We start from the raw sequence: 55749 nt of genomic DNA on the forward strand, positions 1-55749 counted from the left end.
AGCCCGGGGCGGATGCCGCTATGATCCAAATGAGCGCCCATCGCGTTCAGCCCCGATCGTCGAGCTGACGCGAGATAATCGCGCCGAACTCACCCGAGAAGCTTTCCAGCCGCCCGGCATAACGGCCCAGATCGGAGGACAGCTTGTTGAAAGCCAGTGTCGCGGGAATGGCCGCGACCAGCCCCAGCGCCGTGGCGAACAGGGCTTCCGCGATCCCCGGCGCGACGACGGCCAGGCTGGTCTGGTTGGTGGCGGCGATGGAGGAGAAGGAATTCATGATCCCCCAAACCGTGCCGAACAGTCCGACGAAGGGCGCCGCCGATCCGACCGACGCCAGGAAGGGCAGATACCGTTCCAGCTTGTCTATCTCGCGGTTCATGGTCAGTTGCATCACCCGTTCGATCCGCTGCTGCAGACCGACTGCGGAGCCGGAGGATACCCGGCCGGCCGACCGTTCCCACTCGCGCATGGCGGAGGAGAAGACCGACGACATCGGATCGGCGGGATATTGCCCGATCCGCCCGTACAGTTCCTCCAGCGAACCGCCCGACCAGAAAGCGTCTTCGAACTTGTTGGCCAGGCGCGCCATGCGGCGGAACCGCAGGGATTTCTCGAAGATGATCGCCCAGGTCCAGATCGAGGCGAGGATCAAAATGATCATCACGATCTTGACGACCACATCCGCCTGAAGGAACAGCGAGAAGATCGACAATTCGTGTCCGCCGACCGGCAACTGACCGGCGATTACCGTATCGAGGATACCGGAGGGGGCCGCGCCGCCCGTTTGCTCTTCCATGGTCTACCCTTTTCCTTCTTCTTGGACGCCACAGACACCGACCAGAGCCTGGCGCACATGCGGCGGCAGACGCGACGGGCGTCCCGAGGCGTCTACCACTCCCAACGTGACGGCCAATTCGCACAAGATCGTGTCATTTCTAAGGACATATTGGGCCATCTCGAACTTCGCCCCATGCACTCGGGTCAGCCGCGTTTCGACCGTCAAAAGGTCGTCCAACCTCGCCGGTTTGAGATAGTCCACAAGGCAGCGCCGGACAACGAAACCAAGCCCGTGATCCTGTGCCATGGCCCGATGATCGTGCCCCAGATCACGCAGGAATTCGGTCCGTCCGCGCTCTGCAAATTTCAGGTAGTTGGCGTAATAGACGATGCCGCCGGAATCCGTGTCCTCGTAATATACGCGGATATCCGTGCTGTGCGCCGCGCCCTTACTTGCCATTGCCGGTCCCGTCCGCCGGGGCGGCCTTCTGCAACAGATCCAACTGCGCCGCCGTCGTAGCGGGCATGTCGAGACCGATATAGGACCAGCCTTGCCGCGTCAGCATCCGGCCGCGCGGCGTACGCTGGACCAGGCCCTGTTGAATCAGAAAGGGCTCCACGACCTCTTCCAACACATCGCGCTCATTCCCCAGCGCGGCGGCAAGGGTCTCTGCCCCGACCGGTCCGCCGCCGTAATTCTCCGCGATGTTGTTAAGGTAGCGCCGATCCATTGCGTCCAAGCCCCGGGAATCCACATCCAGGCGCAGCAGCGCCCGATCGGCGGCACCGGCATCGATCGCCCCCTCCCCCGCCACGGCGGCGAAGTCGCGGACCCGGCGCAGCAGGCGGTTGGCGACGCGCGGCGTGCCCCGACTGCGGCGGGCGACCTCACGCGCGCCGTCCCCGGTCATGTCCATGGACAGGACCCGCGCGGCGCGCCGGACGATTTCGGTCAACTCGTCCTCGGTATAGAAATTCATATGCAGCGGGATGCCGAAGCGTTCGCGCAACGGCGTGGTGATCAGACCGGCGCGGGTCGTCGCCGCGACCAGGGTGAAAGGCGGCAGATCGATGCGCACGGACCGCGCCGCCGGCCCCTCCCCGATGATCAGGTCGAGCTGAAAATCCTCCATCGCCGGATAGAGAATTTCTTCGACCGCCGGGGACAGACGATGGATCTCGTCGATGAACAATACGTCGCGCGGCTGAAGATTGGTCAACAGCGCCGCCAGATCGCCCGCCTTGGCGATAACCGGGCCGGAGGTCGCGCGGAAACCGACACCCAACTCGCGGCTGACGATCTGGGCCAGGGTGGTCTTGCCCAGACCGGGCGGCCCATAGAACAGCACATGGTCCATCGCCTCGCCGCGTCCACGCGCCGCGTCGACGAAGATCTTCAGGTTCTCCTTGACCGCGCCTTGCCCCACGAACTCCGCGAGGGTCAGCGGCCGCACGGTACTGTCGCGCTGATCTTCCTCGGCCGCCTGCGGGCTGACCATGCGGCCGTCCATATCGCTCATCGGCTAAGTTCCTTGAGCGCGCCCCGGATCAGGGCGGAGACGTCGCCGCCGCCGTCGCGGGATGCCTTGGCGACCGCCGTGAAGGCCTCGCTGCGGCCATAGCCGAGATTGATCAGGGCGGAAACCGCGTCCTCCGCAGCCCCGGCATCGGCCGCCGGTGCGGCATCGCCCTCTTTGGTGCCTTTGGCCGCGACCGGACCCAGCGCCATGCCACCGACCTTGTCCTTCAGTTCCGCGACAACCCTTTGCGCCAGTTTCGGACCGACGCCGTTGGCGCGCGCCACAGCGGCCTTGTCCTGGGCTGCCACCGCCTGCACCAGCGCCTCTGGCGTCAGCACGGACAGGATGGCCAGGGCGACCCGGGCGCCGACCCCCTGGACGGTCAGCAATAGGCGGAACCAGTCGCGGTCGCCCCGGTCCAGGAAGCCATAGAGATTGATGTGATCCTCGCGGACATGGGTTTCGATTTCCAATCGAACCGCCTCGCCCCGTCCCGGCAGTTTGCCCAGGGTCCGTGAAGAGCAATGAACCAGATAGCCGACGCCGCCGACATCGACGATCACCGTATCGTCGTCGACCTCGTCCAGGATGCCTTTCAGCCGCGCGAACATCCGAGCCCCCTCACCGCGCGCCGATGCCGGCGGCCCAGCGCCGGTCGGTGTCGGCGTGATGTCCGTGACAGATCGCGACGGCGAGGGCATCCGCCGCGTCCTCGCTGTCGGGATTGCAGCCGGGCAGCAGGGTGCGGACCATGATGCCGATCTGATCCTTGGTCGCGCCGCCCGTCCCGACGACCGCCTGCTTCACCGATTTCGCGGCGTATTCCGAGACAGGCAGACCGAAGAGCGCGGGCACCAACAGGACCACACCGCGCGCATGCCCCAGCTTCAAGGTCGTGCCCGGATTCTTGTTCAGGAAGGTTTCCTCGACCCCCGCCTCATCCGGCTGCCAGTCGCGAATGACCGCACTTACGCCGTCATGAAGCGCCTTAAGGCGGTCTGCCATAGCCCCATCACTGGGCGGATGCACCGTCCCGCAGGCGACAAACCGCAGATGGCCGTCGCGGCTATCCACGACGCCCCAGCCGGTATGCCGGAGACCCGGATCGAGACCGAGAATGCGCATCGCTCTTACCAAACTCCCCAAACCATGCGGCCGCAGGCCGGGGCAAATTGCGCCTCGGCCTAGCCGTTCGCGATCTTTTCCATCACCTCATCGGAGATGTCGTAGTTCGCGTATACATTCTGAACGTCGTCATTGTCGTCCAGATTGTCGAGCAGACGTAGCAGCGATTCTGCCGCGTCGCCATCGACAGGTGTCAGATTCTGCGGTTTCCACACTAGCTTCGATTCGTCGGGCTCGCCGAAGCGTTCTTCCAAGGCCTGGGAAACCTCACTCAAATCCTCAGCCGCGCAGATGATTTCATGCGCGTCTTCGCTGCTGACGACGTCTTCGGCTCCCGCTTCCAAAGCGGCCTCGAAGACTGTTTCGGCATCCGCCGCATCGCCTTTCAAGACGACCTGTCCGACCCGGTCGAACATGAAGGAAACGGAGCCGGTTTCCCCCATATTGCCGCCGCCCTTGTTGAAGATGGAGCGAATGTCCGCAGCCGAACGGTTTCTATTGTCGGTCAGGACGTCGACGATAATGGCGACGCCCGCCGGGCCATAGCCTTCATAGCGGATTTCCTCGTAATCCGTGCCGTCGCCGCCGCCGGCGCCTTTCTGGATCGCACGTTCGATATTGTCCTTGGGCATCGACTGGGCGCGCGCGGTCTGGATCGCCAGGCGCAGGCGCGAATTGGAATCGGGATCGCCGCCACCCATCTTGGCGGCGACCATGATCTCCTTCCCCAGTTTCGCGAAGAGCTGCGCGCGCTTTTTGTCCTGCGCGCCCTTGCGATGCATGATGTTCTTGAATTTCGAATGGCCGGCCATGGTCTCACCATACGGATGTCCGGCCCCGATCTGACATGGTCGGCCGGAAGGTTGATTGTCTTTTGCCGATATCTCGCACAGATTAAATCTGTTCGAACGGCCGGTCGGGATCGATCCTATCCGCGAAGTTCGATCCCTCCGGCAATCGGCGGAGCAGTGATTATGCTCTTGCCGGCGGTTTTGCAATGGCCGGATAGGAGAAACGATGTTGCATCGCAATACGATCCCTCGAACAATGAAATCGTTTACAATGCAAATTCTCGACCGGCCGGGACGTTCGCGAAAGCCCGCTGCCGGGCCCTGCGCCGTCAACAGCATGGTCTACCAATGGCCTTAGATTTCAGTCTCTTGAATGTCATGATCGTTGACGACAATCCCCATATGCGGATCCTCATTCGCAGCATTCTTCTGGGATTTGGCGTCAAAAACATTCATGAGTGTCCCGACGGGTCGGAAGCCATCGCCGAACTGCATCATTGGCCTGCCGACATCGTCTTCGCGGATTGGATGATGGAGCCATTGGACGGTCTGGACTTTACCCGTCTGATCCGAACCGCCGATGACAGTCCCAATCGGTTCGTGCCGATTATCATGTTGACTGGACACACGGAACGCCATCGCATCGTCGAAGCTCGGGATGCTGGCGTCACCGAGTTTCTGGCAAAGCCTGTGACCGCCAATGGCTTGTACGCACGGCTCAGAAGTGTGATCGAAAACCCGCGGCAGTTCGTGCAGTCGCAATCCTTTTCGGGCCCGGATCGTCGGCGCCGCACGGAGGATCTCGATGATCCTGACAGGCGCAAGGATTGAACCTGACGACAATCAAGGTAGAATCAGATTAGACAGTTGTGCCCTTTTAGATTGTCGGATGTCAGGACGCGATGAACGACGGTAATGGAAAGACCGCAGACGGAACCGGCGCACAAATCTTCTCGCCGCCGAACACGGTCCGGAAGAAAGTCACCGGCAGCGGCGGTCCGACACCGGAAATGTTGGCGAAAGCCGATGCCGCCATCAAAAAGATGACAGAGGATTATCCATCCTGGGCCATCAACGAAGTGGACCGTCTCGGCGAACTGATCCAGTCAGAGGCCGACGATCAGACGCGGGATCAGGAGCGCCTGAAGGAGGCATACAAGCTGTCCCACGACATGCGTGGCCAGGGTGGCAGTTTCGGATATCCGATGATCACCGGCGTGGCCGGGTCCTTCTGTAATTTCGTCAATTCCTTGGACGCGATCGACGGCAAGGCGGTCGATATCCTGCAAGCCCATGTGAAGGCGATGCGGGCCGTGCTGCAGAATCGGATCGCCGGGGACGGCGGCCCGATCGGTGCAAAGATTCTGGACGGTTTGAACAAGGCCGTTGCGAAATATGCCGCAAGCAAGGGCTGAATTCGCCCGAATTAACACTTAATAAATTTTCTTGCGGCAGATTGACGATCCATCCGGTTGGGTTGCGCCGTCTCTATTTTTCGTTTGCGCGCGAAGCCCGCCAAACCGGCCCATTTGCCGGCCCGGATTCGATTGTCGGTGCCCGACGGCAATATGAACGCGAGTTATCCGGCATGGCAAAAGACGATACGACCAAGCAAGGCACGGAACCGATGCGAGATGCTGTCATGAGAGACCTTCGCCCGATGGGCGTCCACAGCCGGGGCGGCCCCACGCCGGAAATGCTGGCGAAGGCGAATGCGACGATCGACAAGATGACCCAGGACTTCCCGAACTGGGCAAGCAAGGATGTCGACAAGCTGGACGCCATGCTGGCGGAATTGGCGTCAGGAGATGCCGATCCGGCCATGATCAAGGATGTCTATAAGCTGGCCCATGACATGCGCGGCCAGGGCGGCAGTTTCGGCTATCCGGTCGTTACCGGCGTGGCCGGGTCCTTCTGCAAATTCGTCAACAGTCTTGACGAGATCGACCAAGGCGCGATCGAAATCCTGCAGGCCCATGTAAAGGCATTGCGGGCGGTATTGCAGAACAAGATCGCCGGGGACGGAGGTCCGATCGGGGCAAAAATTCAGGACGGCTTGGACCGCGCCGTCGCCCGCTATCACGAAAAGCGCGCCGAAGGTTAATCCGGCCAGGCTAGGTTAGACAGGCCAAGCTCGGGACAGCCGCCCGCCAACCCGGATCGGCAGGATCTTGGCCGCGAGTCCGGTCTTCGGATCGGTTTCCACCACCGTACCGCAGACGGTCGCGTCGCCTTCCGCAGGCTGCATGCGCGGCTTCGGCAATTGGTTCAGGAACCGGCCTAGCGACGCTTCCTTTTGCATGCCGATCACGCTGTCATAATCGCCGCACATCCCGGCATCGGTCTGATAGCCGGTGCCGTTCTCCAGGACGTGCGCATCTGCCGTCGGCACATGGGTATGGGTGCCGACAACCAGGCTCGCGCGGCCATCGCAATAATGGCCGATGCCGTACTTCTCCGACGTCGCCTCGCCATGCATGTCGACCAGCACGAAATCGAAGCCGCTTTCGGACGGAGTGGCGACCGGCAGCGCGCTTTCCAGCACGTCGAACGGATTGTCCAGCAGTTCCATGAACAGCCGGCACATGACATTGATGACCAAGACCCGCGCGCCGTCGCGGGTTTCGAACAGGCCGACCCCACGTCCCGGCGTGCCCTTGGGAAAGTTGGCCGGGCGCAGCAGGCGCGGCTCCTCATCGATGAACGGCAGAATTTCCGCGCGGTCCCAGGAATGGTTACCGCCTGTGATGACATCGACGCCGGCCTCGAACAACTCCTCGCAATTCTTCGGGGAAATCCCGAAGCCGTGGGTCGCGTTCTCGCCATTCGCGACGATGAAGTCCAAACCGAGTTGCGCGCGCAGCCGCGGCACTTCCTCGATTACTGCCTCGCGGCCGGACCGGCCGACGATATCGCCCAGAAACATGACTTTCACGACTTCATTCCTCTCCGGCCGGACGGAAGGCCCCCGCCTCCGTCACGATCCAATCCAGCGGCTGGTCGTAAACGCCGCGCGGGACAATGTCCACTTCCTGACCCGCAAAAGCGACGCCGACCGCCGTGACGGACTTGGTCCGGCGCAGGGCTTCGAGACTGCGGTCATAGAATCCCCCGCCATAGCCCAACCGGTATCCGGCCCGGTCAAAGGCCAGCATCGGGACGATCAGAATGTCCGGCGCGACCGCCGGGGCGCTGTCCGCCGGGGCCTTGGTGCCGAAGGCTTCCGTCACCAGGGGATCGCCAGGCGACCACAGGCGGAATACCAGCGGCTGGGCCGGGGCGATGACACAGGGCAGGCAAATCTTACAGCCGGCGCCGCGCGCGGCTTCCAAAAGCGACAGGACATCGATCTCGCTGCCGATGGGCAGAAAGCCGGATACGATGGCACCCGATGCCGGCTTCAGCGCACGGACGAAAGCATCGGCAACGCTCTGCGAGGCCTTGTCGCCCGCTGCCTGTTTCGCCGCCTTGCGTGCGGCGGACGCGGCCTTGCGCGCCGCGACCTTGATCTGGGCCAGGTCGCTGGAATCGTTCTTCGCCGTCTCGGTCATGGCTCCGCCATTGTCTATGCCGACCACGGGGCCTCGGACGGCTTGGGTCTTCGGATGGTTCGGGCGGGCGCGGCCACATCCGCCGTGGCCTCTTCTCTTATCCTCTGGAGCCTACAATAGTAGGTGGGCGCCGCGGTACCAGGACCTGGGTCCCGGCAGAGACAGCTCCCAAGAGGAGAGTATAGCCCCCGGGACAAGTTTGGCTTCACGCACGGCGCAGCACGCGCCCGTGCCCTTAATTAGGCATCTTCCAGCGATGCAGCAATAGAGGAGATGCGATCCGTCGCCGCGGCAAGCTGCGCTTCCAGCTCCGCGACACGGCGCTCGGCCGCTTCGGCGCGGGCTTCTGCGGCTTCCGCGCGACCATCATCGGCAGGGGCGGCGGCCGGGGCGGCAGCAGGTGCCGGCGCGCTCTGCCCGTCCAGTTCGGCAGCCAGATCGGCCATCCGGTCGACCAGCGAAAGACCGGCGATGACCAGCAGGCGCGTGTCCCCGACTTGGCCGATTGCAGAGGCCAGGCCGCTGACTTCCTCGTCCAGCGCCGCCGCCAATTCACGCAGGCGCGGTTCCTGGCCGTCTTCGCAGGCGACGGTATAGGGCCGCCCGTTGATTGAGATGGATACCTGAGCCATCGTTTCCTACTCCGCAGCCGGACCGGTTTCGAGCGCCGAGAGCAGATCATCCACCCGCGCGGTCGCGGCGTCGACCTTGCGCAGGGCCTGCCCGCGCCGCGTTTCGGCCTCGCCGAGCGCGGACTTGAGGGACGCGTTTTCGGCCTTCAGGGTGGCGACTTCTTCTCGCAGCGCCGTCAGTTCAGCCGCGCTTTCGTCTTCCGCAACAGCGGGCTGCGGGGCTTGCGCCGCCGCTTCAGCCGCGTCCTGGGCCGCCTGAACGCGGGCGTCGACGGCGTCCCGCAGGCGCGTCAGGGCGGCCTCCAGCTCGGCGGGCAAGGCGGGGTCAGTCATCGGCGCAAACCTTGTCGAATTTCCATCGCTTCGAAACTAGGCCAAGCCGCCGCGCAGCGTCAACCGATCCGCGCGCGGCCATGCGTCCGGACAAATAGGCAGATTTCCGCGACGAATCGGTTGACCGGATGGGTCGGTCTGGGCATGTTGCCGCCGCTTTCGACCCCCTACCAGGACAAGCGACAGATATGCCCGCAGCGCAAACCGACCAAGCCGCCCTGAAACACATGGCGAACGCCATCCGCGCCCTGTCCATGGACAGTGTGGAACGCGCCAAATCCGGCCATCCCGGCATGCCGATGGGCATGGCCGACGTCGCCACGGTCCTGTTTACGAAATTCCTGAAGTATGACGCCGCCGCGCCGAACTGGCCGGATCGCGACCGTTTCGTTCTGTCCGCCGGACACGGATCGATGCTGCAATATTCGCTGCTGTATCTGACCGGGTACAAGGACATGTCGCTGGACGATCTGAAGAATTTCCGTCAGATCGGTTCCAAGACGGCCGGCCATCCGGAGTTCGGCCACGCGTCCGGTATCGAGACCACGACCGGGCCGCTGGGCCAGGGTCTGGCCAACGCCGTCGGCATGGCGCTGGCGGAACGGCTGCTGGCCGCGCGCTTCGGCGACGACCTGGTCGATCACTATACCTATGTCATCGCCGGTGACGGCTGCCTGATGGAAGGGATCAGCCACGAGGCGATCTCGATGGCAGGCCATCTGAAACTGTCGAAGCTGATTGTCCTGTTCGACGATAACGGCATTTCCATCGACGGTCCGACCTCGCTGTCGGTGTCGGACGATCAGGCTGCCCGCTTCAAGGCCTCGGGCTGGGATGTGCGCAGCGTCGACGGCCACGATCCGGATGCCATCGAAAAAGCCATCAAGGCTGCCAAGCGCACCAAGAAACCGTCGATGATCGCCTGCAAGACGACGATCGGCTATGGCGCGCCCAAGAAGGCTGGGACCGCCGGCAGCCACGGTGCGCCGCTGGGTTCCGAAGAAATCGACGGCGCCCGCAAGGCGCTGGGCTGGAGTGACGCGCCCTATGACATTCCGGCCGACGTTCTGGACGCCTGGCGCGCCGCCGGGGCCCAGGGCGCCAAAGCCCGCGAATCCTGGGAAATCCGTCTGGCCGACGCCGATGCGGAAAAGCATGCGCAATTCACCCGCGCCCTTGCCGGCAAGCTGCCGGAAGGTTGGGAAATCGCGCTGACCAAGTACAAGAAGAAGCTGTCGGAAGACGCGCCGAAACTGGCAACCCGCGCCGCCTCTCAGAAGGCGTTGGAAGTCCTGACCGAGGCGATTCCGGAAATGATCGGCGGGTCCGCCGATCTGACCGGGTCGAACAACACCAAGACCCCGGCCACCGCGCCGATCTCCGCCGACGATTTCTCCGGCCGCTATGTCTATTACGGCGTTCGCGAGCACGGCATGGCGGCGGCGATGAACGGCATGGCGCTGCATGGCGGGATCATTCCCTATGGCGGCACCTTCCTGGTCTTCACGGATTACTGCCGCCCGTCGATCCGCCTGTCCGCCCTGATGGGGCAGCGGGTTGTCTATGTCATGACCCACGATTCGATCGGACTGGGCGAAGACGGGCCGACACACCAGCCGGTGGAGCATCTGGCAGCCCTGCGCGCCATTCCGAATTTGAATGTCTTCCGCCCCTGCGACGCGGTCGAGACCGCCGAATGCTGGGCCCTGGCGCTCAGCACCGAGGGTACGCCGTCGGTCCTGGCGCTGACCCGCCAAGGCCTGCCGACGATCCGCACTATCCCACAGGACGAGAACCTGTGCGCCCGCGGCGGTTACGTCATGCTGGAAGCAGCCGCCGGACCGCGCCAGGTCACGCTGCTGGCGACCGGGTCCGAAGTCGAAATCGCCGCCGAGGCGCGCGCCGCGCTGGAAGCGGACGGCATCGGCACGGCCGTCGTCTCCGTCCCGTGTTTCGAGCTGTTCGCGAAACAGGATGACGCCTACCGCGAAAGCGTGTTGGGCAAGGGCGGCCTGCGCATCGGGATCGAGGCCGCGATCCAACAGGGTTGGGAACCTTTGCTGGGGCAGGACGGTCTGTTCATTGGGATGAACAGCTTCGGCGCGTCGGGTCCGTATGAAGCACTGTACAAGCATTTCGGGATAACCGCGTCTGCGGTGGTGGATGCAGCCAAAAAGCGGCTGTGACAACAAAGACCAGTAACACTGGAAGGAAGGAGTATCGCCATGGCGGTTCGGGTTGCGATTAACGGTTTCGGTCGGATCGGCCGGTTGGTTCTGCGCGCGGCGATGGAAGCCGGCCGCAAGGACATCGAATTCGTCGCGATCAACGATCTGGGTTCGGTTGAAGCCAACGCCCATCTGCTGAAATACGACACCGTCCACGGACGCTTCCCGGGCGATGTCTCGACCGGCGACGACTGGATGGATCTGGGCGCGGGCAAGATCAAAGTGACCGCCGTGCGCAATCCGGCGGAACTGCCGTGGAAGGAACTGGGCATCGACATCGCCCTGGAATGCACCGGCATCTTCGCGTCCAAGGACAAGGCCGCGGCCCATATCGACGCCGGCGCCAAGCGCGTCCTGGTGTCGGCCCCGTGCTCCGGCGCGGATGCGACCATCGTCTATGGCGTCAATGACGATACGCTGACGGCTGACCACACGGTCGTGTCGAACGCGTCCTGCACCACGAACTGCCTGGCGCCGGTCGCCGCCGTCCTGCACAAGGCCGTCGGGATCCAGCGCGGCTTCATGTCGACGATCCACGCCTTCACCGGCGACCAGCGCACGGTCGACACGCTGCACAGCGATCTGCGCCGTGCCCGAGCCGCCAGCATGTCGATGATCCCGACCTCCACCGGCGCCGCGAAGGCCGTCGGCCTGGTGCTGCCGGAACTGGCGGGCAAGCTGGACGGCACGGCCATCCGTGTCCCGACCGCCAACGTCTCGCTGATCGACCTGAAGTTCGACGCCGCCAAGGCGACGACGGTCGAGGAAGTGAACAACGCGATCAAGGCCGCCGCCGAAGGCCCGCTGAAAGGCGTGCTGGCGACGAATGAAGAGCCGCTGGTCTCGATCGACTTCAACCACAACCCGGCCAGCTCGACCTTCGATCTGACCCAGACCCAGGTCGTCGACGGCACGCTGGTCCGTGTGCTGAGCTGGTACGACAACGAGTGGGGCTTCTCCAACCGCATGTCCGACACGGCCATCGCGATGGGCAAGCTCGGCTAAGGTCGATCCGCATCGGATTACAAGCGGGCCTCCGGCAGCAGCCGGGGGCCCGTTTCGTTTGGCGCATCTCACCGGATGCCTGTCGCAAGTTTCGGGTGTCGCGGTCTCGGCGGCACGGCTAAGGTCGCCTGCCCCTAACGAGAGAACCACATGACCCAGACAACCGGAACCGCCCGGGCGATGACGCCCGGGGAATGGCTGATGCTGCTGACCCTGTCCCTGATCTGGGGCGGGTCGTTCTTCTTCAACGAGATCGCGGTGCGCGAGTTGCCGACCTTCACGGTCGTCGTGGCCCGCGTCGTGCTGGCCGCGGCGATCCTGCATCTGGTCTTGATCGCGCGCGGACAGCGCCTGCCCTTGACCGCCGCCGTCTGGTTGGCCTTCTTCGGCATGGGCCTGCTGAACAACGCGGTTCCGTTCAGTCTCCTGGTCTGGGGGCAGACCCACATCACCTCCGGGCTGGCGTCGATATTGAACGCGATGACGCCCCTGTTCACCGTTCTGGTCGCCCATATCGCAACCAGCGACGAAAAACTGAATGCCGGTCGGGTTCTGGGCGTCGTCGTCGCCCTGTCCGGGGTTGCGGTGATGATCGGCGCGGACGCCTTGGTCGGTTTGGCGGACGATGTCCTGGCGCAGCTCGCTTGCGTCGGGGCCGCCGTATCCTATGCCTGCGCCGGGATTTTCGGGCGCCGCTTCCGCCGCCTCGGTCTGACGCCTCTGGCGACTTCGACCGGTCAGGTCACCGCGTCCAGCCTTCTGATGCTGCCGCTGGTGCTGCTGATCGACCAGCCCTGGACCCTGCCCATGCCCAGCCTGGCCGCCATCGGGGCGCTGCTGGGGGTCGGCATCCTGTGCACCGCCATCGCCTACCTGCTTTATTTCCGGATCCTGTCTTCGGCCGGCGCCACCAGTATCTCTCTGGTCACCTTTCTGGTGCCGGTCAGTGCGATCCTGCTGGGCGTCGTCTTCCTGGGCGAGGTGTTGGAAGTGAAGCATGTTTTGGGGATGGCGGCGATCGGGTTCGGCCTTGCGGCGATTGACGGGCGCCCGGCCGCAGCGCTGCGGCGCCGCTGGACGACGGCCGCCTGACACCGGTAGCTTGAATCCCGATGACTCTCCTGCCACTTAATGGTATAAAGATTGCTAGAGCGTATAGGTCCGGGTCGTCAGAAGGCGGTCCGACAGAGCCGACAGAAGTGGAAAGGCCAGCGCCATGTCGCTGTTCACGCCCCTGATCAATGCCATCACCGGGTCCTCTGGGACCAGCGGTGTTTCCAGCATTTTGAGCGCGGGTACGCGGGGCCAGACTCTGGGATCCGGCACCAGCGCCGTCGCCAATATTCAGCGCACGCTCGACGCCGCAAAGGCGGATGCCGGCAAGCAGCAGATCATGGCGGCCGTCCAACTGCGCATTCAAGGCATTGTGGAAGGCCTGGTCGAACCCCGGGAAGTTTGGGAAAAGGTTGCCGGTTTCTCCGCGATCACCGGTCAGCCCTTCACCTATTCCGTCGATAGTGCCGGCCAGATCGAAATTCAGTCGCAGACGGTGGACGACCTGTCGTTCGTCAATCCCGGTCAGCGCGAGGCGATGCGCGCCGCGCTCAACCGTCTCGACGAGGTTCGCAGCGCAGTCGACACTGTCGTGACCAAGGCCAATCTGCGCTCGACATTGACCGGCGCGGTCGCCCGGATCGATCAACTGGAGCTTCATGCCCCGGCCGAGGCGCAGTGGGAACGCGATTTTCAAACGGTCAAGAAGCTGGGGCGGCCCGTTCTTGTGGGTCTCAGCCCGGACGGCAATCTGCGCGCGATCAATCAGCTCGAATCGAACTTCGACTATGTCGAAGACCCTGCCAAACGCCTGAAGCTCCAGGCGGCAGGCCGCGAACTGACCAACATCCTGAACGGCACCACCAGCGCCACCAAGAGCTGGCACTACGAGGCCTTGGGCAACAAGCTGGAAAAAGACGATTATTTCCTGGATGTGGACACCAACAACGAGATTGTGGTCCGCCGCAACCGCGACCGGCGCGGCGTGTCCGCCGTCCGGCCGCTGTTTCAGCAGGCTGGAAACAGCGATTTCCACATCATCCCGGAATTTCTGAAGGCGACCTCCGAGGACAACCGGATTTTCAAGGCCAATTGGGAACGGGAGGCCGCCGCGCTGATCCAGGCGAAGAAGCCTTTCCATCTGGAGATTCAAGGCGACCGAGTCATCGTGCGCGAAACCAATTTCGCCACCGTCCGCCGCCTGGATATTCTGAACTCGGTGACCGGCGGGGCGGCGAAGGTCGGTCAGGCGACCGTCAACATCATCTCCTGATCGCGAGTCCCGACGGTCGGAAATCGCCGGCTCAATCCGGCGGCATGCCTTTCGAGCGCAATTCACCGACCGCCTTGTCGTTCTTCTTCAGGTCGCTCATCCCCATTCCGCGCAGGACGTTCGGTGCCTTGCTGAATTGGACATTCTCGTAGGCGACGATCTCGACCATATTCCCCCAAGGGTCCCGGAAATCCAGGAACCGCCGGTCTTCGACCGAAACGCCGGCTTCCGCCAGCAGGGTGCGGAACCGTTCTTTGTCATCGACGACCAGTCCGAAATGACGGCCACTCTGCGGATCGGTCGGGTCGGCCTTGGACAGGGCGATGAACTGGTCGCCCAGATCGATAAAGGCGTCGGTTTCGCTCTTGCCTCGCAGCGTGATCTCGAAGAACTGACCATAGAAAGCCAGGGCCGCATCGATATCCCCGACTTCGATGGCGACATGGTTGATACCAACCGCCCGCACTTTCGCTGTTCTAGTCATTCGATCCTCGCTTCCCGATATCTTCGAGATATAGCGGAGACGGTCGCGGCGCGCCGCCTCGTATTTCTGTCCCTGAGACCAAGCTATGCTGAGACAAACTATGCTGGGACTGGCCGTTAAGCGACGAACCATGTAGTCAGAATCCCGGTCGACACAGTCCGGAAAGGGGTGCCGTCAATGTCAGAGGCGGATTCCATCGTCGAATCGGGGCGCGCGGCCCATCGGCAGGGCCTATTGGATCGCGCCGCCGAAGCCTATCGCCACGCCCTGACGCTCGACCCCGCCCATGCGCTGGCCACGGCCGGTCTCGGCGTCATCGCGCTGCAAACCGGCGACATGGCCGGGGCCGTCAATCTTCTGGAGAAAGCCGCGAGACTGGCGCCCGGCGATGCCACGATTCAGAACAACCTTGGCAATGCGCGGATTTCGGCGGGGGATGTTTCCGGGGCGGAAGCGGCATTCGACGCCGCCCTTTCCGCCGAACCCGGCCTGACCGATGCGCTCTATAACCGCGCGGTCGCCCGTCAGCGCCTCCGCCGCCGCAATGAGGCCGAGGCGGACTACCGCGCCGTGCTGTCGCGGGACCCGATGCGGATGGACGCAGCCGTCAATCTGGCCGCCGTGCTGCGCGAGGCAGAAGATCCGGCGGCTGCGATCGCCGTGCTGGAGGCTGCGTTGCAAGATGCCCCGCCTCTGCCCGACGCGCTCATGGCACTCGCCTCCCTCTACGAAACCGTCGGCCGGGTGGATGAAGCCGGCGCGACGCTGGACCGTCTGCCGGCCGGATCGGCACAGGATCCGCAGGCACTACTAGTCCGGGCACGGATTGCGCTGCGGCGCGGCCAGGCGGAGGTCGGCCTGGCGGCATTGGAAAGCCTGAACGAACGAGCCCCGGCTCCGGCGCGTCGGCAGGCAACCTATATCCGGGGGCTGCTCCTGGACCGGCAGGGCCGTTACGAGGATGCCTTCCGGGCCTTTTCCGATGCGAACGACATGGCCCGCGCGGGCCGGTCGGACGCGGACCGGCTGGCACAGTCCTATCGGGACCGGATCGCGGTCTATCGGGACACTTTGCCCAGCGTATCCGAGCACGCGGTGCGATTGGTACAATCCCCGCCCCCGCCCCTGCCCTTCGACCTGGTCTTCTTTTGCGGATTTCCGCGTTCGGGGACGACCTTGATGGAACAGATCCTCGCGGCCCATCCGGCGACGCTGACGACGGGCGAGGACAGTCCCCTGCACCGCCTGTACGAAAATGACGGCAACCCCGGGGCCCAAAAACTTCCTTTCGATCTCCTAAAGGGGCTTTCCACCGACCGGCGGGATGCACTGCGTGCCGCGTTCGCCAAACTTGTCTCAACCCAGCTCGGCGACTGCGCCGGGCGGACCGTCATCGACAAGCTGCCGCTCAACCTCGTCGAATTGAGCACCATCGCCCTGCTGTTCCCGGAGGCCCGAATCCTCGTTGCGATCCGGGATCCGAGGGACTGCGTCCTCAGCGCCTTCATGCAGCCTTTCCGGCTGAACGAGGCGATGGCTTGCCTGCTGACGCCGCAAGACGCGGCGGCGCTATATGCCGACGTCTTCGATCTCTACCGGAATCAGAAGCAAGCCCTCCCCCTGGCCGTCGCGGAATACCGTTACGAGGACCTGATCGACGATTTCGAAGGCACGCTGCGCCGGGTCATCGACTTCCTGGGCCTGGAATGGACCGACGATCTGACCCGCTACCGCGACCGGTTGGCGGGCAAGTATATCTCCACGCCGTCCTACATGGCCGTGTCCCAATCGCTGAACCGGCGCGCGATCGGACGATGGCAGCGTTACGAGCCTTACCTTGGCGCGGCCTTGGACAGATTGAGCACCCATGTGACCGGGCACGGATACGATTGAGGCGCCTGCCCGTGACACAAATCGGCCAATCGATGGTATCGGCGGGGCAACGTCATGATAACGGCCCGGCGGCAGCGCCGAATCGTTGCAAATGCCCCAGGGGGCGTGTAATCCCTCTGCCGGACGGTTTTCGGTTCGCGCGCCACCGGTTCCCGCCGGTTTCCCCGCGCACCATTCAGAACAAGATTAAGGGGTCCGGAAGATGAAACTCACGCAAAAAGTCAAAAAAATCCTGTCGCACTATGAAAGCGACAATCCCGGGACGAAGCGCAATATCGCCTCGATCCTGATGCAGGGCAAACTGGCCGGCACCGGCAAGATGGTGATCCTGCCCGTCGACCAGGGTTTCGAGCACGGCCCCGCCCGTTCCTTCGCACCGAATCCGGCTGCCTATGACCCGCATTACCACTATCAGCTCGCGATCGATGCCGGCCTGAACGCCTATGCCGCGCCGCTGGGTCAGCTTGAGCTGGGCGCCGACACCTTCGCCGGTCAGATCCCGACCATCCTGAAGGTCAACAGCTCCAACAGCTGGGCGGTGACCAAGGACCAGGCGATCACCGGTTCCGTCGACGACGCCTTGAAGCTGGGCTGCGCCGCCATCGGGTTTACGATCTATCCCGGTTCCGACTATGCCAACGAGCTGATCGAAGAAATCCGCGAAATGGCGGAAGAAGCCAAATCCGTCGGCCTGGCCGTCGTGATCTGGTCCTATCCGCGCGGCGGCGACCTGACGAAGGACGGCGAGACGGCGATGGATCTCTGCGCCTATGCCGCCCATCTGGCGGCCCAGCTCGGCGCCCATATCATCAAGGTGAAGCCGCCGACGGCCCATCTGGAACAGCCGGATGCGAAGAAGGTCTACGAGGCGCAGAAGATCGATATCTCCACGCTGCCGAAGCGCGTCGAGCATGTCATGCAGTCGGCCTTCAACGGTAAGCGCATCGTCGTCTTCTCCGGCGGCGCGGCGAAGGGGCTGGACGGTCTGTACGAGGAAATCCGCGGTCTGCGCGACGGCGGCGCGAACGGGTCGATCATCGGCCGCAACACGTTCCAGCGCCCGCGCGACGAAGCGCTGGCCATGCTCGACCAGATCATCAAGATCTACCAAGGGAAAGCATGACCGACCGCGTCGTCCCGCAATTGTATCTGGTAAGCCCGCCGCGCTTCGAGCCGGCGGGCTTTGCCGATTCTGTGGCCGCCGCCCTGGATGGCGGTCCCGTCGCCTGCGTCCAGCTCTGGATGCCGGATGCCGACGACAACGAGGTTCGACGGGCCGTGAAGGCCGTCTACAAGGTCGTGCAGAACGCGAACACCGCCTTCCTGCTGAACGGGCATGTCAAACTGGCAGCCTTCATGGAATGCGACGGCGTTCATCTGGACGGCGCCGACCCTGCCGCCATTCGCGCAGCCAAGAAAATGCTGGGCGACGAGGCGATCGTCGGTGTCAGTTGCGGTACCTCTCGCCATGCCAGCATGGAAGCCGGCGAAGCGGGTGCCGATTACGTATCCTTTGGTCCGGTCTTCGATACCGCGACCAAGGGCCTGCCCGCCGACCCGAATGCGCTCGACACGCTGGAATGGTGGGCGGAAATGATGGAAGTGCCCTGCGTCGCGGTGGGTGGCCTGACGCCGGACAATATCTACCCTGTCGTGGAAACGCGCTGTGAATTCATTTGTGCGGTATCGTCGGTGTGGGATCATCCCGACGGCCCCGCCGCGGCGGTCGGGGCGTTTCACGATGCTTTATCAAGGATAGAAGCAGCGAAATGAACCACCCAGAAGGCCAGCCCCACGGCACCAACGCCCTGGACACCCTGAGCGCCTTCCTGAAGTTTCCTGAGACCATGTCCGTGCTGGCCCATTGGCGGGCCCTGGCGGAAACGGCCGAGGGCGGTGTACCCGATCGTCGATCCATCGACCCGACCCGCATGATCGGTTCCCTTCCCTATGTCTTCATCATGGACCGGGAAACGGATAGCGGAAGGCTGAGATACCGGCTGGCGGGCGAACGTATCAACAGCCGGTACGATTATGGCATCATCGGGAAATATCTGGACGACATCACGCCCGCCGAAACGATCAAGCGGGTGCAGGCCTATTTCGACCTTTGCCCGACCCGCCCGGCGGTCGTTCTCCTGTCCGGTGTTCTTTACTCCGAACGGGACAAGCCCGGCTATGGCGAGCGGCTTTTGCTGCCGCTAAAGGACGGTAAGACCGGCGTCAAAGGGCTGATCGGCGTGACTTACCAGGCCAGCCTGTTCCCGGATTCCTTTGCCGCTATGGAACAGGGTGAGCGCATGCTGAGAGTGGCCCCGCTGCATGGCGGGGAACTGGAGCAAAGCAAGGCGCCGCTGCGCTAGGGCTATACCAAGTCCGCCTGACTTAGTCCGACTGACCTATTCCGCCTGGGCCGAGGGCCGTTGCGGCATGCGGTTCCACGCGTCCAGGGCAGCGATCTTGTAAGCCTCCGCCAGTGTCGGATAGTTGAAGGTATTCTCGACGAAATATTCGAGCGTGCCCTTCAGGTTCAGAACCGCCTGGCCGATATGGATCAGCTCCGTCGCGCCCTCGCCGACGATATGGACGCCCAGAAGCCGGTGCGTCTTGATGGAGAAGATCATCTTCATCATCCCGGCGTCGAGGCCCATGATATGGCCGCGCGACGTCTCCCGGAACCGGGCGATACCGCATTCATAGGAGATGCCCCGTTCCAGGACTTCCTCCTCCGTCATGCCGACGGTGGAGATTTCGGGCACGGAGTAGATGCCGTATGGAAAATAATCCGGGGGGTTCTGCGCCGGCTTGCCCAGCGCGTGACAGGCCGCGATGCGGCCCTGTTCCATGGATGTCGAGGCCAGGCTGGGAAAACCGATAACGTCCCCGGCGGCGTAGATATGCGGCACCTCGGTCTGGAAAGTCGCGGCATCGACCGTCAACCGCTTGCGCTTATCCGCCGTCAGCCCCGCCGCTTCCAAGTTGAGCGTATCCGTCGCCCCTTCGCGTCCGGCCGCGAACAGCAGCATATCCGACTTTGCGATCCGGCCACCGCGCATATGGGCGACAACCGATCCGCCTGATTTTTCAATGCGTTCAATCTCACACCCAAGGCGCAACACGACGCCGCGATCCCGCAATTGATGGGTAAAATCCTCGATCAGTTCGCGATCGACGAAGTCCAGCATGCCGTCGCGGCCCTCGATCAGGGTGACCGGTACGTCCAGCGCTGAGAAGATGGTCGCGTATTCGACCCCGATGACGCCCGCGCCGATGACGGTCAGGCTGCGCGGCACATGACCGATTTCCAGTATCTCGTCGCTGTCCAGGACGGACACGCCGTCGAACGGGATGGTATCGGGCCGGAACGGTCTCGTGCCTACCGCCAACAGGAACTTCGCCCCTTCGACGATCAGGACCTCGCCGCCTTCGCAATGGATTTCGACCTTGTGCGGATCGACGAAACAGGCCTCGCCCTTGACGGTGGTTACCTTGTTGCGAGCGAATTGGTGCTCGAGCACCTCTACCTCGTGATCCAGCGTCTTCAACAGCCGGTGCCGCAAATCGGCGGCGGAGATCTCATCCTTCACCCGATAGGCACGGCCATAGAAACCGCGCTCACGCCAGCCGGACAGGTTCAGGACGGTTTCGCGCAAAGTCTTGGAAGGGATCGTTCCGGTATGAACCGATACGCCGCCGACCCGGCGTCCGCGCTCCACGACCAGGGCATCTGCCCCGAACTTGGCCGCCTGGATGGCCGCGCGTCGGCCGGCTGGGCCGCTGCCGATGACGATCAGATCGTATCTCTTCTTCATTTGCCGAAGGCTCCCCCGAACCGTATTCCGCGCTGCGGCAAGTAGTGGCAGGGAATGCATAATCGGGCAAGCGCGGCGGGCTTGTCCTGCGTTTGCGACTTGGCATTTGCGGTTGTCTTCCCACTCCGGCATGGTCGCGCCTCGCGTCCTACCGACATTGCCGACGGAGAGTTCCGTGTCTCATTGGATCCCATCCATCGTCTTCGTAATGGCGCTCTGCGGTTCTCTTTCTTCGGTTCAGGCGCAAGAAGTCCCGGCGGAAAAGCAGGCCCTGATCGACCGCATGATGGCCTCGATGAATATTGAGGCGACGGTCGACCAAATGGTCGAGGTCATGACTGAGCAGGTCGTGAACAGGGTCAAGCGGACCTCCCCCGGCATCAAACAGGACGCCATAGACATCATCGTCGAGGTCGTCGAGGAGGAAGGCCGCCTTCTGGTCGAACAGGCATTGAGCGATGCCACGCCGATCATGGCGAAGCTCTATACCACGGACGAGTTGGAACAGCTCGTAGCCTTCTATGAAACGCCACTGGGACAAAAGGCGTTGAAATCGATGCCTGAAGTCATGCGGGAGATACAGGCCCGTATGCCGCCGCGGCTACAGAATTTTCAGCAGCGGGTCGCCGCGAAGCTGCAGAAGCGGCTGGAAGCCGCCGGGTACCAATAATCCGGGTCATACCGGGGCCCAGAGGACATCCTCGATCCGGGCGGCCCCGGTTAACAGCATGACCAGACGGTCGAACCCCAGCGCCATACCGGCGGCGGGCGGCATTTCGGCCACAGCAGCGATGAAATCCTCGTCGATCGGATAGCGGTGGCCATAGAGCCGTTCCTTAGTCGCCATGTCCGCTTCAAACCGGCGTTTCTGTTCCGCCGCGTCGGTCAACTCTCCGAAGCCGTTCGCCAATTCGACACCGCAGACGTAGAGCTCGACCCGTTCCGCCCAGTTCGGATCCTCCGGCTTTGGGCGGGACAGGGCCGCCATGCTGACCGGATAGTCGTGCAACAGACAGGGCGCCCCATCGCCCAGATTGGGCTCGATCCGGTCGTCCATCAGCCGGAAGAAGACATCGTCGAACCCGTCCCCTTCCGCCGTACGGATGCCAAGCCGACGGGCGCAGTCGATCAAGGGCGCGGCGGGCGGCGCGGCCGGGTTCTCCGCCACCGTCGCCACCAGATCGTGACCGCAATATTCCAGAAACGCATCGGCGACTCTTAATCGGCGGAACGGTCCCTCTGCCCTGGCGCTGCGGCTGCCCCGTCTCAGCGTATCCGTACCGCAGGCGCCGGCGATCGCGGCGATCATCGCCTCGCAATCGTCCATCAATGCGGTATAGCCCGCCCCAGCCCGGTACCATTCCAGCATCCGGAATTCCGGGCTGTGGGTCGCGGATCCCTCGGCATTGCGGTAGACCGGACACAGCTGCCAGATCCGTTCCATCCCGGCCGCCAGCAGTTTCTTCATGGCAAATTCCGGGCTGGTGTGCAGATACATCGGACGCCCGGTATCCGGCACGCCGTAGTGACCGGCCGGCAGAATTTGCGTTTCGAACGCGGCCAGATGCGGCTCCATACCCGGAGAGGTCTGCAACGCCGGGGTTTCGACCTCTTCGAACCCTTGCGCGGCGAACCAATCGGCCATGGCCTGTTTCGCCTTCATACGGGTTTGCAGATAGGGGCGACGGGCCGCCAGCGCGTCCGGAGTCCACCAGCGCATGGTCATCCTGTCGCGGCGCCCGGAACGCCGCCTGTTCTCAGGTTGCCCATAGCCGCCGCCGGTGATAGACAGGCGCGCGATTCGAGACGGGGCGTCCGGCCCCGGTAGAGAGGATGTGCAATCATGAAAGTCAACGCGATCAACCTTCGGCCGGGCAACGCCTTCCTGCAGGACGGCAAGCTATTAGTCGTGATTAAGAACGAGATCAACCAGCCCGGCAAGGGCGCGTCCGTCGCGCAGGTCGAAGCGCGCGACGCCCGCACCGGCACGAAGGTCAGCCTGCGCTACCGCACCCAGGAAGCGGTCGAAAGTGCCGATCTTTACGAAACCGATTACACCTTCCTGTATGATGACGGCGAGAAGCTGCATTTCATGAACGGCGAGACCTATGACCAGATCGAAGTCGAATACGACGTTCTGGGCGACCAGGTGCCGTTCCTTCAGGAAAACATGACGGTCCAGATCAAGACCTACGAAGGCTCGCCGATCTCGGCGACGCTGCCGCAGAAGATCACGCTGGAAATCATCGAGGCGGATCCGGTCGTCAAGGGTCAGACCCAGTCCTCGTCCTACAAGCCGGCCAAGCTGTCGAACGGCGTCAGCACCCTGGTGCCGCCGCATATCGAAACCGGTACGCGCGTCGTGGTGAACACGGCGGACGGGTCCTACGTCGAACGTGCGAAGGACTGATCCGATATGCTGATCCGCTCCGCCGTCCTGAACGTCATGACGAAGGCCGCCCAGAAGGCGGGCCGTGGCCTTGTGCGCGACTTCGGAGAAGTCGAACACCTGCAGGTGTCGCGCAAGGGTCCCGGCGACTTCGTCTCGACCGCCGACAAGAAGGCGGAGCGTACGATCATCGAAGAGATCGAGAAGGCCCGCCCCGAAGCGGGAATCCTGGCGGAGGAATCCGGCGGCAAGAAGGGCGACGATCCCGACAAGCGGTTCATCATCGATCCGCTGGACGGCACGACGAACTTCCTGCACGGCCTGCCCCACTGGGCGATTTCGATCGGATATGAGGAACGCGGCGAGCTGATTGCCGGCGTCGTCTACGACCCGGTGAAGGATGAGCTGTTCTGGGCCGAGCGCGGCAAGGGCGCCTATGTCAACGACCGTCGCATCCGCGTATCCTCGCGCCAGAACCTGACCGAGGCTGTCCTGGGCACCGGTATCCCGCATATCGGCCACGACACCGACGGGCATGTCACCTTCCAACGCCGCCTGCAGGCCGCAATGCATAATACCGCCGGCGTACGCCGTTGGGGCACCGCGTCGCTGGATCTGTGCTATGTCGCGGCTGGCCGTTTCGACGGCTTCTGGGAACGCGGCCTGAAGCCCTGGGATGTGGCGGCCGGTATCGTGATCGTTAAAGAGGCGGGCGGGTTCGTCAGCGACGCGCAGGGCCGCGCCTATACATTCCAGAGCTCTGATCTTGTGGTCGGGAACGATTCGCTGCACAAGTCGGTCGTGAAGCTGATCAAGGACGCAACGAAGCCCCCCGCGGACGCCTCGTAACCGCCGGTTTTCTGCAGGCCCGCCCGGCATCCCAAGAGTTCCGCCGATTCCGAGCGTTTCGGCGGTTGTCCCGGCGGCCCGGCTCACGGTATGGTCTTCGCCATCGTCCGGCGCCGCGATTCCGCGACCATGCGCCTGCGTGACCGAACGACCGCGAGCCAAGTGATGCACGATTTGATACCCGACCGTTCCAAACTTCGCATGCGGCGCGCCGCTGCCGTGCTGGGCCTGTCCGCCGTTCTGCTGGGCGCGACCACCCTGAACGCGACGGCGCAGCAGGCCTATTTCCGGGGTGAGGCGGAACCGGACGCATCGGTCATCGTGAATCTTTCCGTGATCGATCGGTTGACCAGCGGCGGTCAGGCCCCGTCGGCCATGAGCCCGCCGCCGGGCAATCCGATGCCGCTGACGCTTCCGAGCCGACCCGCCGCACCGCAGGTGCAGCCTGTCGCGCCGCAGGCCGCGGCACCGGCGAACGTAGCCCCGCCTCCCAGTGCGGCGCCGCAATCGACGCTTCTGGTCGACCCATCCACAGGCGGTACCAAGCCCGCCGCCCCTGCCCCCGCCGCGCCTGCGCCGACCGCACCGCCGCCGAAACCGGCCCTGGCGGAGCAGCCGGCGCCGCTGCCCAAGCCGACGCCTGCGCCGCCACCGGCGACCGAAACCAATACGGCGAGCATTCCCGCGCCGACACCTGCGCCGAAACCGGCACCGGCCGCCGCACCTGCTCCCCCGCCACCACCGGCAGCGCCCGCACCCCAAGCGGAGACGCCCCCCTTACCGCCGACCCCGGCGCCGAGCGGCAGCGATATAACGCCTCCGCCGCCGCCTCCGCCCACCGCAACAGCGGCACCGGAACCGGCCCCTGCGCCCACGCCGCCACCGGCCCCTGCTCCTGCCGCCCCGGCGGAAACGGAGAGCGCCACCGAGACGCCGCAAGTTGCATCCGTCGATCTGACCGCCGTCGACCGGGCCGGTGTCGAAACCAACAATGACGGCATCAGCGTCTTGTTCACCAAGGATTCCCAGGATCTGCCCAAGGCCGCAGAAGACGCGCTGACGGAACTGGCCCAACGGGTGAAGGCCAATGAGGCGATTACCGTCAAGCTTCTGGGCTATTCGGAGCCGATCGGCGAAGCACAGAGCAAGCCGCGCCGCCTGGCCCTGTTCCGCGCTCTGGCCGTCCGGACGTTCCTGCTGAAGCAGGGCATCGATAGCCGCCGCATGACCGTCCAGGCGCTCGGCACCAAGGATCCATTCGAGGGCCGGGCTCCAAATCGGGTCGACCTGATCGTCGCGGAGAACTGATCCGCCCCCGCCGCCCAGACTTCCGAATAACGCATAGAGCCGAAAGCGAGACCGAAGGCCATGAGTACACCGACGCCGTTTCTGTTGAGAATGGGCATCTTCCTGGTACTCGTCGTCATCGGCTGTTTTCTGATTTACCCGGCCCTTGAGCACGCCTTCCTGGCCAATGCGGTGATCAACGGTGTCATTCTGGGTGTCCTGCTGATCGGGATCGTCCACGCATTCCGTACCGTCGCCAGCCTCTATGCCGAGATGGGCTGGATTCAGCGCTTCCGGCTAAGCTACGAAGGCGGCTATCAAACCAGCGAACGCGCGCCGCGCCTGATGGCGTCGGCCGCGACCATGCTGTCGAAGCGCAGCGAACGCGGGCAATTGCACATTTCGGCCGGCGGGATGCAGACCATTCTGGACGGTGTCGCCACGCGCCTGGACGAAAGCCGCGAGACCGGCCGCTACATGGTCGGTTTGCTGGTCTTCCTGGGCCTGCTCGGTACCTTCTGGGGACTGTTGGAGACGGTGCGCAGCGTCGGCGGTGTGATCTCCGGCCTGGACCTGGGCACCGACAATGTCGCGGGTGCTTTCGAGAACCTGAAACAGGGCCTGCAGACCCCGCTGGGCGGCATGGGGACGGCGTTCTCGTCCTCGCTGTTCGGCCTTGCCGGGTCGCTGATGCTCGGTTTCCTGGCGCTGCAAGCCGGCCAGGCCCAGAACCGGTTCTATAACGAGTTGGAAGAATGGCTGTCCGGTCTGACACGGCTGGGCAGCGGCTCCATCGGCGGCGACGGCGACCAGTCGGTTCCGGCCTATATCCAGGCCCTGCTGGAACAAACCGCCGACAGTCTGGAAAGCCTGCAGCGGACCATGGCGCGGGCCGAGGAAAACCGGCTATCGTCGCAGAACGATTTCTCGCAGTTGAACGATAAGCTGTCGGTCCTGGTCGACACGATGCGCACCGAACACGACCTGATGATGCGTCTCGCCGAGGGTCAGAAAGGCCTGCGCGACGCGCTAACCAAGGTGGCGGAAGGCTCAAAATCCGCCGGTGGCGAGGAAGCGACCCGCGCCCTTAAGCATATCGATCAGAACCTCGTCCGCATGATCGAAGAAAATGCCCGCGGCCGCGCCGAAACGGTCCAGGAACTGCGCAGCGAACTGCGTATTCTCGCCCGCACGGTCGCGGCCCTGCGTGAGGGCGGCAATGGCTGACACCCTCTCCGTCGCCGGCGCTTTGGGGGCGAACTGACCAATGGCACTCGCGCGCCGGCAACGCAGCAATCAGGATATCTGGCCGGGCTTCGTCGATGCCCTGGCATCGTTGCTGATGGTGATCATCTTCCTGTTGATGATCTTCGTCGTATCCCAGCTTTATCTGAACGAGGAAATCGTCGGCCGCGACAAGGCGCTGGAGCGCCTGCAAGGCCGCGTTGCCGAACTGGCCGACATGCTGGCGCTGGAGCGGGAATCCGCGGCGGAGCTGCGCACAAATCTGGGCAATGTCACCGAACAGCTTCGCGCCTCCCTCACCCGCCAGGATGAGCTGGAGTCCCAGATATTCGAACTGCGCGGTGAAAATGCGTCCCTCGCCGCCGAACTGGATGCCGCGCGGTCAGAGAATAGCGATCTGTTGAGCCGCCTGACCATCGCCCAGGACGACAATGAAACCCGCCAGCAGCGGATCGCCGATCTGGAAACCGAACTGGAAGAAGCGCAAGGCCGGATCGCGGGCCTGGAAGAGACCCGCGACAAGGTCTCCAAGGATCTGGAAGACGCCTACAAGGTCATCGCCGCCGATCAGGAGCGGATCATGACCCAATTGGGTGAGCTTGCGAAGCTGGAGCGGGAGATCCAGGCGCTGATCTCCCTGCGCGATGAATTGCAGGGCCGCCTTGCCGACGAAGCGCTGGCACTCGACGAGAGCGAGAAGGACCTGATCGCGGCGCGGGCGGAAACCGCGCTGCTGAACGATCAAATCCAGGCGCTGAACGATCAGATCGCCGAACTGAATTCACTGTTGGAAACCTACGAGGCGCGAGACAAGGCGCAACAGACCCAGATCGTCGATCTGGGCAAGCGTCTGAACGTCGCTCTGGCAGGCAAGGTGCAGGAACTGGCGCGCTATCGGTCGGAATTCTTCGGCAAGCTGCGCGAAATCCTGGGCAACCGCAGCGACATCCGCATCGTCGGCGACCGCTTCGTCTTCCAGTCGGAAGTCCTGTTCGAGAAGGGCGCGGCCGAACTGGGCCCGGCGGGCAAGTTCCAATTGATCGATTTCGCCAATACCCTGAACGAAATTGCCGGACGCATCCCAGATGACATCGACTGGGTGCTGCAGGTCAACGGCCATACCGACCGCGACCCGATCAATACCGCGCAATTTCCGTCCAACTGGGAATTGTCCACGGCACGGGCGATTTCGGTGGTGAAATTCCTGGAAAGCCGGGGCGTCGATCCGCAACGCATGTCTGCCGCAGGCTTCGCGGAATACCAGCCGCTGGATCAGGGCAGTTCCCCTGCCGCCTACACGCGCAACCGACGCATCGAGATGAAGTTTACCAACCGCTGAGCGGCTGGTCAGGCCAGCTTCCGGCTGGCGGGCAACTTGTCGAGTTGCGCCCGGATTTCGTCGCCATGGGGCATGGCTGATTGCGCGCCTTCGCGGGTGCAACTCAGCCCCGCACCGACCGAGGCCCAGCGCAGGGCCTCATCGATGGCGACCCCATTGTCCAGCGCGACCGCCAGATTGCCGACAAAGGCGTCGCCCGCCGCCGTCGTATCGACCGGGGAAATCGGCAGCCCTGGGACCGACCAGCCGCCATCCGGGCCGAAACACAGCAGACCGGCCCCACCAAGGGTCAGAATACAGGTCAGCCCATAGCGGCTGGCCAGCGCGCGCGGTACACGCGTCGCCTGTTCGACGTCCAGGCCGACCTCCGCCGCAACGGTCTGGCCTTCCAACTCGTTCACGACCAGGAAGTCGACGGACCGCAGCACCTCGTCCGGTACCATCCCGGCGGGCGCGACATTCAGGATGATCCGCGCGCCCCTTGCCTTGGCGCGTTTCACCAAGGTCCAGTTCTCGGCCGGCGTGACCTCCATCTGCATCATCAGAAGCGTCTTGTCGGTCAGCAGCGCATCCGGCACCTGATCGGCACGGGCGCGCAGGTTGGCCCCCGCGCCGACGACAATGCTGTTCTCGCCGCTGTCGTCGACCCAGATCGTCGCGCAGCCGGTATGTTCGTCCTCCGCCTCGCCGACGCCGGAAACGTCGACCCCCTGCTCGTTCAGCAGATCCAGCGCGAAGGTGCCGAAATTGTCGTTGCCCACCATCCCGATCAGGCGCACCTGATCGCCTGCCCGCGCAGCGGCCAGCGCTTGGTTCGCGCCCTTGCCCCCAGGCGTCATCAAATAGTCGCCAGACAAAAGCGTTTCGCCCGGGCGCGGCAGACGGCCGACCCGCATTTCGATGTCGATATTGACGGATCCGAAGACGACGATCACGTCCCGGCCTCCCCCGTTCTTGATTTATCGCCGCTCCTCACATCGGCGTTGCTTTAGAAGTACTTGATTCCGCGATCCGGGGAAAGAGAGGTTTCCGACGCACCATCGGGACACCTCTTCCCGGGGGGCGGGTTGCCGCGCCGGGTCCCGCGGGTGTAGTGTGCGCGCCTTGTGATCACATTCGCGGGGCCCCCACGCGGCATTGCCGCCTCCCCGCCGCGAACTTTCAGGATTGAGACGATGGCCGACCGCTTGAATTCCCCCGCTGCCCGCGACGTGAAATTCGTCATGCATCCCTACACAAACATGGAGAAGCACAAGGAATCCGGCCCGCTGATCGTCGAAAAGGCGTCCGGCGTCTGGGTTACGGACGATTCCGGCAAGCGCTATATCGAAGGCATGGCCGGCCTGTGGTGCACGTCGCTCGGCTTCGGGGAAGAACGCCTGATCGAGGCGGCGGCGAAGCAGATGCGCGAGCTGCCCTATTATCATCTGTTCACGCACAAAACCCACAACCCGGCCATCGACCTGGCGGAAAAGCTGTGCGGCATGGCGCCGGGCAATATGGGCCAGGTGTTCTTCGCCAATTCCGGATCGGAAGCGAACGACACGGCGATAAAGCTGATCTGGTACTACAACAACGCTGTCGGCCGCCCGGAAAAGAAGAAGATCCTGGCCCGTCTGAAGGGCTATCACGGCGTCACGGTCGCGGCCGCCAGCCTGACCGGCCTGCCCTACAATCATAAAGATTTCGATCTGCCGATCGCCAATATCGGTCATGTCGACTGCCCGCACTATTACCGCTATGGCGAAGAGGGCGAAACCGAAGAAGAATTCGCGACGCGCCTGGCCGAAAACCTGGAGAAGCGCATTCTCGAAGAAGGTCCCGACACGGTCGCGGCCTTCTTTGCGGAGCCGATCATGGGCGCGGGCGGGGTCATCCTGCCGCCGAAAACCTATTTCCAGAAGATCCAGCCGGTTCTGAAGAAATACGACGTGCTGCTGGTTGCCGACGAGGTGATCTGCGGGTTCGGCCGGACCGGCAACATGTTCGGCTGCGAAACCTTCGGGATCGAGCCGGACATGGTCACGGTCGCCAAGGCACTGTCTTCCGCCTATCTGCCGATTTCCGCGCTGATGGTCAGCCAGGACATCGCCGATGCCGTGTCCAAGAACTCCGGCAAGATCGGCACTTTCGGTCATGGATATACCTATTCCGGTCATCCGGCGGCGGTCGCCGTCGCGCTGGAAACCCTGAAGATTTATGAGGAACGCGACATCTTGGCCCATGTCCGCGAAGTCGGTCCGCATATGCAGGCCCGCCTGCGCGAATTCCAGGACCACCCGATGGTCGGCGAAGTGCGCGGCACGGGCCTGATCGGCGCGGTCGAGACCGTTGCCGACAAGGCCACCAAGCGCAGCTTCGACCCGTCGCTGGCCGTCGGCCCGAAACTGATGATGGCGGCCCAGCAGAACGGCGTGATCCTGCGCGCAACCCCGGGTGACGCCATCGCTTTCTCGCCGCCGCTTATCATCACCAAATCGGAAATCGATCAGATGGTCGACGGCTTCGCCAAGGCGCTGGATCAGGTTCATGCCGATCTGAACAAGGCCGCGGCGTAACGCGTTTCCACACATCGGCCATATCCCAGGGGCGCGGCCGGCACCGCCGCGCCGCGCCCCTGCGACACCCTTACCCGGGGACATTTCCGGCCGCCTTGCCTAGTAATGCGCGCGGAACGGAATTAAACTATCTGGATGAGCTGCCACGAGAAGCGGCCGGATGGAAAGGTGCCGAATGGACTATGATGCTTTTTTCGGCGAGCGGCTGAACGCGCTGAAGGCGCGCGGCGATTACCGGATTTTCGCGGAACTGGAGCGCCGGGCCGGCGACTTCCCGTCAGCGCTGCTGCATGAAGACGGCGCGGCGGACGACGTAACCGTCTGGTGCTCGAACGACTATCTGGGCATGGGTCAGAACCCCGACGTGATTGCCGAGATGGTGCGCGCGGTTCAGGCACACGGTGCCGGCGCCGGCGGGACGCGCAACATTTCCGGCACCAACCGGCTGCATGTCCAGTTGGAGCAGGAACTGGCAAGCCTGCACCAGAAGGAAGCGGCACTGATTTTCACGTCCGGCTATGTCGCGAACATGACGGTCCTGTCGACCCTCGCCCGCAACATTCCGGGCTGCATCGTCTATTCCGATGCCAAGAATCACAATTCGATGATCGAGGGCATTCGCCACTCCCGGTCGGACAAGCGGGTCTGGAAGCATAACGACCCTGCGGATCTGGAGCGGCTGATCCGCGAGGACGATCCCGACGCGCCGAAACTGGTCGCCTTCGAATCCGTCTATTCCATGGATGGCGACATCGCACCGATCTCTGAGATTCTGGATATTTGCGAGCGGTACAACGCAATCAGCTATCTGGACGAGGTGCACGCGGTCGGCATGTATGGCGATACTGGCGCCGGCGTCGCCGAACGCGACGGTGTCATGGATCGCGTCGATATCCTGCAAGGGACACTGGCCAAGGCATTCGGCGTCATCGGCGGATACATCGCCGCTTCCGCCAATCTGGTCGACTTCATCCGGTCCTTCGGCAACGGGTTCATCTTCACCACGGCCCTGCCCCCGGGCATCGCCGCCGCAGCCCGAAAGAGTATCAGCATCGTGCGCCAGTCGCCCGACATGCGGGTCCGCCACCAGGAACGCGCCGCGGCGGTGAAGGCGTCCCTGCGCGCCGCCGGCCTGCCCGTCATGCCGTCCGAGACCCATATCGTCCCGGTTCTGGTCGGCAACCCGGTCGCCTGCCGCCGTGCGTCGGATCTGCTGATGGAACGGCACCGAATCTATGTCCAGCCGATCAACTATCCGACCGTCGACCGGGGCACGGAACGCCTGCGGATCACCCCGACTCCCTTCCATGATGACGCCGCCATCCGACGCCTGACCGAGGCCCTGTTGGACATCTGGGGCGTGTTGGACCTGAAGCGCGCAGCCTGATTTTCTCCTGAATATCGGAGGGTTTGGCGACAGATCGTCGGTTTGGAGCCTGCCAATCCATGCGCATCGCCGTCGCATGTCGCAATCATTGCAAACTGCGTCGCACACGTAATAAGATTGAAAAAATTAGTTCTTTTCATTTTCGGGACGGTCGCGCTACGCTTTGACCAAGCAGGGAGTTGGCACGCGTTTAAAAGCGAAGTCGACCCGGGTTACAGGGAATGCCAGGACAGTCGGAATGACGACCGTCAGGGACGAAACCGCCTTTGAGTACAACAACTTGAATCTACCGCTTCGGCGGGACCAACGATCTGGCGGGATCGGAATGATCTGGGGGCAGGTTTGAGCTCAGCCAAACCAACCGAATTTTCAGAATTGATGAACACGGCCCATGCGGCCGCACTCCCTTCTGCGCTGTTGTCGCGGATGGGACAGTCTATTGGGGCGAGGGGGTAATACCGGCCATGGAACGAGACGACTACATCGTTCGGTTCGAGAACGTTCAGAAAAGCTACGACGGCGAGATACTGGTCGTTAAGAACTTCAATATCGATATCGAACGGGGTGAGTTCCTGACGATGTTGGGCCCGTCGGGGTCCGGTAAGACGACCTGCCTGATGATGCTGGCCGGGTTCGAGCCGGCCACGCATGGCGAGATTTATCTGAACGGCCAGCCGATCAACAATGTGCCGCCGCACAAGCGCGGCATCGGCATGGTGTTCCAGAACTATGCGCTGTTCCCGCATATGACGGTTGCGGAAAACCTGGCCTTTCCGCTGAAAGTCCGCGGCCTGTCCCGGGCCGATTGCGATGCCAAAGTGAAACGCGCATTGGAAATGGTACGCCTGCCGCAGATGGGAGGCCGCCGCCCGGCGCAATTGTCCGGCGGTCAGCAGCAGCGCGTCGCCGTTGCGCGCGCCCTGGTCTTCGAGCCGGAACTGGTGCTGATGGACGAACCGCTTGGTGCGCTGGATAAGAATCTGCGCGAGGAAATGCAGTTCGAAATCAAGCACATCCACGAAACCCTCGGGGTCTCGGTCGTCTACGTGACGCACGACCAATCCGAAGCACTGACCATGTCGAACCGCATCGCCGTGTTCGACGACGGCATCGTGCAGCAGCTGGCGGCGCCGGAAGTTCTGTACGAACAGCCGGAGAACGCCTTCGTCGCCTCCTTCATCGGCGAGAACAACCGCCTGATGGGAACCGTGACGGCGCTGAACGGTAGCACCGCGCAGGTCAAGCTGGACGGCGGCGGCGAGACGGTCGGCGCGCTGGCAATCAAATGCGGCGGTGTCGGCGAACGCACGCAGCTGTCGATTCGCCCCGAACGCGTGGTGATCGGTCAGGACGACGCCGACAACAAGCTGAGCGGCAAGGTCGTCGAACTGATCTATCTGGGCGATCACATCCGGTGCCGGATGCAGGTCGGAACCAGCGAGGAATTCGTCGTCAAGGTCCCCAACAGCCATGCGCATGCCGCGCTGAAGGTCGGTGAAGTGACGCCGATCGGCTGGGCGACCGACGATTGCCGGGCACTGGACGTGCTGGAGGCATAGACCTTAGAGTTTTCGGAACCGTTTTGCCCGAGACGGTTCCGAACCGGAGATTCGGGCGTTTTGAAACAGGGAAATCAGGGAGTACGTCATGAAATCCATGCATACCCTTGCCACCGCAGCCGCCGCTACAATGCTCGTAGCCTCCGCGGCGCAGGCAGACGAGATGACGATCGTCTCCTGGGGCGGCGCATATTCTGCTTCGCAGCAGAAAGCCTACCACGATCCGTATATGGCGAATAATCCGGGCGTCACCATCGTCAACGACGAAAGCTCCGCCGAAGCCGTGGCCAAACTGCGCGCCATGGACGAAGCGGGCAACGTGACCTGGGACGTCGTCGACGTCGTGGCCTCTGACGCCATTCGTCTGTGCGACGAAGGCCTGGCCATGGAAATCGACCCGGCCACCCATCTGGCGCCCGCGCCGGACGGCACGCCGGCGGCGGAAGACTTCGGCGACCTGCTGGTTTCCGAGTGCTTCATTCCGCAGATCGTCTATTCGACCACGTTCGGCTACCGCACGGATGTCGCCGAATGGGGCGGCAAGTCCCCGAGCACCGTCTGCGACGTGTTCGACACGGCCACCTTCCCGGGCAAGCGCAGCCTGGAAAAGCGTCCGATCAACAACGTCGAATGGGCCCTGCTCTGTGACGGTGTCGCGCCGGAAGACGTCTACGAAGTTCTCGGCACGGACGAAGGCGTCGCCCAGGCGCTGGCCAAGCTGGACACGATCCGCGACGACATCATCTGGTGGTCGGCCGGTGCGGAAACCCCGCAGCGCCTCGCCGATGGTGAAGCCGTGATCGGTTCCACTTATAACGGCCGTCTGTTCTCCGTCATCGAAGAGCAGAAGCAGCCGGTCGCCATGCTGTGGGACTGGCAGGTGTTCGACCTCGACGGCTGGATCATCCCGGCCGGCCTGAGCGACGAGCGCAAGGCCCGCGCGCTGGACTACATCTACTTCGCCACGGACACGCAGCGTCTGGCGGATCAGGCCAAGTACATCTCGTACGGCCCGGCCCGCAAGTCCTCGGCTCCGCTGGTCGGCAAGCACGCCGAACTGGGCATCGACATGGCTCCGCACATGCCGACGGACCCGAACAACGCGAAAACCACCCTGCTCTATAACTACGAGTTCTGGGCGGACAATCGCGACGACATCGACGCCAAATTCCAGGCGTGGCTGGTTCAGTAAGAACCGGTCGGAGTTATTGCCGGGGGCGGGTACGCCCCGCCCCCGGTGTTTGTTCCTTTGATTGATAGATTTTTCTGAGCGTACGGGTAGCGGGGAGCACGAGGGGGATGACAGAGCGATGAGCACAATGACCGACAATCAAAGCGGTCCCATGTTGGCCGCGGACGGCACACCGCTGAAGGTGAGCCTCGCCCGCGCCCTGCGCCGCCAGAAGATCCGCGCCTTCCTGCTCATCGTGCCGCTCCTGGCCTTCATCCTGATCAGCTTCATCGCGCCGATTGGCGACATGCTGTTGCGATCCGTCGAAAACGGCATCGTACCGGAAACGATGCCCCGTACCGTGGTCGCGCTGGAAGAATGGGATGAAGCCAGCGGCGAGGCGCCGGGCGAAGCCGTTTTCGCAGCCTTCTACGAAGACATGAAGGTCGCGATGGAGGCGAAGACCCACACCAAACTGGGTTCGCGCTTGAACTACGATACCGCCGGAATTGCCAGCCTGTTCCGGAAACTGCGCAAGCCGATGGGGAATATCGACGAAACGCAGCCGATCAAACCGCAATTCATCGATGCCGAAGAAGACTGGGGAGATCCGGAGGTTTGGCAGACGATCAAACGTCTGTCCGGGCACTATACGGCCAGCTACTTCCTGGCCGCCGTCGATATGGAAAATACCCATGACGGCATACAGATGAAGGACGATTTCGAGCGGATCTATCTGACTCTGCTCTGGCGCACGATGGTTCTGTCTGTCGCCATCACCGTCTCCTGCATCCTGCTGGGCTATCCGATCGCTTTCCTGCTGGCGAACCTGCCGCTTCGGACGTCGAACATCCTGATGATCCTGGTTCTGCTGCCGTTCTGGACGTCGCTTCTGGTGCGCACATCCTCCTGGATCGTGCTGCTGCAGCAAGAAGGCGTGATCAACGACACGCTGGTCAGTTTGGGCATTCTCGACGATCAGGGCCGGTTGGAACTGATGTATAATCAGGTCGGCACGATCGTGGCGATGACCCACATCCTGCTGCCCTTCATGATCCTACCGCTCTATTCGGTGATGAAGACGATTTCGCCCTCCTATGTCCGTGCGGCCAAATCCCTTGGCGCAAACGACTGGACAGCCTTCTGGAAGGTCTATTTCCCGAACACGGTACCCGGCATCGGCGCCGGCGCGGTCCTCGTCTTCATTCTGGCCATCGGCTACTACATCACGCCGGAACTGGTCGGCGGCACGTCCGGCATCTTCATCTCGAACCGGATTGCCTATCACATCTCCTCGTCCCTGAACTGGGGCTTGGCCGCCGCGCTGGGTGTGATGCTGCTGGGGCTGATCCTGGTGTTCTACTGGCTCTACGACCGGATCGTGGGCATCGACAACGTGAAATTGGGGTAAGAACGATGTCCGCACTGCCTCCTTACGCATCCAAAGCGCAGATCGCCTGGTACTATGGTTTCCGGGTCATCTGCGCCATGATCTTCTTCTTCCTGATCGTGCCGATCCTGGTGATCATCCCGCTCAGCTTCAACGCCAGCGACTTCTTCACCTTTACCAAGGAGATGCTGGCGCTGGATCCGGATGGATACTCGCTGAAACATTATCGGGACTTCTTCACCAACCCCGATTGGCAGCAAGCATTGCGCAATTCCGTGTCCATCGCGCCGATGGCGACGCTGATTTCCACCGGGCTGGGCACGCTGGCGGCGATCGGCCTGTCGCAGAGCCATGTGCCGTTCCGTGGCACCATCATGGCGATCCTGATCTCGCCGATGATCGTGCCGCTGATCATTTCCGCGGCGGGCATGTATTTCTTCTACTCCCGCATCGGCATGCAGGGGACCTATTGGGGCGTCGTGCTGGCCCATGCGGCCCTGGGGACACCCTTCGTCATCATCACGGTGACGGCAACCTTGGTCGGCTTCGACAAGAGCCTGGTGCGTGCCGCCGCCAGCATGGGCGCCAATCCGGTCACCACCTTCTTCAAGGTGCAGATGCCGTTGATCATGCCGGGCGTCATCTCCGGCGGGCTGTTCGCCTTCATCACCTCCTTTGACGAGGTCGTCGTGGTCCTGTTCGTCGGTTCGGCGTCGCAGAAGACACTGCCCTGGCAGATGTTCACCGGGCTGCGCGAGCAGATTTCCCCGACCATCCTTGCCGTGGCGACCGTCCTGGTGACGATTTCCATCATCCTGCTGACGACGCTGGAACTGCTGCGCCGCCGGGCGGAGCGGTTGCGCGGAATGTCGCCGGGCTGACCGGTGTCTCTTATCCTGAACACGAAAAGGCCCGGACCGGTTCCGGGCCTTTTCTTTGCCGCCGGCACATGCGCTCCAAAGCAATTGGAAACTGGATTTAGACGCGCAAAGCGCCTATCTGTACTGCGAACCGTTCGCATGTTTTGAACCGGGATAGGTTGAATGTTTCGCGACAGAAGCTTGGTACCCGCGGAGGCCGTCCGTCTGCTCGCGCTCGGCGCCCTGATTGAGCGCGACCGCCGCTATGGCGAACTGGCGACCGAGATCCGTTTCTTCACGCAGCGGATCGTCGGTCCCAGCCTGGACCTCTTGGGCTCGTCGCTGGAACTCCTGCGCATCGAAGGGTTGGCGGATACCGTCGAGCATCACGCCGAGGAAGAGAAGACGCTGCTGCGAATCACACCGCAAGGCCGGGCACTGTTCCAGGAATTGATGAGCGCCCAATTGCGCGCGCCAGTGAACGATGTCGGGCGTCTGGTGCTGCTTCTGAAATTGCGCTTTCTGAAACTGCTGCCGCCCGATTTCCAGGAAGATCAACTCGATCTGTTATGCGATGTCGTTCGGACGGAGCGGGCGCGCGCGGCGGATCTGGCCAAGGAATACGGCGATTCCGCCATCTCGGAATGGATTCAATTCGACGTCGCGCTATCCGACCGGCGGCTTGAATGGCTGGAATCGGCTCTGGAAGACCTGGGCGTGACCGTCTGACAGAGGAAACGCCGGCGCGACGATCAGTTGACGGGTTCGCCCTGATAATGCCGCGCGATGGTTTCCGCGAATAAGGGGACGTTGATCGGCTTCGACATGTAATCGTCACAGCCGGCATCCAGGAAACGCGCTTCATCCCCCGCCATGGCGAAGGCGGTCACCGCGATGACCGGGATTTCGGAGAGGTCGGGATCGGCCTTGATCGTACGGGTACATTCCTCACCCGACATGCCGGGCAGTTGGATATCCATGACGATGGCGCCCGGACGGACGGACTTCAGGAGTTCCAGCGCCGTTTCCGCGTCTTCCGCCTGATAGACGATGTAGCCCAGCGCGCTCAACAGATCGCTGAACAGACGCATGTTCACCTCATTGTCTTCAACGATCAGAATCGGTGGGCGCATTTGTGGGCCGTTTCGTCACTTAAGTCTGTGTTTCAGCCGTTTACGCGGCTTGGGACATTACTGTCCCAGATTAATATTAATGAAACACAAACAGATTGCGCTTCGTTCCACCCTACCCCCTCGCCGCCAAGGCTGCGATCTCGTCATCCTCGATCCGGTAGCTCAAGCGGTTCAGCCTGAAACTGTCGGGGGCAAGCATTTCATAGAACGTGCGGGCATCCAGGTCCAGTCTGGCCGCATGCCAATCGATGCGACGAATGCCCTCACGTCGGCATTCCTGGGCCAGGGCGACCATCAACGCCTTGCCGAGCCCCTGGCCGCGCGCCGCGGCCGTGACATAGATATCCCGCAGGAAGATGCCATTGCCGGCAAAGGCGGCTTCGTAGACCGGCGAATACATCGCGAAGCCGACAGGGTTTCCATCGCGGTCATCGACGATCAGGCAGCGATAGGCACAGGCCCCGGCGGGACCGTCGCGTTCCAGCGCATCGTCAAAGGCCGTCCCTTCCAGGGGAACGGGGCTTCCATAGAAGGCCAGCATCTCTCGGACCAGTCCGGCGATGCGTGCCATATCCCCGGGACCTGCGGAATATACCCTTCGGTCGGTCACATGCCGTGCGCCGCCCCGCGCATCAGTTCTTGAATGTGCCGCTGTTCCACAGAACGGAGTGACTGCCCCCCGCATTGCGGACCAGGTCGAGCGCAACCTGCAGCGCCTCGTCGACTTCCTCGGTATCCGGATTGTCGAGGGCATCCACATTCGGCTCGATACCCCCGTCCACGCTTTTGCCGCTGGGGGTATAGTAAAGCGCTGTCGTCAGTTTCAGCCCGCCGCCGCCATGGAATTCGAACGTGGTCTGAACCGACCCTTTGCCATAGCTTTTCTGACCGACCACCAGACCGCGATCGCGGTACTTGATCGCGCCGGCAACGATCTCCGACGCGCTGGCTGACCCTTGGTTGATCAGAACGACCACCGGCAATCCCTCGCTGGGATCCGCCAGATCGGCGCGGAATTCCTGTGACGACTTGCGGCTTCGGGTGGACACGACCAATCCGCCGCTCAAGAACGCCCCCGCGACGTCGATGCTTTCTTCCAAAAGGCCGCCCGGATTGCTGCGCAGGTCGACGACATAACCCCGCAGGTTGCCGGGTCCCGCCTCTTCCTTCAGCCGGATCATCTCGCGTCGCAGGGCCAGCCCGGTATCGCGCACGAAATGGGTGATCCGCAGATAGGCGACATTGTCCTCCAACCGTGCGCGGACCCGTTGGATGCGGATGACTTCACGCGTCAGAGGGACATCGAAACTGGGCACGCCGCTCCGCGCGACGGTCACCACGACCGTGGTACCGGGCGCACCGCGCAGCAATTCCACCGATTCCCGCAGCGACAGATCGGCAAGCGAACTGCCGTCGGCATGGGTCAGACGATCGCCGGGCTTCAACCCCGCGCGCATTGCCGGCGTGCCGTCGATCGGCGAGATCACTTCAAGGCCGGTCGGGTCCTTCTTGATCTCGATTCCCAGACCACCGAATGTGCCGTTGATTTCCTGATGCAGCTTGGAATACCCAGCCTTGTCCAGATAGACGGAGTAATCGTCCAGGGAATGCATCATCCCGTTGATGGCGGCTTCGACCAGTTGCGAATCCGTCGCCACGGCGGGATCGGGATAGGCCTCGCGCATGCCTGTCTGGGCAGCGAGGATCAATGCCTCGTCTTCAATCGGCCGAACATAATTCGTTTGGACGCGCTGATAGGCCTGCGCGAACAGGCGGACGTCGGCGTCCCCGGAATCGGACGGACCGGGACGGCCGCCGCGATATTCGCTCATCGCCCGTTCGATCTTGCTGGCAGCGTCCCGTGCCTGAGGCGAGGAAATATCCGCCGTGACGGCACAGGCCGCCGCGACGGCGCACGCCAAACCGGCGGCGATGAGAAGTTTCGTTCCGCGCTTCATGTAGAAGAGAATAGTCGAATTCGACATGGTCCGCCAATCGATCCCTTGGGTTGACGCCGACAGCCCGGCAAGTGGGCATATCGGGCATTTGGGCTGGTGCCCCGTTGCACCACGACGTCATTCACCGGCCAAAAATTCCCGCGCCCGGCGCCGATAATGTTCGGCATCGAAATCCAGAAAGCTTTCGTCGTCAGGCCTCATATCACGCAATTTCCGGGCCGGATTGCCGCCCCAGAGCTCACCGGTCGGGATAACCTTTCCCGGACCGACCAAGGCGCCCGCCGCAACGAAGGAACCGGTTTTCACCACCGCCCCATCCAGAACGATGGCGCCGATGCCGACCAGGCATCGATCCTCCAAGGTGCAGCCATGCAGCCGAACCCCGTGTCCGATGGTTACATTGCGTCCGATTATCGTCGGCCCGGTATCCAGGGTGACATGGATGACCGTGCCGTCCTGGACGTTCGACCCTTCCCCAACGGTGATACTTTGGTCGTCGCCCCGCAGCACAGAGCCGAACCAGACGCTGGCATGAGCCCCGATCGTGACATCCCCCACCAGCACGACGCCCGGCGCGACATAGGCGGTCGGATCGATCTTTGGATGTTTGCCCTGGAACGGGACAATGATCGGCGTGGCGGACATAAACGGCTGAGCCCGGGCAAAACTGAGATGGGCCTAGACTATGGGCTCCACCCCCGCGATGACAAGGCGTGGCGCTGCCGGTCAGTGCTTAAAATCGACATGCAGATGATTGCCGTCCGGATCGTTCAGATTGATCTGGGTGATCGGCATGCCCGGCAAGTCCACGGGCCGGAAGGGAATGCCCTCCGCCTCCAGAACGGCCAGAAAGGCGGGCATGTCATCCGCTGCGACGGCGAAATGTTCAAGCTGCTGGTCTCGTCGGTAGGGCGCCGGCGGGGCATCGACGCCGACCAGATGCACGATTGCCTGCCCCTCGCAATACAGCCAGGCGCCGGGAAACGCGAAGTCCGGCCTCGGCCCGACCGATAACCCGAGGACCCGGGTGTAAAAGTCGATCATCTCTTCCAGATTGGCGGTTCGAAGATTCACATGATCCAGGTGCCGCAGCGGCATATCAGAAATTCTCCTTCTTATAGCCGAAATCGACGCGCCCGCTCTCCCGCGCCAGGACGCGGGACAGGCCTTCGGGCCCGCAGAAGAACACATCGACGTCCGAATCCGGATGCGCCGCGCGGATTTCGGAGAAGACCGCCCGCCAATTGGGCCGCGACAGGCGGGTCGGCGCGCGAAGACCGGTCAGCAGGTCGCGTCCGACCTCCTTGTGATAGACCTCCATCGCCACGGTCAGACTGGCGGAGGTCAGTTCCGCCCGCAGCCCGGTCAGATATACCCTGAGGTCGATCAGATCCCTGGTTTCCGGATCGCCCTCCAATTCCGCCATCAATTCGACGAACCATTCGAAGGCCTGCTGATCCCGGTTCATCCAGATGAAATAGACTTTCTGCAGTTCCCGCGTTTCAGGATGACCCGACCGCCGCCGGTGCAGGATCGATCTAAGTATCGACGCAAAGGGCGTAACGCCGATCCCCGCCCCGACCAACACCGGAACCCGGCTGTCGAAAATATCGGATGCCGGTGACCCGTACGGCCCGTCCAGAAATACCTTCTGCCAGTTCGAGGGCCGGTGCGGCGGTTCGCAGGCCGCCAGTGCGTTCAACCGCCGGGTCCAGGTGCCGACGCTTCGGACATGCAGTTCCAGCGTCGTCGTGTCCTCGGGATTGGACGTTACCGTGAAAGGGTGCCACTCCCGGCGGGAAACGGCCGGATGCTTCAGGAAGACATATTCCCCGGCCTGATACTCGAACCATTCCGGCCGCGCCAGTTTCAGGCGCGTCACGTCGGAGGGCATCGCGTCCATGGCGCTGAGTTCCGCCGGCTGGCGTCCCCGCATCAGGCGGACCGCCTGTTCGATCAGGAACAGTGCGCCCGGCGCGATGACCCACATCCAGAATTCCGGCACATGGATCAGGAAAAAGGCGAACCACAGCCAGAACAGCCGGTGCGTGACATAAAACAGTTCGAACAGGCCGAGCTTGCGAATGAAGCTCAGCGAGCAAATCCAGACGACGACAAAAATGCCGACCAGGGTCAGGCCCGACCAGCCGATCCGGCTGCCGAACAGCTCGCCATAGATCAATTCGCGGGTGAAGAAATCCGGATCGACCATGGATTCATAGGTCGCGATATAGCCGCCGACATGGACCAGCGCCAGAATGAAGGAGACATGCCCGACAACCTTGTGGAAATCGATCGCACGGTCCAGCGGCAGGAAGGGTCCAAGCGGCGTCCGGCGCAGAAAGGTCAGGGAATGGCGCAGCATGCTGATCAGGATGACCGCGCCGTTCAGCTTCAGCGCCTCCGCCGCGCCTTGGGCGGTCACGGTGAACAGATCGGACCCCAGCGCCAGTTCGGCCAACGCGCCCTGCCGGAACATCCAGATATTGCCGACCGCATAGAGCAACAGCAGCGCCAACCAAGGCCGATCATTGTCCCACAGCCGTTCGCCCAGATCCGCCAGGGCCTGGATCGTTCGGCCGCCCTTGCGCCGGTCGCGGGGAATGCGCTGGGGCAATTTCAGCCATGTCGACGCGCTGGCGACCATCTGGTCCCGCAGGGCAGGATGCGCGTCGATACTGGCCTTGAATTCCGCGAAGCTGATGGCGCCGCTGCCATCGGTGTCGACCGACCGGAACAGGGCCGCGCTCAATGCCTGAAGTTTGTCCGGCGATACGTCCAGGCTGTGTTCGTTCAGGCTACGATCCAGAATATGGGTCAGTTCCTCCGGATCGACGGTGCCGTCGCCGTTCAGATCGTGTAGATCGAAGACGATGCGCAGTTTTTCGTCCGGCGACCCGTCGATCAGAATCTTCGCGAATTCGATGAATTCCCACAGCGTCACCGTGCCGCTGCCGTCCCGATCCACCAGCGCGAAGATTCGGGCCGCGTAATCCGCATCTTGCAGACCCAGGCCCACCTGCAGTTCCGCACAATCGATACGCTCGTCATCGCCGGCGATGGCCTTGAACCGGGTCTCGATATCGCGCAATTGCGATGCGACGTCCTTACCGGTCTTAACCTTCAATTCCGCTCGTTCGTCGGCCATTGACGCACGCCTCCCTATCCGCCCATTAACCATTTAACACATTCTTCGCGAACCGGCATATCCGTGATGATTGCCCAGAAATGCAAAGTATTTTATCTTTTCAACATGATGAGACGACTTCTGATCGCGATAGCGGCGCCCGCGATGCTCGTATCGACCCTCGCGCAGGCACAAGACATCTCGGGTGACCCCACGCGGGGCCGATCCCTCATGGAAGAAATGAAATGCCCGCAATGCCATGGGCAGGATGGCAAGGGACGGCTTAAAACGCCGGGCGTGCCGCGTATCGACGGCCAGTACGAAACCTATCTGGTCAATCAATTGCAGAACTTCCGCGACGGGCGACGTCCCCATAAATTCATGGAGGTCTATGCCGGCCGCCTGGACGGGCAGACGATCCGCGACCTGGCGGCCTTCTATGCCTGCCAAGGATCGGAACAGCCGCTGCTGCCCGATCCCGAACGCTGCACGCCGGTACGGTGACCGCCATGCGCCTGACGACACTTGCCGCAACGGGATTGATGCTGGGGCTGGTCGCCCTCGCCGGTGGGCGCGACGCCGCCGCGCTGGAATGCAACGAGAAGAACCCGGACATCTGCACGACCTGTGAAGATCTGCGCAAGGCCTATAGCGGCGGTGATATCAAATCGATCCGCCAGGTGCGCGGCCGGTCGGTCTGGACGCCGCTCTATGCCGCCTATTTCAAGGACTGCCCGGAACTGGCTGCCCGCTATCTGGGCATGGGCGTCCATCCCGCCGTCGGCGGCATGGAAGGCGATTTGTTGGCGACCGTCATTTCCTGGGACCGCTGGGAAGTGCCGAAACGCGCCGAATGGGTACAGATGCTGGTCCGGGGCGGCGCGCGCCTGGACAGCCCGCCGATCACCGACCGCACGACGCGCCAGCGCCTGATGCAGGAATACGGGCAGCGCGACGATATCATGGCGCTGATCAAGATCGCGGAAGACGCCGGCGGCTGATTTTACCGTCCGGCGGTTCCTGTCACCGGTCTCCACCAAAGGAAATGATGCAATGAAATCCGTTCGGCTGGGCCGCACCGGCCTGAAAGTCTCGCAATTGTGTTTCGGCACCATGTCTTTCGGCGGCGACGCCGACGGCGCGGAATCGAAACGGCTCTACGCCGCCTGTCGGGACGCCGGGATCGACTTCTTCGACTGCGCCGATGTCTATAACGGCGGCAAGGCGGAAGAGATCCTGGGCGATCTGATCCGGCCGGAACGCGACCGCATCATCCTGACATCGAAATGCGCCTCGGTCCTGGGCGACGGCAGTCAGCCCAACCGGGGCGGCGCCAATCGCCGCCACATCCTGAAGGCAGTGGAAGACAGCTTGAAACGGCTTGGCACCGACCGGCTGGATATCCTGTTTTTGCATCGCTGGGACCCGGAAACGCCGATCGAGGAAAGCCTGCGCACGCTGGAGGATCTGGTCCGGTCGGGTAAGGTCGTCCATATCGGCGCAAGCAACTATACCGCCTGGCAGATGGCAAAATCCTTGGGCATTCAGGACCGCAACGCCTGGTCCCGTTTCGACGTCATCCAGCCGATGTACAATCTGCTCAAGCGCCAGGCGGAGGTCGAAATCCTGCCCCAGGCGGCGGAAGAAGGATTGGGCGTCATTTCTTACGGCCCAAATGCCGGCGGACTTCTGACCGGCAAGTACCGGGACGGGGCGCGGCCTGAAGGGGCGCGCATGATCGCCAGTGCGATGTACGCCAAACGCTACGCCGACGACTATTACTATGATACGGCGGCGCAATTCACTGCCTTCGCCGACCGGATGGGCGTTCATCCCGTCAGCCTCGCCGTCGCCTGGGCGACCCATCATCCGGCAATCACCTGCCCGATCATCGGCGCACGGTCCGTCGAACAGCTTCAGGCGTCGCTCGCCTCCGTCGACGTGCCGATGTCGGACGCGCTCTGGGCCGATATCGCGGCCCTGACCCGGCGGCCGCCCTCCCCCGTCGACCGCGACGAGGAACTGTGAGCGTCACCTCACGACGGGGCGCGTCATAACTCCTATGCCCATCGGTCTGGGCGGACCGCATTGCCATTGACGCATCCCCGTGCTGAAACCGGTGTCCCTCATTCCGAAAGGAACGCGCGTGAGCGACAACGCCACACCCGCCCAGGATTCCGGCCGCCATCTGGCGGAATCCTATCTGCTGCTGACGGCGACGTCGCTTTGCTGGGCCGGTAACGCCGTGCTGGGGCGGCTGGCGGTGGGCGAGGTCTCGCCCATGATGGTCGTCCTGGGGCGCTGGGTCGGCGTGTTGATCCTCTGTCTTGTCTTCCTGCTGCCGATGCTGCGCCGCGACTGGCCGGTGTTGAAGCGCCACCTGCCCTTCCTGGCCCTCCTGGGCGCTACCGGATTTACCGGGTTCAACGCCTTGTTCTATCTGGCCGCCCACGGCACGACGGCGCTGAATATCGGCATTTTGCAGGGCACGATCCCGATCTTCGTTCTGGTCGGGTCGTTTCTGATTTACCGCAGCGGTCTACGCCCGATGCAGGGGCTGGGGGTGGTCCTGACGGTGACCGGCGTCATCACCGTCAGCAGCGGCGGCAGTGTCGACCGGCTGCTGGCGCTGCAGTTCAATCCGGGCGACCTGTTGATGCTGTGCGCGTGCATCCTCTATGCCGGCTATACGATCGCCTTGCGCAACCGGCCGAAGGTTTCGCCGCTCAGCATGTTCGCCGTGATGGCCGGGGCGGCCTTCATCGTCTCCCTGCCCGCGGCGGGGATCGAGGCGGCGCTGGACCGGTTCCAGTGGCCGACACCGCTGGGCTGGCTTCTGATCGGTTTGGTGACGGTCTTCCCATCCTTCATCGCCCAGATTTTCTTCATCCAGGGCGTCGACCGCATCGGCCCCGCCCGGGCAGGCGTCTTCGTCAATCTGGTGCCGATCTTCGCGGCCGCCATGGCGGTCCTGTTCCTCAAGGAAGCCTTCCACCTCTATCACGCGATCGCGCTGACGCTGGTCCTGATCGGGATATACCTGTCGGAAAAGTTCAAGCCGGCCTAGGCTTTGGCCGCCTTACAGCGGCAGCCAGGCCAGTGCCGCATGCCGGACCGTTACGGTCGAGAACACCGGCGGCGCCTCCCCATCGAACACGACGCGGACGACACGCCGCCGTTCCGGTCGACCCAACGTATCGAGCAATTCCTGCGGCACCGACCGGGCGTAGTTGCTGACCCGCTCAATCCGGCCGCGATAGGCATCGGCCCCTGCGAACACGATGACCGCGTCTCCCTGATCGATGGAATACAGGGTGCCGGTCGGAATATAGCCCAGAACGTAGGGTGCGCCGGACAAGATCGAAATGGCGGTATCACCAGGCTCGATCACCGCGCCGGGATAGGGCAGATCCGGTGCGACCTGGCCCGTCACCGGCGACTTTACGGTACCACCGTCATAGTCGTTCTCGAACCCGTGGATCACGCCGCGCAGCCGCTGCAGCGTGTCCGACAATCCGTCGACCAAGGCGCCGGACTTGACCAGGGCGGCATTCAATTCTTCAAGTTCCAGTTTCGCCTTGAATTCCGCATCGATTGCCTGACCCAACTCAGCGCTGGAAACGAGATTCCTGGATTCCAGATCCCGGACCTGCCGCAGGCGGGCCTCGGCGACGGAATATCGGCTTTCCGCCAATTGTATCAGGCGTGGAAGGGACGTGTACTCCGCTCGCGCCGTATAAAGATCGGCCTCCAGTTCCGCCTCGTCCCGACGCAGCGTCGCCAGGGTCCGTCTGGCATCCAGCGACCGCAGCGCGAAGATCGGATCGCCCCGTTCCACTTCCTGACCTTCGTCGACGAAGACCGCCTGGATCGTGGCGTTGTATTCGACGCCGACATCGATCCGGTCGCGCAGAACGATCCCGTCACCGCGCAGGACGACATAGTCGCCGACCAACAACCGCAGCAAGGCCAAGGCGAACAGGCCGAGACAGGTCAGATAGATGATCCGTGTCCAGCGGCGCCCGCTGCCGCGCACTTCATTCTCGATTCCGGAATCGAATGACAGGCGGCGCAACCGCTTCATGACTGATCCTTTCTTGCCGCATCCAGTACCCGTCTCGGCACATAGCTGTCCTTGTAGGATCCCTGTCGCAGGATCTCGTCGGCGATCGCCGCCATGCGGACAAACCGCAAGATGAAACTGCTGACCAGCGAGTACAGCGGCACATAGGGCAGATATCGCAGACTTCGGAGGTCGCCGGACACGATGACCGCAAACAGGAAGGTCACCAATGCGAACAGGACATAGATCATCGCGACCGCCAGCAATATCGCCGGGGCATCGCCGCGATACGCCATGAACAGCCAAACCACATACAAGGTGAATGAAAACGGCAGTAAGGCCTGAAACACCAGAATATCGATATGGCCAAAGGCGTCCGACAGGCTGAAACGGCTCTGACCGGGTCGCAGCGACACGGCGAACTTTTCCAGCCGCACCCGGACCAGACTGCGGTTCCAGCGCAGACGCTGGCGGATCAACGACTCCATCGTGGTCGGGACATCCGTGTAAGCCATGGCAGCCGTCGCGAAGGCGATCCGCCATCCCGCTCGGCGAAGCTTTTCCGTCAGGTCGGCATCCTCGCCTGGCCCGACCTCCCAGCCCGCGACGCCGACCAGGGCCTCACGGCGGAACATGCCGACCGCACCGGAAACAATGAACAAGATGCCGAAGGAATCCGCGAATGTCCGCCCCATGCTGATGCTGATCAGATATTGGATCGCCTGAACGATGGTTGTCAGACTTTCCATTGCATTGCGGGGCGCCAGATTGCCGGCCACAGCGCCGACCTTCGGATCGGCAAACTCGCGATACATGCATTCGATCGCGTCGGGGGCGAACTCCGTATCGATATCGGCAATCACGACATAGCGACCGGTAGCGTACCGCAAACCCAGATTGGCCGCCGCGCTCTTTCCCGAACGCAGTTCGGTGCGCAGCGCAATGTCGACCAAACCCTCGCGCCGCAAATCGGCGGCGACATCCGACATGCCATCCGTAGAACCGTCGTCCACGACGACGATCTGGCTCGGCGCCAAAGTCTGCTGACGCAGCGAGTCGACCGTCGCCCGCAGGCCGCCTGCCTCATTATGCCCCGGCAATAAGACGGTAACGTCGGCATATCCGGCAGGCTCCTCCGGCGCGCGGGTCACATGCCGCCCGCCGAAACCAGGACGCCGCCAGACCGCCAGCGCCACCGCCCCGCCGGTCAACAGATAGCGCGGGACCTCAAGCAGGATCATATGCCAGAACGCGCCGACCGCTTCGGCCTGCGTCAGGGTTCCGAGCCAGGCAAGCGCGTCACCGAGCATCGCCGCCCTGCGCAATCGCAATCGGGGGCGTTTCGTCCGGCGTCGTCACCTCGCGCGCGACGATGCGAATCGGCCGGTCTTCCCCCAGCTTGTCTTTCACCCGCCCCTCGATGGTACGCATCAGGGCCTCAAAGTCCGTCGATCCGCCGGTCGTCGTCACAACGAACCCGTCCGTCGCGTCGGACAACTCCGTCGAGATGACATCCGTGTCCCGCATCGACTTCGTCAGTACCGAATGCACAATCTCATACCCGTTCGCCAGATCGGTCGGATCGCCGCCATCGGCCAGGGACAGTTCCAATTTGAACGTTCGCGCCGATGTCGGTCCCGGCCGGTCGTCCGCGACCGCGTCACCTTCCGGCGACGAGTGGCCGCCACCGCGCAACAGATCCAGGATCCGATCCTCCTTGCCGTCGCGCAGCAAGGTCAGGGCCATGGTGGCGTTCGGGGTCAATTCATAACGCCAGATGCGCCGGAACCCCATCCTGTCGCCACGGGTGTCTGTACCGCAATCCAGACACCGAAAGCCGACTTCAGGCTCCGTCATGTCCCCATTGCAGGACAGGCACACAAACAGATTGCCCGATTGATCGTAGTCCCGGCCGTAATGGCGCAATTCGTGATGGCATTTCGGACAATGCCAGCCGTCTTCGCCCTCCCGCTCGAAATCCTCCTCCGGTCCCTGATAGCCGCAGCGGTAATGATGAACGATGGTGGACTTTTCCAGGGTCGCCTTGCCGCAGAACACGCAAACCTCGCGCGCCAGGGCGCGGCTGCCCTCGCACTGGGGGCATTGCGGCAAGGTATCCGTCGCGCTGCGCGTCATCAGCCCGGCGTCGTGAAGGTCCTGCAGCGGGACGTCCAGGTCGGAGTGCCCCAACAGGCCCGGGAACCGCGCGACGGTGGGATCCGACGGGTCGAATTCCGGGGCAAGACCGGTTTGCCGGGAATAGGCCAGCGCCAGAACGGCGATATGCGTCGAATCCGATGCGGCCTTGCACAGCCGGTTATTCAACCGCTTCCAAATCCTGTTCACGGCGCCGCGGATTTTTTCCAGGCCATCCTGTTCTTCAGGCTGCACCCAGACATCGACATGAACCCGCACCCGGGGATCGAGATCGCCGAACACCACCAACGGCGCGACAGTGGCGGCCGAGGGCGTCGATTGATGCCCGACGTCCAGATAAAGATCGGACGGATTACAGGCGACAGCCTGGAACGCCTCGCTCGGAGAATCCTCGGTCGAAAAGCTAACTCCGTCGACCTCCGGCGGACGACCTTTGCCGATCCAATGCAACACAAGCATTACAATGCCTCGCTAGGCACATCGCCTATCGTTCGCCCAGCCCCGTCCATATCGTTTGGTTAAAGTTAGTAACTTATTGTTTGCCTTCAATACTATTCCCGGGAAATCAACCGATCCGCGCAGTGAAGAAGGAAACGACACCGATGACACGGCGCCTAGACCGACAACTCCATGATCCGGACACCGTCAGGAACCGTATCCGTCACCAGTTGCTTATCGGGAAAAACTTGGGAAAACCGGCATGAAACGGACTATGTGGGTCACCGCGATTCTGATCGTCACCCTGAATGCTGTCCCGGCCGCCGCCGAACCGTTGTTATGGCAGGCCCTGCGCGACGGCCGGGCGGCAGTGCTGATCCGCCACGCCCTGGCGCCCGGCACCGGCGACCCTGCCGCCTTCGATGTCGGCGACTGCGCCACGCAGCGCAACCTGTCGGAAGAGGGCCGGGCCCAGGCCCGCCGGATCGGGGACATGTTCCGTGCCAACGGCATCGACACCGCCACTATCCTGACCAGCCAATGGTGCCGCTGCCGCGACACCGCCACCGAAATGGCGCTCGGGCCGGTACAGGATGCCTCCTTCCTGAACTCCTTCTTCGCCAATCGCGGCGACGGCCCCGATCAGACCGCCGCCTTGCGCGCCTATCTGATCGCAACCGCTTTGAACGCCCCTGTCGTAATGATCACGCATCAGGTCAATATCACCGCGCTGACCGGCCATTTCCCTCGCTCGGGGGAAATTGTTTTCATTGCGATGCCCGTTGACGAGAATGTGCGTATCCTGGGTACCATCCAGACATTGCAGTAAGGACCTCCCCACGCGACGGCAACAGCGATCGGGGACCATAACTCTGCGAAAGCAAAGCAACCGGCCAGCCCATCGCGCCGTTTACGGCCTTATTACAAAATAATACCGAAAAATATCTCTGCCTCATTCGGCGCCAAACAGATAAATTCAACCAAGACGATATACATAAGACTTAATAAAATCAGTCAATCAAGAGAGAAATGGAACAGACATACAAACCGACAATTTCCATTTCGATGAAATCTCCCCAATATATACTCAAATACATTGAACTGATATATATTTCCTTATTGAGGACACTTATTCGCGAGGGAAACGTGAAGTCCTTCAATGGGCGTAAATAAACTTCTGGGGGAATAGAATCATGATTGATCTAAAAATGGGCCTCGCTCGTCACGCGCTTGGTCGAACCATTGTTGCGGTCGCCGCCAGTGCGCTGATAGCTTCCTGTCAAAGTGCGTCGGCCCCGACCGGCCCGGCCCTGACGCAGTTGTCTGGTACGGAAACCGGCGACATCCTTTACGAAAGCCGATCCCCCTATGACTTCGTGAACATGATCGACGGATCCGCACCGGAGGTGACCGTTCCGGCCACCCTGACCTTCCCGGACGGCGCAAATCCCGGAACCCCGGTCCCGGCCGTGATCATCATGCATGACAGTGCAGGCGTGGACGCGGTTCATGAACACGCCTATGCGTCGATGTTGAACCGGGAAGGCTATGCAACGCTGGTCGTCGACAGCTACGGTGCGCGCGGCATTCGGAGTACGGAAGCGAACCAGACCCTGGTAACCGCGGTGATGATGCTCGCCGATGCCTATGCCGGACTGAACCTGCTCAGCTCGGACCCACGCATTGACGGATCCAAGGTCGCGGTGATGGGATTCTCAAAGGGCGGTATGGTCGCGCTCTATTCATCCCTCGAGCAGGTCAGGAAATGGTTCGCCACTGGCGACGACCGTTTCGCCGCGCATGTCCCGATCTATCCGTATTGCGGGTTGCTGCCGGACGAAACGGAACTGACTGGCGCGCCCGTGAAGATGCTGCTCGGCGGCTTGGACGATTACACGCCCGTGTCTCAGTGTCAGACGGTTCAGGAACACGTCGATCCGGAAGGCACCCTCATGACTCTGGAAATCTACAAGGGGGCTTATCACTCCTTCGACGGATCGTGGAATGTCGAGCGGGAGCCTTTCTTCAATCCGAGTGACTGTCACTTCTCCTTTGGCTCGGACGGCATAACGCGGGAACGCGGAACCGGCCGTATCGCCTCCACTGCGGAGCAGCGACAGGAGGTCCTTAGCGACTGTGGATCGATGGGAATCACATCCGGTCGCAACTCGCAGGCATCGGCTCAGGCCAGACAGGATTTGAAGTCTTTTCTGAGCGCTACCTTCTGAACGTTACGACACCCTACGTCGGTCCCGACCGACATCACCCGGTCGGAACCGACTTAGCAAAGCCCCCTGGAAAGCTCCGGGGGGCTTGTCCGTTCGGCATCCGCCGCCCGATCCGGAACCATCGTCGGCAACGAAAGTTATGGTCACGGCCTACCGCAAACCTGCCCAATTTCGACACTGTTCGTACTTTCGGAATAACCTGATAAACTATCCTTTCAGAATATCGCAGCGTTCGGGAGGGAGGAATACCCCATGGCCCGTACTCCGTTGGCGATGCTGTTAGGGATAATGATGAGCCTGATCGTCGCTGCAAATTCCGCAGCGGCGGAAACGCGTATGGCGCTCGTGATCGGCAATGGCAATTATGCCACGGCCCCCTTGCAAAACCCGCCGAATGACGCGCGGCTGGTCGGGGACACCCTGGAAAGCCTGGGGTTCACCGTTTCTCGCCATTCCGATCTGGACCAACGCGCCCTGAAGCGCGCCGTGCTGGATTACGGCGAGGCGTTGGCGGAGGCCGGGCCCGACACCATCAATGTGATCTACTATGCCGGGCATGGCGTTCAGATTCAGGGGCGCAACTATCTGATCCCGGTAAAGGCGCAGATCGAACACGAACGCGACGTCCCGATCGAAGCGGTGGCCGCCGATGAGATCCTGCAATCCATCGCCTATGCGGAGACCCAGCTCAACATCGTCATTCTCGACGCCTGCCGGAACAATCCCTATGCGCGCAGCTTCCGCTCGTCGGAAACCGGACTGGCGCGCATGGATGCGCCGCGGGGAACGCTGCTGGCTTACTCGACCGCCCCGGGATCCGTCGCGGCGGACGGTACCGGGCGCTACAGCCCCTATGCACGTGCCCTGGCCCGGGCCATGAACCTGCCCGGACTGCCAATTGAGGAGGTCTTCAAGCGCGCCCGGATCGACGTCATGGAACATACCGCCGAACGGCAGGTACCCTGGGAAAGCTCGAGCCTGACCGGCAACTTCTCCTTCGTTCCGGCCGCTGCCGCAGGCGACGTTGCCGCGCAATCGCGCGAGGCCGTGTTCTGGAGCTCTATCGCGGCCCAGGACGATCCCGCCCTGTTTGAGGAATACCTGACACGATATCCGGATGGGCTGTTCCGCAGCATCGCCGAAAGCCGCCTTGCAGCCCTGTCAGGCGCCGCATCCGCGCCACCACGCGCCGCGCGTACTGGCCCTGTCCGGTTCAAACCGGGTACCTATGACCCCGCCATTCTGCGCAGCGAAACCGAATGTGCGGAAGTCCGGTTCCAATCGGTCACCCTGGAGCCGGAAAGCGGCAAGGGATTCTGGCTTCACCCGGATACCACCGGAACCGTGCAGTATCGTATCGAGGACGGCATCGTCGGCGTGAAGTTCAAGGGGACCCTGGTCAGCGAAACCCACGAGACCGTGCAGATCCAGGGGTCGGATCTGTTCGTCCGAATACGGGTCATCTATGCCGGAGGGGTCTGCAAGATCGCCTATTGGCTGAAAGGCGCCATCGGCCCGTAGGGACCGATTCCTTTCTTGCGATCAGTAAAAGACGAAACCCCCAGGTTTCCCTGGGGGTTTCGATGGTGGGCGCGGCAAGGATTGAACTTGCGACCCCTGCGATGTCAACACAGTGCTCTCCCACTGAGCTACGCGCCCGCGTCTCTGTGGACGGCGCGGTGTTTAGCACCCGTTTTCGGGTCCATCAAGCATTTGATCGCAGGAAAATTCATCGAACGGACATCCGGCGGCGGGAACACTGGCACAGGCCTTGCTTTCCCTGACGGTCGAGAGAGAAGTCTATCGGACGGGAGAGGTTCGATGTTGCGCGTATCCCTGGCCCTGGCGCTGTTTTGCGCCCTTCTGACAACCGGTCCCAGCGTCCGGGCGGAAGATCTTGCCGCCGCCCCGGCAGGGGCTATCGCCCCGGGAGGCTCGTCGGCAAAAGGCGATGCCGGACCCTGTGCGGCCGCCATCGCCTTCGCGGAGCGGGCGAAGAATATTCCGGTCCATCTGCTGCAGGCGATTTCGCTGACCGAGAGCGGACGCTGGAGCGACGCCCATGACGCCTTCATCGCCTGGCCCTGGACGGTCATGGCGGAGGGCAAGGGCCGTTACCTGCCCAGCATGGCCGCCGCCATTGCCGAGGTGGAGGCGCTGCAGGCGCGCGGCGTGACAAATATCGATGTCGGCTGCATGCAGGTGAACCTGTATTACCACGGCCGGAACTTCGCCAGCCTGGAAGATGCCTTCAACCCGATCCACAATGTCGCCTATGCCACGACCTTCCTGACCGACCTGCGTCAGAAGCGCAGCAGTTGGACCCGGGCGGTGAAGGAATATCATTCGACCAAGCCGGAGCGGCAGGAAATATACCGCGAGCGCGTCATGCGGATCTGGGACGCCCTGAAAAAGGGCCGCCCGATCGGCGGGCGCGATACCGGGCTGGAAAGTGCCGGTTACGCCTATATCGCGACCGCCGAATGGCCGCCGCGCAACTACCGCGCCCAGAAACAGATGGAAGCCGCCGCCCGCGCCCGGGTGATGACCAGCGGACAGTTCTGAACCAACCGATCTGAAGCGCTTTATTGTACCCGGACATTTTTGCCCCGCCCGCCGTCTTGCGGGCCGCGACCGGATCGTCTTAAGTCGTCACGGCATAGAACAAAGAGGGGGCGGCCATGAGCGATGCGGGCACGATGGAACTGGATGTCGAAGGACTGCGCGCGGACACGCCGGGCTGCGGCGGCGGGTTGATCCATCTGAACAATGCCGGGGCCGGACTGATGCCGCGGCCGGTGCTGGAAAGCGTCCAGGCGCATCTGACCCGCGAGGCGACGATCGGCGGCTACGAGGCCTTCAACCTGGCCAAGGATCAGGCCGAAAGCCTGTATGCCAGCGCAGCGAAGCTTATCGGCGGAAAGCCCAACGAGATCGCCTATCTGGAGAACGCGACCCGCGCCTGGGACGCCGTGTTCTATGCCTTCGACTGGCGGCCCGGCGACACGGTCGTCACCGCCCGGTCGGAGTACAATTCCAATATGATCGCCTTCCGGCATGCGGAAAAACGCCATGGCATCCGCGTCCTGCTGGCGCCCGACACGCCGGACGGCGCGGTCGACCCGGCGGGCCTGGAGGCGCTGCTGGACGACAGCGTGAAACTGATCTGCCTGTCCCACATGCCGACCAATGACGGGCTGGTGAACCCGGCGGAGGCCGTCGGCGCGGTCGCGGCGAAGCACGGCATCCCCTATCTGCTGGATGCCTGCCAGTCGGTCGGACATTACCCGGTCGATGTCGCGAAGACCGGCTGTACCATGCTGTCGACCACGGGCCGGAAGTTCCTTCGCGGCCCGCGCGGCACGGGCTTCCTATGGGTGCGCGAGGACTGGATCGGGAAGCTGGACCCGCCCTTCCTGGACAACCGCGCCGCCCGATGGACGGAAATCGACGGCTATGAAGTCTGGGACACCGCACGGCGTTTCGAGAACTGGGAAAGCTTCGTCGCCGGCCGGATCGGCCTTGGGGTCGCCCTGGACTATGCCAACATGCTGGGCCCGCAGGCGATCTGGAACCGGGTGACCGCCCTCGCCAATCGCATGCGGGCGGGCTTGGCGGCCATTCCCGGCATCACGGTCCATGATCGCGGCACGGTGAAAAGTGCCATCGTCACCTTCTCCCACAAGGAGGTGGCGACGACGGAGATCGTGAACCGCCTCAGGCTGGAACACCGGATCAACACCTCAGCCTCGGACGTGCAACTGACCCGGACCGATACGCTGGACACGGGGATCAAGGCGATGGTCCGCGCCTCGCCGCATGTCTACAATACGGAAGACGAGATCGACACGTTGCTGAACGCCGTCGCCGGGATCGTTCAGGTCCGGAAATAGGCGTAGACGCGGCCGATATAGGCGCAGGCCAGCAGAATGCCCAAAGCCTGGATCGCCGCCCGGATCGCCCCGCCCAGCAGCCAGACACCCGAGGGCAAAACCATGCCGAAGCCGATCATCAGGGCAAGCTGAGCCAGGAACAGGATCCCGGCAAAGCTGACCAGGGACCAGAAGAGCGGCCATGCCTGGGGCTTGGTTTCCGCCCAACCGCCCTTGACGTCGAAGGCATCACCCAGCGCCG

Annotated in this window: 57 protein-coding genes, 1 tRNA gene and 1 other RNA gene (1 of these 59 only partly in view); 33 read left to right on the forward strand and 26 right to left on the reverse strand. The window is 62.8% G+C overall.

From position 1 onward, the window contains the following. Positions 1-46 precede the first annotated feature (46 nt). Genes tolQ through ACO06O_RS00075 form a run of 6 tightly spaced genes read right to left on the reverse strand, consistent with a single transcriptional unit; the run spans position 47 to position 4234 of the window. A complete protein-coding gene (tolQ, locus tag ACO06O_RS00050) occupies positions 47-796 on the reverse strand; it encodes a protein TolQ (protein ID WP_421875009.1) in 750 nt (249 codons plus the stop codon). A gap of 3 nt (positions 797-799) precedes the next feature. Next, on the reverse strand, positions 800-1237 hold the full coding sequence (gene ybgC, locus ACO06O_RS00055) for a tol-pal system-associated acyl-CoA thioesterase (protein ID WP_421875011.1): 438 nt from the start codon (positions 1235-1237) through the stop codon (positions 800-802). Beyond that, positions 1227-2288 (reverse strand): Holliday junction branch migration DNA helicase RuvB, encoded by a 1062-nt coding sequence (ruvB, locus tag ACO06O_RS00060; protein ID WP_421876419.1) that lies wholly within the window; start codon positions 2286-2288, stop codon positions 1227-1229. Before ruvB ends, ybgC begins: the two co-directional genes overlap by 11 nt. Positions 2289-2293: 5 nt before the next feature. Then, positions 2294-2908: a Holliday junction branch migration protein RuvA gene (gene ruvA / locus ACO06O_RS00065; RefSeq protein WP_421875013.1), complete on the reverse strand. Its 615-nt coding sequence runs from the start codon at positions 2906-2908 to the stop codon at positions 2294-2296. A 10-nt stretch (positions 2909-2918) separates the two neighbouring features. Further along, positions 2919-3422: a crossover junction endodeoxyribonuclease RuvC gene (gene ruvC / locus ACO06O_RS00070; RefSeq protein WP_421875015.1), complete on the reverse strand. Its 504-nt coding sequence runs from the start codon at positions 3420-3422 to the stop codon at positions 2919-2921. A gap of 59 nt (positions 3423-3481) precedes the next feature. Continuing rightward, positions 3482-4234, reverse strand: coding sequence for a YebC/PmpR family DNA-binding transcriptional regulator (locus tag ACO06O_RS00075; RefSeq protein ID WP_421875017.1), 753 nt, complete (start codon positions 4232-4234; stop codon positions 3482-3484). Between the two features lie 162 nt (positions 4235-4396). Between ACO06O_RS00075 and ACO06O_RS00080 the strand changes: the two genes are divergently transcribed. The 3 genes from ACO06O_RS00080 (at position 4397) to ACO06O_RS00090 (ending at position 6317) form a co-directional block, all read left to right on the forward strand. Next, positions 4397-5044: a response regulator gene (locus ACO06O_RS00080; RefSeq protein WP_421875019.1), complete on the forward strand. Its 648-nt coding sequence runs from the start codon at positions 4397-4399 to the stop codon at positions 5042-5044. A gap of 71 nt (positions 5045-5115) precedes the next feature. Continuing rightward, complete coding sequence (locus ACO06O_RS00085; protein ID WP_421875021.1) at positions 5116-5628, forward strand: hypothetical protein; 513 nt, start codon at positions 5116-5118, stop codon at positions 5626-5628. A gap of 227 nt (positions 5629-5855) precedes the next feature. Next, on the forward strand, positions 5856-6317 hold the full coding sequence (locus ACO06O_RS00090) for a hypothetical protein (protein WP_421875023.1): 462 nt from the start codon (positions 5856-5858) through the stop codon (positions 6315-6317). Positions 6318-6332: 15 nt separating this feature from the next. Here ACO06O_RS00090 and ACO06O_RS00095 read toward each other — a convergent pair whose 3' ends face one another. From ACO06O_RS00095 to ACO06O_RS00115, 5 genes are all read right to left on the reverse strand, one after another. After that, positions 6333-7148, reverse strand: a complete 816-nt coding sequence (locus ACO06O_RS00095; RefSeq protein WP_421875025.1) for a TIGR00282 family metallophosphoesterase — start codon at positions 7146-7148, stop codon at positions 6333-6335. Positions 7149-7152: 4 nt separating this feature from the next. Next, positions 7153-7764 (reverse strand): 5-formyltetrahydrofolate cyclo-ligase, encoded by a 612-nt coding sequence (locus ACO06O_RS00100; RefSeq protein ID WP_421875027.1) that lies wholly within the window; start codon positions 7762-7764, stop codon positions 7153-7155. Positions 7765-7831: 67 nt separating this feature from the next. Next, a non-coding RNA gene (gene ssrS / locus ACO06O_RS00105) (6S RNA) lies at positions 7832-7990 on the reverse strand. Positions 7991-8003: 13 nt separating this feature from the next. Continuing rightward, complete coding sequence (locus ACO06O_RS00110) at positions 8004-8396, reverse strand: cell division protein ZapA (protein WP_421875029.1); 393 nt, start codon at positions 8394-8396, stop codon at positions 8004-8006. A 6-nt stretch (positions 8397-8402) separates the two neighbouring features. After that, positions 8403-8729, reverse strand: coding sequence for a hypothetical protein (locus ACO06O_RS00115; RefSeq protein ID WP_421875031.1), 327 nt, complete (start codon positions 8727-8729; stop codon positions 8403-8405). A 188-nt stretch (positions 8730-8917) separates the two neighbouring features. On the opposite strand from ACO06O_RS00115, the gene tkt reads away from it, so the two are divergent. The 4 genes from tkt to ACO06O_RS00135 all read left to right on the forward strand — a co-directional run bounded on the left by tkt (position 8918) and on the right by ACO06O_RS00135 (position 14288). Beyond that, a complete protein-coding gene (gene tkt / locus ACO06O_RS00120) occupies positions 8918-10915 on the forward strand; it encodes a transketolase (RefSeq protein ID WP_421875033.1) in 1998 nt (665 codons plus the stop codon). A 39-nt stretch (positions 10916-10954) separates the two neighbouring features. Beyond that, on the forward strand, positions 10955-11962 hold the full coding sequence (gene gap / locus ACO06O_RS00125; RefSeq protein ID WP_421875035.1) for a type I glyceraldehyde-3-phosphate dehydrogenase: 1008 nt from the start codon (positions 10955-10957) through the stop codon (positions 11960-11962). Positions 11963-12112: 150 nt separating this feature from the next. Then, positions 12113-13054 carry a DMT family transporter gene (locus tag ACO06O_RS00130; RefSeq protein WP_421875037.1) on the forward strand — a complete coding sequence of 314 codons (942 nt, stop codon included), beginning with the start codon at positions 12113-12115 and terminating at the stop codon, positions 13052-13054. A gap of 193 nt (positions 13055-13247) precedes the next feature. Next, positions 13248-14288 (forward strand): hypothetical protein, encoded by a 1041-nt coding sequence (locus ACO06O_RS00135; protein ID WP_421875039.1) that lies wholly within the window; start codon positions 13248-13250, stop codon positions 14286-14288. A gap of 31 nt (positions 14289-14319) precedes the next feature. On the opposite strand, the gene ACO06O_RS00140 is transcribed toward ACO06O_RS00135, so the two are convergent. Continuing rightward, entirely contained in the window at positions 14320-14772 is a 453-nt protein-coding gene (locus ACO06O_RS00140; RefSeq protein WP_421875041.1) for a VOC family protein, read from the reverse strand. A 177-nt stretch (positions 14773-14949) separates the two neighbouring features. On the opposite strand from ACO06O_RS00140, the gene ACO06O_RS00145 reads away from it, so the two are divergent. The 4 genes from ACO06O_RS00145 to ACO06O_RS00160 all read left to right on the forward strand — a co-directional run bounded on the left by ACO06O_RS00145 (position 14950) and on the right by ACO06O_RS00160 (position 19028). After that, positions 14950-16665: a tetratricopeptide repeat-containing sulfotransferase family protein gene (locus ACO06O_RS00145; protein ID WP_421875043.1), complete on the forward strand. Its 1716-nt coding sequence runs from the start codon at positions 14950-14952 to the stop codon at positions 16663-16665. Between the two features lie 202 nt (positions 16666-16867). Next, positions 16868-17788 carry a class I fructose-bisphosphate aldolase gene (locus ACO06O_RS00150; protein WP_421875045.1) on the forward strand — a complete coding sequence of 307 codons (921 nt, stop codon included), beginning with the start codon at positions 16868-16870 and terminating at the stop codon, positions 17786-17788. Continuing rightward, positions 17785-18438: a thiamine phosphate synthase gene (locus ACO06O_RS00155; RefSeq protein ID WP_421875047.1), complete on the forward strand. Its 654-nt coding sequence runs from the start codon at positions 17785-17787 to the stop codon at positions 18436-18438. The genes ACO06O_RS00150 and ACO06O_RS00155 overlap by 4 nt, the downstream gene beginning before the upstream one ends. Beyond that, positions 18435-19028: a PAS domain-containing protein gene (locus ACO06O_RS00160; protein ID WP_421875049.1), complete on the forward strand. Its 594-nt coding sequence runs from the start codon at positions 18435-18437 to the stop codon at positions 19026-19028. Before ACO06O_RS00155 ends, ACO06O_RS00160 begins: the two co-directional genes overlap by 4 nt. 36 nt (positions 19029-19064) lie before the next feature. Here ACO06O_RS00160 and sthA read toward each other — a convergent pair whose 3' ends face one another. After that, a complete protein-coding gene (gene sthA, locus ACO06O_RS00165) occupies positions 19065-20477 on the reverse strand; it encodes a Si-specific NAD(P)(+) transhydrogenase (protein ID WP_421875051.1) in 1413 nt (470 codons plus the stop codon). 175 nt (positions 20478-20652) lie between these two features. Here sthA and ACO06O_RS00170 point away from each other — a divergent pair, with 175 nt between their 5' ends. Continuing rightward, the gene (locus tag ACO06O_RS00170) at positions 20653-21147 is read left to right on the forward strand and encodes a DUF2059 domain-containing protein (protein WP_421875053.1); all 495 of its coding nucleotides are present in this window, start codon (positions 20653-20655) and stop codon (positions 21145-21147) included. Positions 21148-21153: 6 nt separating this feature from the next. On the opposite strand, the gene epmA is transcribed toward ACO06O_RS00170, so the two are convergent. Further along, on the reverse strand, positions 21154-22197 hold the full coding sequence (epmA, locus tag ACO06O_RS00175) for an EF-P lysine aminoacylase EpmA (RefSeq protein ID WP_421875055.1): 1044 nt from the start codon (positions 22195-22197) through the stop codon (positions 21154-21156). A gap of 123 nt (positions 22198-22320) precedes the next feature. Between epmA and efp the strand changes: the two genes are divergently transcribed. The 5 genes from efp (at position 22321) to ACO06O_RS00200 (ending at position 27586) form a co-directional block, all read left to right on the forward strand. Next, positions 22321-22887: an elongation factor P gene (efp, locus tag ACO06O_RS00180; RefSeq protein WP_420416125.1), complete on the forward strand. Its 567-nt coding sequence runs from the start codon at positions 22321-22323 to the stop codon at positions 22885-22887. A gap of 6 nt (positions 22888-22893) precedes the next feature. Continuing rightward, positions 22894-23715, forward strand: a complete 822-nt coding sequence (locus ACO06O_RS00185) for an inositol monophosphatase family protein (RefSeq protein WP_421875057.1) — start codon at positions 22894-22896, stop codon at positions 23713-23715. Between the two features lie 165 nt (positions 23716-23880). Next, complete coding sequence (locus ACO06O_RS00190) at positions 23881-25023, forward strand: OmpA family protein (protein WP_421875059.1); 1143 nt, start codon at positions 23881-23883, stop codon at positions 25021-25023. A 60-nt stretch (positions 25024-25083) separates the two neighbouring features. Continuing rightward, positions 25084-26229: a flagellar motor protein MotA gene (locus tag ACO06O_RS00195; RefSeq protein ID WP_421875061.1), complete on the forward strand. Its 1146-nt coding sequence runs from the start codon at positions 25084-25086 to the stop codon at positions 26227-26229. A 40-nt stretch (positions 26230-26269) separates the two neighbouring features. Further along, positions 26270-27586 carry a peptidoglycan -binding protein gene (locus tag ACO06O_RS00200; protein ID WP_421875063.1) on the forward strand — a complete coding sequence of 439 codons (1317 nt, stop codon included), beginning with the start codon at positions 26270-26272 and terminating at the stop codon, positions 27584-27586. Positions 27587-27594: 8 nt separating this feature from the next. On the opposite strand, the gene ACO06O_RS00205 is transcribed toward ACO06O_RS00200, so the two are convergent. Continuing rightward, positions 27595-28521 (reverse strand): ribokinase, encoded by a 927-nt coding sequence (locus tag ACO06O_RS00205; RefSeq protein WP_421875065.1) that lies wholly within the window; start codon positions 28519-28521, stop codon positions 27595-27597. 240 nt (positions 28522-28761) lie between these two features. On the opposite strand from ACO06O_RS00205, the gene ACO06O_RS00210 reads away from it, so the two are divergent. The 7 genes from ACO06O_RS00210 (at position 28762) to ACO06O_RS00240 (ending at position 37240) form a co-directional block, all read left to right on the forward strand. Further along, positions 28762-30144, forward strand: a complete 1383-nt coding sequence (locus ACO06O_RS00210) for an aspartate aminotransferase family protein (protein ID WP_421875067.1) — start codon at positions 28762-28764, stop codon at positions 30142-30144. A 175-nt stretch (positions 30145-30319) separates the two neighbouring features. Further along, positions 30320-31531 carry a 5-aminolevulinate synthase gene (hemA, locus tag ACO06O_RS00215; protein WP_421875069.1) on the forward strand — a complete coding sequence of 404 codons (1212 nt, stop codon included), beginning with the start codon at positions 30320-30322 and terminating at the stop codon, positions 31529-31531. Between the two features lie 464 nt (positions 31532-31995). Then, positions 31996-33090, forward strand: a complete 1095-nt coding sequence (locus tag ACO06O_RS00220; RefSeq protein ID WP_421875071.1) for an ABC transporter ATP-binding protein — start codon at positions 31996-31998, stop codon at positions 33088-33090. Positions 33091-33178: 88 nt separating this feature from the next. Then, a complete protein-coding gene (locus ACO06O_RS00225; protein ID WP_421875073.1) occupies positions 33179-34282 on the forward strand; it encodes an extracellular solute-binding protein in 1104 nt (367 codons plus the stop codon). A gap of 118 nt (positions 34283-34400) precedes the next feature. After that, on the forward strand, positions 34401-35672 hold the full coding sequence (locus ACO06O_RS00230) for an ABC transporter permease (RefSeq protein WP_421875076.1): 1272 nt from the start codon (positions 34401-34403) through the stop codon (positions 35670-35672). Positions 35673-35677: 5 nt separating this feature from the next. Continuing rightward, entirely contained in the window at positions 35678-36532 is an 855-nt protein-coding gene (locus tag ACO06O_RS00235) for an ABC transporter permease (protein WP_421875078.1), read from the forward strand. Positions 36533-36694: 162 nt separating this feature from the next. Beyond that, positions 36695-37240, forward strand: a complete 546-nt coding sequence (locus tag ACO06O_RS00240; RefSeq protein ID WP_421875080.1) for a hypothetical protein — start codon at positions 36695-36697, stop codon at positions 37238-37240. 23 nt (positions 37241-37263) lie between these two features. Here the strand turns inward: ACO06O_RS00240 and ACO06O_RS00245 are convergent, their stop codons facing one another. From ACO06O_RS00245 to ACO06O_RS00270, 6 genes are all read right to left on the reverse strand, one after another. After that, positions 37264-37644, reverse strand: coding sequence for a response regulator (locus ACO06O_RS00245; RefSeq protein WP_421875082.1), 381 nt, complete (start codon positions 37642-37644; stop codon positions 37264-37266). A 112-nt stretch (positions 37645-37756) separates the two neighbouring features. Next, on the reverse strand, positions 37757-38215 hold the full coding sequence (locus ACO06O_RS00250; protein WP_421875084.1) for a GNAT family N-acetyltransferase: 459 nt from the start codon (positions 38213-38215) through the stop codon (positions 37757-37759). Between the two features lie 61 nt (positions 38216-38276). After that, positions 38277-39629, reverse strand: coding sequence for a S41 family peptidase (locus tag ACO06O_RS00255; RefSeq protein WP_421875086.1), 1353 nt, complete (start codon positions 39627-39629; stop codon positions 38277-38279). Between the two features lie 90 nt (positions 39630-39719). Then, positions 39720-40247, reverse strand: coding sequence for a gamma carbonic anhydrase family protein (locus ACO06O_RS00260; RefSeq protein WP_421875088.1), 528 nt, complete (start codon positions 40245-40247; stop codon positions 39720-39722). A gap of 81 nt (positions 40248-40328) precedes the next feature. Then, positions 40329-40700: a VOC family protein gene (locus ACO06O_RS00265; protein WP_421875090.1), complete on the reverse strand. Its 372-nt coding sequence runs from the start codon at positions 40698-40700 to the stop codon at positions 40329-40331. Between the two features lies 1 nt (position 40701). Further along, positions 40702-42750: an EF-hand domain-containing protein gene (locus ACO06O_RS00270; RefSeq protein ID WP_421875092.1), complete on the reverse strand. Its 2049-nt coding sequence runs from the start codon at positions 42748-42750 to the stop codon at positions 40702-40704. A 144-nt stretch (positions 42751-42894) separates the two neighbouring features. On the opposite strand from ACO06O_RS00270, the gene ACO06O_RS00275 reads away from it, so the two are divergent. The 4 genes from ACO06O_RS00275 (at position 42895) to ACO06O_RS00290 (ending at position 45796) form a co-directional block, all read left to right on the forward strand. Continuing rightward, positions 42895-43233 (forward strand): c-type cytochrome, encoded by a 339-nt coding sequence (locus ACO06O_RS00275; RefSeq protein WP_421875094.1) that lies wholly within the window; start codon positions 42895-42897, stop codon positions 43231-43233. A 5-nt stretch (positions 43234-43238) separates the two neighbouring features. After that, positions 43239-43730: a hypothetical protein gene (locus tag ACO06O_RS00280; RefSeq protein WP_421875096.1), complete on the forward strand. Its 492-nt coding sequence runs from the start codon at positions 43239-43241 to the stop codon at positions 43728-43730. 52 nt (positions 43731-43782) lie between these two features. Next, on the forward strand, positions 43783-44757 hold the full coding sequence (locus ACO06O_RS00285; RefSeq protein WP_421875098.1) for an aldo/keto reductase: 975 nt from the start codon (positions 43783-43785) through the stop codon (positions 44755-44757). 118 nt (positions 44758-44875) lie between these two features. Beyond that, on the forward strand, positions 44876-45796 hold the full coding sequence (locus ACO06O_RS00290; RefSeq protein WP_421875100.1) for a DMT family transporter: 921 nt from the start codon (positions 44876-44878) through the stop codon (positions 45794-45796). Positions 45797-45808: 12 nt separating this feature from the next. Here the strand turns inward: ACO06O_RS00290 and ACO06O_RS00295 are convergent, their stop codons facing one another. The 3 genes from ACO06O_RS00295 to ACO06O_RS00305 are packed head-to-tail and all read right to left on the reverse strand — an operon-like array spanning position 45809 to position 49408. Beyond that, entirely contained in the window at positions 45809-46813 is a 1005-nt protein-coding gene (locus tag ACO06O_RS00295) for an HlyD family secretion protein (protein ID WP_421875102.1), read from the reverse strand. Beyond that, positions 46810-48102 (reverse strand): glycosyltransferase, encoded by a 1293-nt coding sequence (locus tag ACO06O_RS00300; protein ID WP_421875104.1) that lies wholly within the window; start codon positions 48100-48102, stop codon positions 46810-46812. The genes ACO06O_RS00295 and ACO06O_RS00300 overlap by 4 nt, the downstream gene beginning before the upstream one ends. Further along, complete coding sequence (locus ACO06O_RS00305; protein ID WP_421875106.1) at positions 48092-49408, reverse strand: hypothetical protein; 1317 nt, start codon at positions 49406-49408, stop codon at positions 48092-48094. Before ACO06O_RS00305 ends, ACO06O_RS00300 begins: the two co-directional genes overlap by 11 nt. A gap of 241 nt (positions 49409-49649) precedes the next feature. Here ACO06O_RS00305 and ACO06O_RS00310 point away from each other — a divergent pair, with 241 nt between their 5' ends. The 3 genes from ACO06O_RS00310 (at position 49650) to ACO06O_RS00320 (ending at position 53136) form a co-directional block, all read left to right on the forward strand. Then, the gene (locus ACO06O_RS00310; protein ID WP_421875108.1) at positions 49650-50216 is read left to right on the forward strand and encodes a histidine phosphatase family protein; all 567 of its coding nucleotides are present in this window, start codon (positions 49650-49652) and stop codon (positions 50214-50216) included. Positions 50217-50580: 364 nt separating this feature from the next. After that, positions 50581-51615 carry a dienelactone hydrolase family protein gene (locus ACO06O_RS00315; RefSeq protein WP_421875110.1) on the forward strand — a complete coding sequence of 345 codons (1035 nt, stop codon included), beginning with the start codon at positions 50581-50583 and terminating at the stop codon, positions 51613-51615. Between the two features lie 252 nt (positions 51616-51867). Then, positions 51868-53136, forward strand: a complete 1269-nt coding sequence (locus tag ACO06O_RS00320; protein WP_421875112.1) for a caspase family protein — start codon at positions 51868-51870, stop codon at positions 53134-53136. Positions 53137-53199: 63 nt separating this feature from the next. Here the strand turns inward: ACO06O_RS00320 and ACO06O_RS00325 are convergent. Next, positions 53200-53274 (reverse strand) — tRNA-Val (locus tag ACO06O_RS00325). 162 nt (positions 53275-53436) lie between these two features. Here ACO06O_RS00325 and ACO06O_RS00330 point away from each other — a divergent pair. Further along, the gene (locus ACO06O_RS00330) at positions 53437-54180 is read left to right on the forward strand and encodes a transglycosylase SLT domain-containing protein (protein ID WP_421875114.1); all 744 of its coding nucleotides are present in this window, start codon (positions 53437-53439) and stop codon (positions 54178-54180) included. 116 nt (positions 54181-54296) lie between these two features. Next, positions 54297-55508 (forward strand): aminotransferase class V-fold PLP-dependent enzyme, encoded by a 1212-nt coding sequence (locus ACO06O_RS00335; RefSeq protein ID WP_421875116.1) that lies wholly within the window; start codon positions 54297-54299, stop codon positions 55506-55508. Here ACO06O_RS00335 and ACO06O_RS00340 read toward each other — a convergent pair. Further along, positions 55493-55749, reverse strand: partial view of a hypothetical protein gene (locus ACO06O_RS00340; RefSeq protein WP_421875118.1) — the 3' end only. 598 nt of this gene lie beyond the right edge of the window; only the last 257 of its 855 coding nucleotides appear in the window; the start codon falls outside the window, past its right edge; it ends in the stop codon at positions 55493-55495. The two genes, ACO06O_RS00335 and ACO06O_RS00340, sit on opposite strands and share 16 nt — an antisense overlap.

This window comes from Pacificispira sp., assembly GCF_965228185.1.
In the GTDB taxonomy this organism is placed as follows: domain Bacteria; phylum Pseudomonadota; class Alphaproteobacteria; order UBA8366; family Aestuariispiraceae; genus Pacificispira.

Excerpts from the sequence above, each read along its gene's own strand:
- ACO06O_RS00185 (WP_421875057.1), top strand. The coding sequence starts at position 22,894 with ATGCTGATCCGCTCCGCCGTCCTGAACGTCATGACGAAGGCCGCCCAG.
- ACO06O_RS00110 (WP_421875029.1), bottom strand. The coding sequence starts at position 8,396 with ATGGCTCAGGTATCCATCTCAATCAACGGGCGGCCCTATACCGTCGCC.
- efp (WP_420416125.1), top strand. The coding sequence starts at position 22,321 with ATGAAAGTCAACGCGATCAACCTTCGGCCGGGCAACGCCTTCCTGCAG.
- ACO06O_RS00200 (WP_421875063.1), top strand. The coding sequence starts at position 26,270 with ATGGCACTCGCGCGCCGGCAACGCAGCAATCAGGATATCTGGCCGGGC.
- ACO06O_RS00140 (WP_421875041.1), bottom strand. The coding sequence starts at position 14,772 with ATGACTAGAACAGCGAAAGTGCGGGCGGTTGGTATCAACCATGTCGCC.
- ACO06O_RS00330 (WP_421875114.1), top strand. The coding sequence starts at position 53,437 with ATGTTGCGCGTATCCCTGGCCCTGGCGCTGTTTTGCGCCCTTCTGACA.
- ACO06O_RS00335 (WP_421875116.1), top strand. The coding sequence starts at position 54,297 with ATGAGCGATGCGGGCACGATGGAACTGGATGTCGAAGGACTGCGCGCG.
- ACO06O_RS00245 (WP_421875082.1), bottom strand. The coding sequence starts at position 37,644 with ATGCGCCCACCGATTCTGATCGTTGAAGACAATGAGGTGAACATGCGT.
- ACO06O_RS00210 (WP_421875067.1), top strand. The coding sequence starts at position 28,762 with ATGGCCGACCGCTTGAATTCCCCCGCTGCCCGCGACGTGAAATTCGTC.
- ACO06O_RS00145 (WP_421875043.1), top strand. The coding sequence starts at position 14,950 with ATGTCAGAGGCGGATTCCATCGTCGAATCGGGGCGCGCGGCCCATCGG.
- ACO06O_RS00085 (WP_421875021.1), top strand. The coding sequence starts at position 5,116 with ATGAACGACGGTAATGGAAAGACCGCAGACGGAACCGGCGCACAAATC.
- ACO06O_RS00160 (WP_421875049.1), top strand. The coding sequence starts at position 18,435 with ATGAACCACCCAGAAGGCCAGCCCCACGGCACCAACGCCCTGGACACC.
- ACO06O_RS00270 (WP_421875092.1), bottom strand. The coding sequence starts at position 42,750 with ATGGCCGACGAACGAGCGGAATTGAAGGTTAAGACCGGTAAGGACGTC.
- ACO06O_RS00090 (WP_421875023.1), top strand. The coding sequence starts at position 5,856 with ATGAGAGACCTTCGCCCGATGGGCGTCCACAGCCGGGGCGGCCCCACG.
- tolQ (WP_421875009.1), bottom strand. The coding sequence starts at position 796 with ATGGAAGAGCAAACGGGCGGCGCGGCCCCCTCCGGTATCCTCGATACG.
- ACO06O_RS00250 (WP_421875084.1), bottom strand. The coding sequence starts at position 38,215 with ATGGCACGCATCGCCGGACTGGTCCGAGAGATGCTGGCCTTCTATGGA.
- ACO06O_RS00230 (WP_421875076.1), top strand. The coding sequence starts at position 34,401 with ATGAGCACAATGACCGACAATCAAAGCGGTCCCATGTTGGCCGCGGAC.
- ACO06O_RS00150 (WP_421875045.1), top strand. The coding sequence starts at position 16,868 with ATGAAACTCACGCAAAAAGTCAAAAAAATCCTGTCGCACTATGAAAGC.
- epmA (WP_421875055.1), bottom strand. The coding sequence starts at position 22,197 with ATGCGCTGGTGGACTCCGGACGCGCTGGCGGCCCGTCGCCCCTATCTG.
- ACO06O_RS00275 (WP_421875094.1), top strand. The coding sequence starts at position 42,895 with ATGCTCGTATCGACCCTCGCGCAGGCACAAGACATCTCGGGTGACCCC.
- ruvC (WP_421875015.1), bottom strand. The coding sequence starts at position 3,422 with ATGCGCATTCTCGGTCTCGATCCGGGTCTCCGGCATACCGGCTGGGGC.
- ACO06O_RS00080 (WP_421875019.1), top strand. The coding sequence starts at position 4,397 with ATGCTCTTGCCGGCGGTTTTGCAATGGCCGGATAGGAGAAACGATGTT.
- ACO06O_RS00235 (WP_421875078.1), top strand. The coding sequence starts at position 35,678 with ATGTCCGCACTGCCTCCTTACGCATCCAAAGCGCAGATCGCCTGGTAC.
- ACO06O_RS00260 (WP_421875088.1), bottom strand. The coding sequence starts at position 40,247 with ATGTCCGCCACGCCGATCATTGTCCCGTTCCAGGGCAAACATCCAAAG.
- ACO06O_RS00265 (WP_421875090.1), bottom strand. The coding sequence starts at position 40,700 with ATGCCGCTGCGGCACCTGGATCATGTGAATCTTCGAACCGCCAATCTG.
- ACO06O_RS00295 (WP_421875102.1), bottom strand. The coding sequence starts at position 46,813 with ATGAAGCGGTTGCGCCGCCTGTCATTCGATTCCGGAATCGAGAATGAA.
- ACO06O_RS00130 (WP_421875037.1), top strand. The coding sequence starts at position 12,113 with ATGACCCAGACAACCGGAACCGCCCGGGCGATGACGCCCGGGGAATGG.
- ACO06O_RS00115 (WP_421875031.1), bottom strand. The coding sequence starts at position 8,729 with ATGACTGACCCCGCCTTGCCCGCCGAGCTGGAGGCCGCCCTGACGCGC.
- ACO06O_RS00075 (WP_421875017.1), bottom strand. The coding sequence starts at position 4,234 with ATGGCCGGCCATTCGAAATTCAAGAACATCATGCATCGCAAGGGCGCG.
- ACO06O_RS00190 (WP_421875059.1), top strand. The coding sequence starts at position 23,881 with ATGCACGATTTGATACCCGACCGTTCCAAACTTCGCATGCGGCGCGCC.
- ACO06O_RS00280 (WP_421875096.1), top strand. The coding sequence starts at position 43,239 with ATGCGCCTGACGACACTTGCCGCAACGGGATTGATGCTGGGGCTGGTC.
- ruvA (WP_421875013.1), bottom strand. The coding sequence starts at position 2,908 with ATGTTCGCGCGGCTGAAAGGCATCCTGGACGAGGTCGACGACGATACG.
- ACO06O_RS00225 (WP_421875073.1), top strand. The coding sequence starts at position 33,179 with ATGAAATCCATGCATACCCTTGCCACCGCAGCCGCCGCTACAATGCTC.
- ACO06O_RS00220 (WP_421875071.1), top strand. The coding sequence starts at position 31,996 with ATGGAACGAGACGACTACATCGTTCGGTTCGAGAACGTTCAGAAAAGC.
- ACO06O_RS00315 (WP_421875110.1), top strand. The coding sequence starts at position 50,581 with ATGATTGATCTAAAAATGGGCCTCGCTCGTCACGCGCTTGGTCGAACC.
- ACO06O_RS00155 (WP_421875047.1), top strand. The coding sequence starts at position 17,785 with ATGACCGACCGCGTCGTCCCGCAATTGTATCTGGTAAGCCCGCCGCGC.
- ACO06O_RS00285 (WP_421875098.1), top strand. The coding sequence starts at position 43,783 with ATGAAATCCGTTCGGCTGGGCCGCACCGGCCTGAAAGTCTCGCAATTG.
- ACO06O_RS00255 (WP_421875086.1), bottom strand. The coding sequence starts at position 39,629 with ATGTCGAATTCGACTATTCTCTTCTACATGAAGCGCGGAACGAAACTT.
- ruvB (WP_421876419.1), bottom strand. The coding sequence starts at position 2,288 with ATGGACGGCCGCATGGTCAGCCCGCAGGCGGCCGAGGAAGATCAGCGC.
- ACO06O_RS00195 (WP_421875061.1), top strand. The coding sequence starts at position 25,084 with ATGAGTACACCGACGCCGTTTCTGTTGAGAATGGGCATCTTCCTGGTA.
- hemA (WP_421875069.1), top strand. The coding sequence starts at position 30,320 with ATGGACTATGATGCTTTTTTCGGCGAGCGGCTGAACGCGCTGAAGGCG.
- ACO06O_RS00320 (WP_421875112.1), top strand. The coding sequence starts at position 51,868 with ATGGCCCGTACTCCGTTGGCGATGCTGTTAGGGATAATGATGAGCCTG.
- ACO06O_RS00240 (WP_421875080.1), top strand. The coding sequence starts at position 36,695 with ATGTTTCGCGACAGAAGCTTGGTACCCGCGGAGGCCGTCCGTCTGCTC.
- ACO06O_RS00305 (WP_421875106.1), bottom strand. The coding sequence starts at position 49,408 with ATGCTTGTGTTGCATTGGATCGGCAAAGGTCGTCCGCCGGAGGTCGAC.
- ybgC (WP_421875011.1), bottom strand. The coding sequence starts at position 1,237 with ATGGCAAGTAAGGGCGCGGCGCACAGCACGGATATCCGCGTATATTAC.
- ACO06O_RS00100 (WP_421875027.1), bottom strand. The coding sequence starts at position 7,764 with ATGACCGAGACGGCGAAGAACGATTCCAGCGACCTGGCCCAGATCAAG.
- tkt (WP_421875033.1), top strand. The coding sequence starts at position 8,918 with ATGCCCGCAGCGCAAACCGACCAAGCCGCCCTGAAACACATGGCGAAC.
- sthA (WP_421875051.1), bottom strand. The coding sequence starts at position 20,477 with ATGAAGAAGAGATACGATCTGATCGTCATCGGCAGCGGCCCAGCCGGC.
- ACO06O_RS00300 (WP_421875104.1), bottom strand. The coding sequence starts at position 48,102 with ATGCTCGGTGACGCGCTTGCCTGGCTCGGAACCCTGACGCAGGCCGAA.
- ACO06O_RS00310 (WP_421875108.1), top strand. The coding sequence starts at position 49,650 with ATGAAACGGACTATGTGGGTCACCGCGATTCTGATCGTCACCCTGAAT.
- gap (WP_421875035.1), top strand. The coding sequence starts at position 10,955 with ATGGCGGTTCGGGTTGCGATTAACGGTTTCGGTCGGATCGGCCGGTTG.